58 protein-coding genes and 1 tRNA gene (1 of these 59 only partly in view) are annotated in these 54,817 nt (G+C 71.8%); 30 read left to right on the top strand and 29 right to left on the bottom strand.

The genetic code is table 11. The features are described from left to right. From OHA91_RS25825 to OHA91_RS25815, 3 genes are all read left to right on the top strand, one after another. A protein-coding gene (locus OHA91_RS25825; RefSeq protein ID WP_328740100.1) for a hypothetical protein crosses the window boundary here: on the top strand, positions 1-1,086 show its 3' portion. 999 nt of this gene lie to the left of the window's left edge; the window shows 1,086 of its 2,085 coding nt (coding positions 1,000-2,085); the start codon falls outside the window, past its left edge; it ends in the stop codon at positions 1,084-1,086. A gap of 187 nt (positions 1,087-1,273) precedes the next feature. Further along, positions 1,274-1,774 (top strand): hypothetical protein, encoded by a 501-nt coding sequence (locus OHA91_RS25820; protein ID WP_408059184.1) that lies wholly within the window; start codon positions 1,274-1,276, stop codon positions 1,772-1,774. 11 nt (positions 1,775-1,785) lie between these two features. Then, positions 1,786-1,965, top strand: coding sequence for a hypothetical protein (locus OHA91_RS25815; RefSeq protein WP_328740099.1), 180 nt, complete (start codon positions 1,786-1,788; stop codon positions 1,963-1,965). Between the two features lie 29 nt (positions 1,966-1,994). Here OHA91_RS25815 and OHA91_RS25810 read toward each other — a convergent pair whose 3' ends face one another. Then, entirely contained in the window at positions 1,995-2,993 is a 999-nt protein-coding gene (locus OHA91_RS25810; RefSeq protein ID WP_328740098.1) for a hypothetical protein, read from the bottom strand. A gap of 135 nt (positions 2,994-3,128) precedes the next feature. Between OHA91_RS25810 and OHA91_RS25805 the strand changes: the two genes are divergently transcribed. The 5 genes from OHA91_RS25805 (at position 3,129) to OHA91_RS25785 (ending at position 7,167) form a co-directional block, all read left to right on the top strand. After that, entirely contained in the window at positions 3,129-4,052 is a 924-nt protein-coding gene (locus tag OHA91_RS25805; RefSeq protein ID WP_328740097.1) for a bifunctional DNA primase/polymerase, read from the top strand. Continuing rightward, entirely contained in the window at positions 4,049-4,402 is a 354-nt protein-coding gene (locus tag OHA91_RS25800) for a hypothetical protein (RefSeq protein ID WP_328740096.1), read from the top strand. Before OHA91_RS25805 ends, OHA91_RS25800 begins: the two co-directional genes overlap by 4 nt. Beyond that, a complete protein-coding gene (locus OHA91_RS25795; RefSeq protein ID WP_328740095.1) occupies positions 4,402-5,655 on the top strand; it encodes a DUF3631 domain-containing protein in 1,254 nt (417 codons plus the stop codon). The genes OHA91_RS25800 and OHA91_RS25795 overlap by 1 nt, the downstream gene beginning before the upstream one ends. Before the next feature lie 166 nt (positions 5,656-5,821). Next, positions 5,822-6,019 (top strand): helix-turn-helix domain-containing protein, encoded by a 198-nt coding sequence (locus tag OHA91_RS25790; protein WP_046775035.1) that lies wholly within the window; start codon positions 5,822-5,824, stop codon positions 6,017-6,019. Next, a complete protein-coding gene (locus tag OHA91_RS25785; RefSeq protein ID WP_328740094.1) occupies positions 6,019-7,167 on the top strand; it encodes a site-specific integrase in 1,149 nt (382 codons plus the stop codon). Before OHA91_RS25790 ends, OHA91_RS25785 begins: the two co-directional genes overlap by 1 nt. A gap of 62 nt (positions 7,168-7,229) precedes the next feature. On the opposite strand, the gene OHA91_RS25780 is transcribed toward OHA91_RS25785, so the two are convergent. Beyond that, positions 7,230-7,304, bottom strand: a tRNA-Val gene (locus tag OHA91_RS25780). A 65-nt stretch (positions 7,305-7,369) separates the two neighbouring features. Between OHA91_RS25780 and OHA91_RS25775 the strand changes: the two genes are divergently transcribed. The 3 genes from OHA91_RS25775 to OHA91_RS25765 all read left to right on the top strand — a co-directional run bounded on the left by OHA91_RS25775 (position 7,370) and on the right by OHA91_RS25765 (position 9,853). Continuing rightward, on the top strand, positions 7,370-8,653 hold the full coding sequence (locus tag OHA91_RS25775) for a coiled-coil domain-containing protein (RefSeq protein ID WP_266501559.1): 1,284 nt from the start codon (positions 7,370-7,372) through the stop codon (positions 8,651-8,653). Positions 8,654-8,783: 130 nt separating this feature from the next. Beyond that, entirely contained in the window at positions 8,784-9,515 is a 732-nt protein-coding gene (locus OHA91_RS25770) for a DUF4383 domain-containing protein (RefSeq protein ID WP_031145969.1), read from the top strand. Positions 9,516-9,631: 116 nt separating this feature from the next. Then, positions 9,632-9,853, top strand: coding sequence for an FmdB family zinc ribbon protein (locus OHA91_RS25765; RefSeq protein ID WP_328740093.1), 222 nt, complete (start codon positions 9,632-9,634; stop codon positions 9,851-9,853). A 26-nt stretch (positions 9,854-9,879) separates the two neighbouring features. Here the strand turns inward: OHA91_RS25765 and OHA91_RS25760 are convergent, their stop codons facing one another. Genes OHA91_RS25760 through OHA91_RS25745 form a run of 4 tightly spaced genes read right to left on the bottom strand, consistent with a single transcriptional unit; the run spans position 9,880 to position 15,072 of the window. Next, positions 9,880-10,539: an O-methyltransferase gene (locus tag OHA91_RS25760; protein WP_031145965.1), complete on the bottom strand. Its 660-nt coding sequence runs from the start codon at positions 10,537-10,539 to the stop codon at positions 9,880-9,882. Then, complete coding sequence (locus OHA91_RS25755; protein ID WP_328740092.1) at positions 10,536-11,366, bottom strand: HAD family hydrolase; 831 nt, start codon at positions 11,364-11,366, stop codon at positions 10,536-10,538. Before OHA91_RS25755 ends, OHA91_RS25760 begins: the two co-directional genes overlap by 4 nt. Then, the gene (locus tag OHA91_RS25750; RefSeq protein WP_328740091.1) at positions 11,363-13,897 is read right to left on the bottom strand and encodes a phosphoribosyltransferase; all 2,535 of its coding nucleotides are present in this window, start codon (positions 13,895-13,897) and stop codon (positions 11,363-11,365) included. The genes OHA91_RS25755 and OHA91_RS25750 overlap by 4 nt, the downstream gene beginning before the upstream one ends. Positions 13,898-13,905: 8 nt before the next feature. Beyond that, positions 13,906-15,072 carry an HpcH/HpaI aldolase/citrate lyase family protein gene (locus OHA91_RS25745; protein WP_031145959.1) on the bottom strand — a complete coding sequence of 389 codons (1,167 nt, stop codon included), beginning with the start codon at positions 15,070-15,072 and terminating at the stop codon, positions 13,906-13,908. Positions 15,073-15,266: 194 nt separating this feature from the next. Here OHA91_RS25745 and OHA91_RS25740 point away from each other — a divergent pair, with 194 nt between their 5' ends. Continuing rightward, positions 15,267-16,019, top strand: coding sequence for a TerD family protein (locus OHA91_RS25740; protein WP_031145956.1), 753 nt, complete (start codon positions 15,267-15,269; stop codon positions 16,017-16,019). A gap of 18 nt (positions 16,020-16,037) precedes the next feature. On the opposite strand, the gene OHA91_RS25735 is transcribed toward OHA91_RS25740, so the two are convergent. The 6 genes from OHA91_RS25735 to OHA91_RS25710 all read right to left on the bottom strand — a co-directional run bounded on the left by OHA91_RS25735 (position 16,038) and on the right by OHA91_RS25710 (position 20,560). Then, the gene (locus OHA91_RS25735; protein WP_031145955.1) at positions 16,038-16,778 is read right to left on the bottom strand and encodes a TerD family protein; all 741 of its coding nucleotides are present in this window, start codon (positions 16,776-16,778) and stop codon (positions 16,038-16,040) included. 122 nt (positions 16,779-16,900) lie between these two features. Next, positions 16,901-18,013 (bottom strand): DUF475 domain-containing protein, encoded by a 1,113-nt coding sequence (locus OHA91_RS25730; RefSeq protein WP_031145953.1) that lies wholly within the window; start codon positions 18,011-18,013, stop codon positions 16,901-16,903. A gap of 33 nt (positions 18,014-18,046) precedes the next feature. Then, the gene (locus tag OHA91_RS25725) at positions 18,047-18,622 is read right to left on the bottom strand and encodes a TerD family protein (protein ID WP_031145951.1); all 576 of its coding nucleotides are present in this window, start codon (positions 18,620-18,622) and stop codon (positions 18,047-18,049) included. A gap of 160 nt (positions 18,623-18,782) precedes the next feature. Next, entirely contained in the window at positions 18,783-19,358 is a 576-nt protein-coding gene (locus tag OHA91_RS25720) for a TerD family protein (RefSeq protein WP_030657021.1), read from the bottom strand. Between the two features lie 139 nt (positions 19,359-19,497). Further along, complete coding sequence (locus OHA91_RS25715) at positions 19,498-19,956, bottom strand: peroxiredoxin (protein WP_328740090.1); 459 nt, start codon at positions 19,954-19,956, stop codon at positions 19,498-19,500. Positions 19,957-20,131: 175 nt separating this feature from the next. Next, a complete protein-coding gene (locus OHA91_RS25710) occupies positions 20,132-20,560 on the bottom strand; it encodes a DUF3052 domain-containing protein (protein ID WP_031145948.1) in 429 nt (142 codons plus the stop codon). Between the two features lie 471 nt (positions 20,561-21,031). On the opposite strand from OHA91_RS25710, the gene aceE reads away from it, so the two are divergent. Together aceE and OHA91_RS25700 are read left to right on the top strand one after the other, a co-directional pair. Continuing rightward, entirely contained in the window at positions 21,032-23,764 is a 2,733-nt protein-coding gene (aceE, locus tag OHA91_RS25705; RefSeq protein WP_266501533.1) for a pyruvate dehydrogenase (acetyl-transferring), homodimeric type, read from the top strand. Between the two features lie 103 nt (positions 23,765-23,867). Continuing rightward, positions 23,868-24,683, top strand: a complete 816-nt coding sequence (locus OHA91_RS25700; RefSeq protein ID WP_328740089.1) for a potassium channel family protein — start codon at positions 23,868-23,870, stop codon at positions 24,681-24,683. On the opposite strand, the gene OHA91_RS25695 is transcribed toward OHA91_RS25700, so the two are convergent. After that, complete coding sequence (locus OHA91_RS25695; RefSeq protein ID WP_031145942.1) at positions 24,664-25,059, bottom strand: peptidase inhibitor family I36 protein; 396 nt, start codon at positions 25,057-25,059, stop codon at positions 24,664-24,666. The two genes, OHA91_RS25700 and OHA91_RS25695, sit on opposite strands and share 20 nt — an antisense overlap. A 371-nt stretch (positions 25,060-25,430) precedes the next feature. Between OHA91_RS25695 and OHA91_RS25690 the strand changes: the two genes are divergently transcribed. The 3 genes from OHA91_RS25690 (at position 25,431) to OHA91_RS25680 (ending at position 28,383) form a co-directional block, all read left to right on the top strand. After that, positions 25,431-26,087, top strand: coding sequence for a TetR family transcriptional regulator (locus OHA91_RS25690; RefSeq protein WP_328740088.1), 657 nt, complete (start codon positions 25,431-25,433; stop codon positions 26,085-26,087). A 238-nt stretch (positions 26,088-26,325) separates the two neighbouring features. Then, complete coding sequence (locus tag OHA91_RS25685) at positions 26,326-27,465, top strand: alpha/beta hydrolase (RefSeq protein ID WP_037631448.1); 1,140 nt, start codon at positions 26,326-26,328, stop codon at positions 27,463-27,465. A gap of 75 nt (positions 27,466-27,540) precedes the next feature. Further along, positions 27,541-28,383: a DUF4429 domain-containing protein gene (locus OHA91_RS25680; RefSeq protein WP_031145936.1), complete on the top strand. Its 843-nt coding sequence runs from the start codon at positions 27,541-27,543 to the stop codon at positions 28,381-28,383. A gap of 43 nt (positions 28,384-28,426) precedes the next feature. Here OHA91_RS25680 and OHA91_RS25675 read toward each other — a convergent pair whose 3' ends face one another. Both OHA91_RS25675 and OHA91_RS25670 read right to left on the bottom strand, forming a co-directional pair. Beyond that, the gene (locus OHA91_RS25675; RefSeq protein ID WP_328740087.1) at positions 28,427-29,449 is read right to left on the bottom strand and encodes an aldo/keto reductase; all 1,023 of its coding nucleotides are present in this window, start codon (positions 29,447-29,449) and stop codon (positions 28,427-28,429) included. Then, the gene (locus tag OHA91_RS25670) at positions 29,446-29,856 is read right to left on the bottom strand and encodes a MerR family transcriptional regulator (RefSeq protein ID WP_037631397.1); all 411 of its coding nucleotides are present in this window, start codon (positions 29,854-29,856) and stop codon (positions 29,446-29,448) included. Before OHA91_RS25670 ends, OHA91_RS25675 begins: the two co-directional genes overlap by 4 nt. A gap of 78 nt (positions 29,857-29,934) precedes the next feature. Here OHA91_RS25670 and OHA91_RS25665 point away from each other — a divergent pair, with 78 nt between their 5' ends. Beyond that, the gene (locus OHA91_RS25665; protein ID WP_031145930.1) at positions 29,935-30,753 is read left to right on the top strand and encodes a serine hydrolase domain-containing protein; all 819 of its coding nucleotides are present in this window, start codon (positions 29,935-29,937) and stop codon (positions 30,751-30,753) included. Between the two features lie 34 nt (positions 30,754-30,787). On the opposite strand, the gene OHA91_RS25660 is transcribed toward OHA91_RS25665, so the two are convergent. Continuing rightward, positions 30,788-31,444 (bottom strand): pirin family protein, encoded by a 657-nt coding sequence (locus OHA91_RS25660; RefSeq protein WP_328740086.1) that lies wholly within the window; start codon positions 31,442-31,444, stop codon positions 30,788-30,790. Between the two features lie 92 nt (positions 31,445-31,536). Between OHA91_RS25660 and OHA91_RS25655 the strand changes: the two genes are divergently transcribed. The 5 genes from OHA91_RS25655 to fabF all read left to right on the top strand — a co-directional run bounded on the left by OHA91_RS25655 (position 31,537) and on the right by fabF (position 36,434). Beyond that, entirely contained in the window at positions 31,537-32,754 is a 1,218-nt protein-coding gene (locus tag OHA91_RS25655; protein ID WP_031145927.1) for a PucR family transcriptional regulator, read from the top strand. 89 nt (positions 32,755-32,843) lie between these two features. Then, the gene (locus OHA91_RS25650) at positions 32,844-33,761 is read left to right on the top strand and encodes an ACP S-malonyltransferase (RefSeq protein WP_266501520.1); all 918 of its coding nucleotides are present in this window, start codon (positions 32,844-32,846) and stop codon (positions 33,759-33,761) included. 19 nt (positions 33,762-33,780) lie between these two features. Beyond that, positions 33,781-34,785, top strand: coding sequence for a ketoacyl-ACP synthase III (locus OHA91_RS25645; RefSeq protein ID WP_031145922.1), 1,005 nt, complete (start codon positions 33,781-33,783; stop codon positions 34,783-34,785). A gap of 55 nt (positions 34,786-34,840) precedes the next feature. Then, a complete protein-coding gene (locus OHA91_RS25640) occupies positions 34,841-35,089 on the top strand; it encodes an acyl carrier protein (protein WP_030657054.1) in 249 nt (82 codons plus the stop codon). 79 nt (positions 35,090-35,168) lie between these two features. Next, entirely contained in the window at positions 35,169-36,434 is a 1,266-nt protein-coding gene (gene fabF, locus OHA91_RS25635; protein WP_031145919.1) for a beta-ketoacyl-ACP synthase II, read from the top strand. A 75-nt stretch (positions 36,435-36,509) separates the two neighbouring features. Here the strand turns inward: fabF and OHA91_RS25630 are convergent, their stop codons facing one another. Beyond that, positions 36,510-37,004, bottom strand: coding sequence for a DUF3145 domain-containing protein (locus tag OHA91_RS25630; RefSeq protein ID WP_030841205.1), 495 nt, complete (start codon positions 37,002-37,004; stop codon positions 36,510-36,512). 248 nt (positions 37,005-37,252) lie between these two features. Between OHA91_RS25630 and OHA91_RS25625 the strand changes: the two genes are divergently transcribed. Further along, entirely contained in the window at positions 37,253-38,149 is an 897-nt protein-coding gene (locus OHA91_RS25625) for an SGNH/GDSL hydrolase family protein (protein WP_031145917.1), read from the top strand. Positions 38,150-38,236: 87 nt separating this feature from the next. Here OHA91_RS25625 and OHA91_RS25620 read toward each other — a convergent pair whose 3' ends face one another. Continuing rightward, the gene (locus OHA91_RS25620; RefSeq protein ID WP_328740085.1) at positions 38,237-40,714 is read right to left on the bottom strand and encodes a glycoside hydrolase family 3 protein; all 2,478 of its coding nucleotides are present in this window, start codon (positions 40,712-40,714) and stop codon (positions 38,237-38,239) included. 180 nt (positions 40,715-40,894) lie between these two features. On the opposite strand from OHA91_RS25620, the gene OHA91_RS25615 reads away from it, so the two are divergent. Continuing rightward, on the top strand, positions 40,895-41,470 hold the full coding sequence (locus OHA91_RS25615; RefSeq protein ID WP_031145913.1) for a TetR/AcrR family transcriptional regulator: 576 nt from the start codon (positions 40,895-40,897) through the stop codon (positions 41,468-41,470). Between the two features lie 5 nt (positions 41,471-41,475). On the opposite strand, the gene OHA91_RS25610 is transcribed toward OHA91_RS25615, so the two are convergent. Both OHA91_RS25610 and OHA91_RS25605 read right to left on the bottom strand, forming a co-directional pair. Beyond that, positions 41,476-41,799 carry a putative quinol monooxygenase gene (locus OHA91_RS25610; protein WP_031145911.1) on the bottom strand — a complete coding sequence of 108 codons (324 nt, stop codon included), beginning with the start codon at positions 41,797-41,799 and terminating at the stop codon, positions 41,476-41,478. Between the two features lie 65 nt (positions 41,800-41,864). Further along, positions 41,865-42,665: an NAD(P)-dependent oxidoreductase gene (locus tag OHA91_RS25605; RefSeq protein ID WP_328740084.1), complete on the bottom strand. Its 801-nt coding sequence runs from the start codon at positions 42,663-42,665 to the stop codon at positions 41,865-41,867. A 49-nt stretch (positions 42,666-42,714) separates the two neighbouring features. On the opposite strand from OHA91_RS25605, the gene OHA91_RS25600 reads away from it, so the two are divergent. Next, the gene (locus OHA91_RS25600; protein WP_408059183.1) at positions 42,715-43,623 is read left to right on the top strand and encodes a LysR family transcriptional regulator; all 909 of its coding nucleotides are present in this window, start codon (positions 42,715-42,717) and stop codon (positions 43,621-43,623) included. Between the two features lie 4 nt (positions 43,624-43,627). Further along, entirely contained in the window at positions 43,628-44,344 is a 717-nt protein-coding gene (locus tag OHA91_RS25595) for a carbon-nitrogen hydrolase family protein (RefSeq protein WP_266501496.1), read from the top strand. 22 nt (positions 44,345-44,366) lie between these two features. Here OHA91_RS25595 and OHA91_RS25590 read toward each other — a convergent pair whose 3' ends face one another. The 3 genes from OHA91_RS25590 to OHA91_RS25580 all read right to left on the bottom strand — a co-directional run bounded on the left by OHA91_RS25590 (position 44,367) and on the right by OHA91_RS25580 (position 48,185). Further along, on the bottom strand, positions 44,367-45,950 hold the full coding sequence (locus OHA91_RS25590; RefSeq protein WP_031145902.1) for a DUF2142 domain-containing protein: 1,584 nt from the start codon (positions 45,948-45,950) through the stop codon (positions 44,367-44,369). A 14-nt stretch (positions 45,951-45,964) separates the two neighbouring features. After that, positions 45,965-47,650: a hypothetical protein gene (locus OHA91_RS25585; RefSeq protein ID WP_031145901.1), complete on the bottom strand. Its 1,686-nt coding sequence runs from the start codon at positions 47,648-47,650 to the stop codon at positions 45,965-45,967. Positions 47,651-47,849: 199 nt separating this feature from the next. Then, complete coding sequence (locus OHA91_RS25580; protein WP_031145900.1) at positions 47,850-48,185, bottom strand: winged helix-turn-helix transcriptional regulator; 336 nt, start codon at positions 48,183-48,185, stop codon at positions 47,850-47,852. Between the two features lie 96 nt (positions 48,186-48,281). Here OHA91_RS25580 and OHA91_RS25575 point away from each other — a divergent pair, with 96 nt between their 5' ends. Next, entirely contained in the window at positions 48,282-49,175 is an 894-nt protein-coding gene (locus OHA91_RS25575) for an NAD(P)-dependent oxidoreductase (protein WP_266501490.1), read from the top strand. 6 nt (positions 49,176-49,181) lie between these two features. Here the strand turns inward: OHA91_RS25575 and OHA91_RS25570 are convergent, their stop codons facing one another. The 3 genes from OHA91_RS25570 to OHA91_RS25560 form a co-directional block, all read right to left on the bottom strand. Beyond that, entirely contained in the window at positions 49,182-49,982 is an 801-nt protein-coding gene (locus OHA91_RS25570) for an EI24 domain-containing protein (RefSeq protein ID WP_328740082.1), read from the bottom strand. 65 nt (positions 49,983-50,047) lie between these two features. Continuing rightward, positions 50,048-50,470, bottom strand: a complete 423-nt coding sequence (locus OHA91_RS25565; protein ID WP_030657091.1) for an organic hydroperoxide resistance protein — start codon at positions 50,468-50,470, stop codon at positions 50,048-50,050. Between the two features lie 66 nt (positions 50,471-50,536). Next, on the bottom strand, positions 50,537-51,559 hold the full coding sequence (locus OHA91_RS25560; protein WP_266501476.1) for an NADP-dependent oxidoreductase: 1,023 nt from the start codon (positions 51,557-51,559) through the stop codon (positions 50,537-50,539). A 92-nt stretch (positions 51,560-51,651) separates the two neighbouring features. Here OHA91_RS25560 and OHA91_RS25555 point away from each other — a divergent pair, with 92 nt between their 5' ends. Further along, entirely contained in the window at positions 51,652-52,077 is a 426-nt protein-coding gene (locus tag OHA91_RS25555; RefSeq protein ID WP_266501473.1) for a MarR family winged helix-turn-helix transcriptional regulator, read from the top strand. Here the strand turns inward: OHA91_RS25555 and OHA91_RS25550 are convergent, their stop codons facing one another. Beyond that, on the bottom strand, positions 52,078-52,809 hold the full coding sequence (locus OHA91_RS25550; RefSeq protein WP_063835487.1) for an SCO2400 family protein: 732 nt from the start codon (positions 52,807-52,809) through the stop codon (positions 52,078-52,080). It abuts the gene before it with no gap. A 78-nt stretch (positions 52,810-52,887) separates the two neighbouring features. Between OHA91_RS25550 and OHA91_RS25545 the strand changes: the two genes are divergently transcribed. After that, positions 52,888-53,448: an RNA-binding protein gene (locus tag OHA91_RS25545; protein ID WP_266501469.1), complete on the top strand. Its 561-nt coding sequence runs from the start codon at positions 52,888-52,890 to the stop codon at positions 53,446-53,448. On the opposite strand, the gene OHA91_RS25540 is transcribed toward OHA91_RS25545, so the two are convergent. Together OHA91_RS25540 and OHA91_RS25535 are read right to left on the bottom strand one after the other, a co-directional pair. Beyond that, positions 53,433-53,864 carry a hypothetical protein gene (locus OHA91_RS25540; RefSeq protein WP_031145885.1) on the bottom strand — a complete coding sequence of 144 codons (432 nt, stop codon included), beginning with the start codon at positions 53,862-53,864 and terminating at the stop codon, positions 53,433-53,435. The two genes, OHA91_RS25545 and OHA91_RS25540, sit on opposite strands and share 16 nt — an antisense overlap. A 102-nt stretch (positions 53,865-53,966) precedes the next feature. Further along, complete coding sequence (locus OHA91_RS25535; protein ID WP_031145882.1) at positions 53,967-54,680, bottom strand: esterase/lipase family protein; 714 nt, start codon at positions 54,678-54,680, stop codon at positions 53,967-53,969. Positions 54,681-54,817 lie beyond the last annotated feature (137 nt).

Here is a 54,817-nt window from a genome sequence, read left to right as displayed (position 1 = left end):
GACTGGCTCGCGTCCACCCCGGCCGAGGCCAAGCTCATGCTCGAAGCGGCGATCGCCATCGCCAGCGCCCGGAAGATCGCCTACCAGCAGCACATGCGCGACGAGGACGACGACAAGCTCCCCGTCTCCCCGCAGATCCCCGAGATCGTCATCATCATGGACGAAAGCGCCGAGGTCTCCGCCACCAAGGCCGCCAAGGAAGTGATGGCAGGGGTCGTGAAGGTCATCCGCGTCGCCCGCGCCATGGCGATCCGCGCCGTCATCTCCGCCCTGCGGGTCACGCAGGACGTCCTGCCCGACCCGATGGTGCGCAAGATGGCCTCCAACCGCGTCTGCACCGGCGCCAACGAGGACTCCGAACTCGGCCACCTCTTCGGCTGGCGCGCCCTCACCGCCGAAAACAGCTTCTCCGGCCCCGGCTCCATGCTCGTCGGCACGGAGGGCAAGCAGCCCAAGACCGCCCAGCAGTGGCGCATCACCCCCTCCGGCATCGACGCCGTCACCCGCGCCACCGCCCACCGCCGCCCCACCCTCGACACCATCTCCCTCCAAGCCGCAGGCCCCGCCTACACCGACAGGTGGAGCCAGGCACGGTGCAGCCACCTGTGGGGCCAGCCCGTCGCGACCGGCGCCCCGGCCGCAGGTCCGGGGACGGGGGCGCTGCCGGGCCGTCCGCGCGGGCAGTGGAAGGCCACCGCGGGATGGGACCAGCCCCGCCCGGTCGCCACCCCCGGCGCGGACGAGCTGGAGGCCCTGTTCCGGATGCCGTCCGCCGACCCCGAGGCCCGGGCGGAGAGCGACCGGCTCACGGACTGGTCCGACCCGTCTTCCTGGACGGCCGACCGCCCCGTACGGGAACCGGAACAGCCCGACGCCCGACAGGCCGCACTCGACCTGATCCTGGCGGCCGGGCCCGCCGGGACCGGCGCCTCGGCGATGGAACGGGACCTGAAGGACACCTACGGCACCCGACGGCCGGTGATTCAGCGGTGGCTGAAGGAGTGGGCCGACTCCGGCGAAATCAGCCGCGTCGGTGAAGGCAGCAAGGCCCGCTACGTCCACCGCCGCCACCTCCCCGAAGCCTGACCCCCAGCCGCCTGTCTGTCACCTGTCACCCACGCCCCGAACCCCCCTCCCGGACAGTTCGGGGGCCTGTCACCCCTGCTGTGACCTGCAGATGACAGGTGACAGACAGGTGACAGGTGACAGACAGGTGACAGGCCGGATGACAGGCACCACCCATCGTCTCCCGCCCGCCTGAAGGAGCCCCGACGTGCATGAGCCCAACCGCACGATCACCACCCCCGCCACCCGCTACGGCGACCCCATCCACCGACCCCGGCCCATCGAGCCGCACACCGTCCTACTGCCGACCGACATCCCGCCCGGCGTGGACTGGGTGACCCTCCCGAACGGGGTCCGCACCCTCGCCTACACCCAGCCCCACGCCGCCCCGGTGCCGGTAGCGGAATGCGTCCAGCCGGAGGGGATCCCCCGCTGGGCCAGGACGACCGCGCTCCTCGCCCCGACGCTCGGCGGCGGGATTGCCGCGGCCGGGTTCGGGATCTCCTACGCCGCACCCGGAGTCCTCGCCATGGCCGAAGCCCTCTGGGCCACCGTCGCATTCATCGCCGCCGGCACCCTCGCCCCGCTCCTCCTCCGCGCCACCCGCAGGACGGGCGGGCGGGGTGCGGGGCCCGTCCAGCACATCACCCAGAACATCACGGCGACCGGAGTCTTCGGCCGCGCCAACGGCATCATCAACCACCGCTGAGGAGTCACCCGATGAACCGTTCGAAGCTGCCGCTGGCTGACCGGATCCGCGACGCCCTTCGGCTCGTCGCGGGCCGGCACACCGTCCGCTGCCCTTACCCGGGCTGCTTCATCCAGATCCGGTACGGCTTCGTTACCCCTGACGAAGCCAAACGCCTCACCGCCCTTGCCGTCGATCACGCCCACCACTGAACGTCGCAGGCTCGGCGCTCAGGGACGGGTCAGGTACCCAGCGGGAAGCCGGCGAAGCCGTCCTCGATCTGGTAGACGAGGTGGATCTTCTGTGAAGCGAGCAGCGCCTTGATGTCGTTGCTCGGCTCGCTCGGCAGCAGTACGGCGACCCTGAGCCCGTCCGAGTTGGGGACGTGGCGCCTGTAGTCGGCAAGCTGACCGATGGCCATCCGCACGTTGCTGCGGGTGGTCTGGCCCTTGGCTTCGTAGAGAACGTGCTCGGTGATGTCGTACAGGTCCGGCGTGAGCACGCTGACTTCGCCGGCAATGGTCATGTCGAACGACTTGTGCGCGTGGCCGGCCGCCTTGAGGTGCTTCTTGAAGGCTTCCATCAACAGGCCCTCGCGACGCTGCACCTTCCGCGGGCCGCCCGGGATGTCTGCGATCGTCTCCGCGGTCGTGTGCGTCTCGGAGTTCTTGTCCTTGACGCTGGTCTGCGCCGGAATCAGCGTGCTGAGGTCGATGTCCTCAATCACGGTCGCCGGGGCCGGCTGGATCCGGTCCTCGACCGTCCACGCCGGCTTCGACCCCGGCACCGGCCGAAGCCGGAACACCAGCGCGTTTCGCATCTTGTTGTCCTTGCCGAGCCCACGGTGCACCTCGACCGCGTTGATCGGATCCACGGTCATCTGCCCGATGTAGCGCTGCTGGACCGTGCCGGAGCCCTCCACCGTGCCGTGGGCGACGAACAGGTGGAGCTCCCGCCCGTCCTCGACGTGGTAGCGCAGGGACTTGTTGCGGCTCTTCATCTCCTGGTCACCGTTCGCGCCGTAGCCGGTGTACAGGTACAGCGGACCGTACTCGTCGTCCTCGGCTCGCCCGTCGAAGGTGTAGCCGAACTCCGCGCCGGCGGAGGGGTCGGAGTACACGAACACCTTCTTGGCGTCCACGCCCGGCTCGATGCCCTGGTACTTCCCGCAGCCGAAGATCGCGGCTACCTCATCCCGCGTCGTCAGCCGGCCCGGCACAAGCTCAAAGGTCGTCGTCATAGCCACGACCCTAAGCACCCCCACCGACATCCCGTTACTCACTTTTCGGGATACCGCAAAGGCGGCCCCCTCTCGGCAAAAGACCGGGCCGCCTTCGATCCACCAGCCCTCAACAGACCTGTGGAGGTCACCAGCATGACCCAACCCACCCCCTTACCGCGAGGTAGCTGGGCACGGCTGCTCGCCAACGCACTGAGCCTCGCGGCCCGCGGCTGGCCACTGTTCCCGCTCCGGCCCGGCTCCAAGGCCCCAGCGCTCCACGGTGAGGACCGCTGCCCCCGCACCAATGGCTGTAGCGGTGGGCACCTGAAGTGGGAGCAGCGCGCGACCACCGACCAGAGCGTCATCGTGCGGTGCTGGAGCCACAAGCCGTACAACATCGGGCTGGCCACCGGCCCTGCCGGGCTCGTCGTGGTCGACCTCGACATGCCTAAGGCGGACAGCAGTCGGGACGCGCCTGGCGGCGCGGACAATCTGTTGGCGCTCTGCGAGCGCGCCGCGCAGGCCGTCCCGGCCACCCTCACCGTGCGGACTCCCTCCGGCGGGACCCACCTGTACTTCACCGCCCCCGACGGCATCCGGCTCGGGAACACCGCAGGCAAACTCGCCCCGCTCATCGACACCCGCGCCCACGGCGGATACGTCGTCGCCCCCGGCAGCACCACAGCGGCCGGCACCTACCAGATCACCGACGACTCCCCGCCCGCCGAACTCCCCGCCTGGCTCCTGGCCCTCCTCCAGCCCTCGGCAGCCCCGCGCCCGCTCCGCCTGCAGATGCCCGGGGCGGTCCGCAGTGGCAGCGCGGCCCGTGCGGCACTGGACGCCGAGTGTGACACCGTCCGCCGCGCGCCCGCGAAGCAGGCGAACAACACGCTCAACCGCAGCGCCTTCAAGGTGGGGCGCTTCGTCGCGTGGGGCGACATCCCCCGCGAGGAGGTTGAAGAGGCCTTCCAAGCGGCGGGGGAGGAACGCGGACTCACCGTGACCGAGTGCCGGGCCACGATCCGCAGCGCCCTCGACAGCTCCGCCCGTACGGTCCGCGCCCGGGAGACGGCATGAGCGCCCACCCCCATCCCCCCTTGGAAGGCCCCACCCCCGCCCCTGCCGGAACCAGCCCCGCCGAACCGGCCCCCGGCCCCGACGGCGGTGGTGCGGCGAAGGTCGTCGCCGAAGGCGTCCCTTCATCTGTTCGCCCTGACCTGCACGCCGACGACGGACGCCGGCCCATCGCCTGGCTCCACATCAACGCCCCCGGCCGTGGCGTGACCCCGTCCGTCCGGTCCTGGTGCCAGTGCGGCCGGGACCTCTTCGCCGCCGGGCAGACCCGCGCGCTCGCCCTGATCGACGACCACGTCCAGCACCGCACCCTCTGCCCCCTGCTCGTACCCCAGGAAGGGAAGGCCGCCTGATGAGCGACCACAAGCCCCAGGCCGCACCCATCGACGGCGCCGCGCTGCTCGACGAGGTGGAAGCCTTCCACCGGCGGTTCAACATCTTCCCGCGCGAGGCCGCATACGTCGCCGTGGCGCTGTGGGACGCGCACGCACACCTGCTCGACGCCTTCGACGCCACGCCTCGCATCGCGTTCCTGTCCCCCGAGCCAGGGTCCGGCAAGAGCCGCGCCCTGGACGTGATCGAGACCCTGGTGCCGAACTCCATGGCGGCGGTGGACGCCTCGCAGTCCGCGCTGTTCCGGTCCGTGGCCGGAGTCGAAGGAAGCAGGCCCACGATCCTCTTCGACGAGATCGACACCATCTTCGGCCCCAAGGCCGCGGGCGACGAGAACCTCCGCAAGTTCCTCAACGCCGGTCACACCCGAGGCCGGAAGATGTACCGGTGCGTCGGGGACGGCGCCAACCAGACCGTGGAAGGCTTCCCCGCCTACTGCGCCATCGCCCTCGCTGGACTGGGCTCTCTGCCCGACACCGTCTTCACTCGCTCCGTCATCATCCGCATGCGCAAGAAGGCACCCAACGAGTCCTGCGAGCCCTGGCGGGAGCGCATCCACAAGAAGCAGGGCAACGCCCTGCGCGACCGCCTTGCCACCTGGGCCGAAGCCGTCCGTAAGCGGGTTACCGAGTCCTGGCCGACCATGCCCGCCGGAATCACCGACCGGCCGGCGGATGTATGGGAACCCCTCCTCGCCGTCGCCGAAGCCGCTGGCGCCGACTGGCCCGAGCGGGCGCGCGCCGCCTGCCTGGAACTGGTCGCCGCAGCCAAGGAGAACGACGCCTCCTCCCTCGGCATCCGCCTACTGACGGATCTGCGGGATCAGGTCTTCCGGGGTGAGGAACGGATGCCGACCGCGGCCATCCTCGAATGCCTCCTGCGCATGGACGACGCCCCCTGGGCCGACATGGACGGCAAGCCCCTCAGCTCCCGGATGCTGTCGCAGATGCTCGGCCAGTACGTCACCGCCACCAACAAGCCCATCAAGCCCCGCGGGATCCGAGTCGGCTCCGCCACCCCCAAGGGCTACTACGCCGAGGACCTCGCGGACGCCTGGGCCCGCTACTGCCCCCCTCACCCCCAGAAGTCCGCAACATCCGCCACAGCCGCCACACCGCAGGTCAGAGGGGGTGAATCTGTGGCGGAAGCCGCCACAGCCATCCGCCACATGCCCGCGGAAACCGCCACACAGCTCTTCCCCGTCGCCGGATAGCCACCCGCGACCCCAGGTGCCGCCACGTCCACGCGTGGCGGCACCGATCCGCCACAAAAGCCGGATCCGCCACAAAACCGAGCCGCTGACCAGCGCTGTTGCGGCGTGGCGGCTGTTGCGGATCCCCCAGAGCGAAGAATCCCGACCACTGCCCTGGGAGGTAGCAGTGAGTTCCCCCCTGCCCACCACGCACCAGGCCCTGACTGTTCCCGAGGTCATGGCCGCGCTGCGACTCAGTCGCTTCACCGTCTACAACCTGATCCGCTCCCGCGCCCTGGCGAGCTTCACCGAGGGCCGCTCGCGCCGGATCCCCGCAGACAGTGTTCGCGCCTACCTGGAAGCCAAGTTGGAGGAAGCCGCCTGATGGCACGGAAGAAGAACCCGAACGGCGCTGGCAGCATCTGGCAGCGCCCAGACGGGCGTTACGAGGCGCGCGCCTACGTGCCTCAGCCCGACGGGACCCGCCGCCGGAAGACCGTGTACGGCAAGACGTGGGAAGAGTGCGACACCAAGCGTCAGGAGCTGGTGCGGCGGGATCGGCAGGGCATCCCGACGCCCACCCGCTCGGCCAAGCTCTCCGAGTGGCTTCCCTTCTGGCTGGAGACGTTCGTCAAGCACGACCGCAAGAGGACGACGTACGCCAAATATGAGACCCATGTCCGCCGATACCTGATCCCGCACCTGGGCTCCAAGCGACTGGAGACCCTCGGGGTGCCGGACGTACGGCGCATGCTGGCCGCCGTGACGGCGCAGGCTTCCGCCGCGACTGCCAAGGAGTCTCACCGGGTGCTGCGCAGCGCGCTCACCGCGGCGAACCGCGAGGAGCTGATCAGCCGCAACGTGGTGATGCTCGTGCCGGCGCCGCGGGTCGTGCAGCGTGAGTTGAAGCCGTGGGACCTCGACGAGACGCTCACCTTCCTGGAGGCCAGTCGGCGCGACCCGCTATACGCGGCCTTCGTGCTGGCTGTGGCCCTGGGGTTGCGCCGGGGCGAGATTCTCGGGCTGCGCTGGTCCGACATCGACCTCGACCGCCGGACGCTGACCGTGCGGAACCAGATCCAGCGCGTGCAGAAGGAGCTGTACGCGGACTCCACCAAGAACCGGCGGAGCCGGGTCATCCCCCTCCCCCGGATGTGCGTGGCGCCCCTTCGCTGGCAGCGGATGCGGCAGGTCGCGTTGCAGGCCGCGGCCAAGGACAAGGAGTGGGAGGAGAGCGACTACGTGTTCACCACCCGCACCGGCCGGCCGATCGAGCCGCGCAACATCAGCCGGTCCTTCGAGCGGATCGGCCAGGACGCCGGCCTGCCGCGGATCCGGCTGCACGACGTGCGGCACGGGTGCGCCACGCTGCTGTTCGCGGCCGGGGTGGCACCTCGGGTGGTGATGGAGATCCTCGGTCACTCGCAGATCGCCGTCACGATGAACATCTACACCCACGTGGCCGACAGCGGCAGGCGGGAGGCCATGGGGCACATGGACCGACTGTTGCGCCGGCGGCGGCCCGCCGAGTAGGCGTTGCCGTCACTTTTAGCCGTCAAAGGCCCCCAACCAAGATCGGTTGGGGGCCTTTTGACTGGTGGGCGCGGACGGTTTCGAACCGCCGACATCTGCTTTGTAAGAGCAGCGCTCTACCCCTGAGCTACGCACCCGTGGATGAGTGGACAGCCTACATGGCGGGCGCACCCCCCACGCAAACCCGTTCCCGTGGGAGAGAATGGACCGGGGCATGGCGGACACGTACGGGAGAGGGACTGTGACGACGGCATCCCGGCGGTGGTTCGGTGGGCGGGACGAGAGTCGGCGGGCGGACGCGCAGGCGGCCAAGGACGCCGCCGCGGCCGCGTTCTACGAGCTGGACACGGCGCAGCGGGATCTGCGGATCTCGATCGAGACCATCGCCGCGGCGGACGGGTCGCCCGCGGCGCGGCAGGCGACCGAGGGGTTCGCCGCGCTCGGGCAGCGCATCGACCAGGTCAGCCACGTCTACATCGAGGCGGTCGACGCGCACGACCTGGACCGGGCGGAGTTGGAGGCCTCGGCGGCCACGCGCGCGCGGGAGGAGCTGACGCGCGCCCGCGATGAACTCGTGCGGGTCAAGGGGGAGCTGGAGCGGTTCGCGCAGAGCCTGCAGCCGTTGCTGGACAAGGCCGAGACGCAGCTCGCGCGGGTCGCGCCGGCCCGGGAGCGGGCCAGGGCCGCGCTGATCGGGGCCAGTGACGCGCTGGACGCCGTACGGGCCAAGGGGATGCGGGCCGATGACCTGGCGGCGCGGCTGGCGGCGCTGGGGCCGGAGCTGACCAAGCTGAACCAGGGCGCGGCGCAGCACGGGGTACAGGCGACGGTGCAGCGGGCCGACCGGATCCTGCGCGACGCGGAGGCCATACGGGCCGAGGCGGCGCGGCTGCCCGAGCGGGCGGCGGAGATCGACCGGCGGCTGGTGAGCCTGCGGACGCGGGCGCAGGCGTTGCGCAATCGGGCGGACCGGGTGGATCCGGTGCTGAGTGAGCTGCGGCGGCGGTTCAGTGCGGCGTGCTGGCAGGACCTCCAGCACGTGCCGGACGAGGCGGTGCGGGACGTGTCGCGCGCGGAGGAGCAGCTGCGGGAGGCCGGCGTGGCCCGGGACGAGCAGCGCTGGGCGGACGTGGGGACGCTGATCGAGGCGGTCCGCGGTGCGCTGGACGCCACGGACGAGGCGGTGTCGGCGGCGCAGGACCGGCTGACGCGGCTGGAGGCGGTGGCGCGGGATCCGCAGGCGGAGGTGGACCGGACCCGCTTCGCGATCCGGGACGCGCAGCGGCTGGCGATGGCGGGCCGCAGTGTGCCGGACCCGCGGCACGCGCGGCCGCTGGACGATGCGGTGGCGCGGGTGGGCCGGGCGTTGGACGGGCTGGAGGAGCGGCACCCGGACTACTGGGCGTTCCTCCAGGAGATGGAGGCCGTACGGGCCTCCGTGAACCGGGTGGTGAGCGGGATCCGGGAGGAGCTCGGCCACGGCTAGGCCGTCTCTTCCGGATCTGACTGTGCCCCTGTCCCGCGGCCCCTGCCCCTCCCCCGGCGGCCTCGCTGGTTGTCGTGGGGCGTCCGGCGACGGATGCTGGAGGGTACGGGACGGAGCAGAGGAGGCCTCCATGGCTGCCCACACCTTCCACAAGCCGCGTGCGTCCCAGGTACCACCGGTGCCTCACGCGCCGTATGCGCCCCACGCGGCGTACGGGTGCACCGAGCCCCATGAGCACTACGCGCCCTACGTGGCCCACGAGCCGTACGGGCCCCCCGTACCGCAGGATCCGCACCCCGTGGCGCGGCGCGTGCAGCGTGCCCTGCATCCGGTCAATGCCCGGCTCGACGACCACCTGCCCAGCGATCACAAGCTCAGCCAGGTGTACCGGGTCGGGGCGGGCCTGACCGGTGTGCTGCTGGTGGTCTTCGGGGTCCTGGGCCTGGTCGACCGGATCGGGTTCTTCGACACCGGCGGCGACACGGTGCTCGCGCTGAACACCAACGGTGCGCTGAGCGTCCTGTCGATCTGCATCGGGGGCCTGCTCATCGCCGGGATGGTGGTGGGCGGGACCTTCGCCTCGACGCTGAACATCGTGCTGGGCGTGTTGTTCATCGCGAGCGGGTTCGTGAACCTCGCGCTGCTCGACACGGGGCTGAACTTCCTGGCCTTCAAGATCCAGAACGTGCTGTTCAGCTTCGTCGTCGGCGTGATGCTGATGTGGTTCGGGATGTACGGGCGGGTGGGCAGCGCACTGCCGCACGACAATCCGTACTGGCGGGCCCGCCACCCCGAGCAGGCGGCCCGGGAGGACCGGGCGCGTCTGGCGCAGGGACGGCTCGCCCGACCGGACACCGTCTAGGGGCCCGGCACCGCACAAGGGCCCGGCACCGTCCAAGGGCCCAAGGGGCCCGACACCGTCCACGAGCCGTCCGGGATGCGTAGCGCGCGGGCAGCGGGCGCGCTTAGCCTGTGCGCATGCCTCGTTACGAATTCCGCTGCCGGACCTGCGACGACACCTTTGAGGTCAGCCGCCCCATGGCCGAGTCCTCCGCCCCTGCCGACTGCCCGGCCGGGCACGCCGACACCGTCAAGCTGCTGTCCGCCGTCGCCGTGGGCGGGTCGAGCAGCGCCCCCGCGGCCGCGCGCCCCATGGGCGGCGCGGGCGGCGGGGGCTGCTGCGGCGGCGGCTGCGGCTGACCGAAGGGGCGGCCGGAGAATCGGGGCTACCGCTTGCGCGAGAGCGTCAGGCCGTCCGAGATCGCCAGCAGGACGGAGTCCATACGCGGGTCGGCCGCGACGTGGTCGTTGAAGGCGCGTACGCCCGCCGCCGAGCCGGTGGCCGACTCGTCGAGGACCGTGCCGTGGTACAGCGTGTTGTCCGTGACGATCAGGCCGCCGGGGCGGAGCCGCGGTACGAGCTCCTCCCAGTAGGAGATCTGGCTCTCCTTGTCGGCGTCCACGTACGCCATGTCGATGTGGGGTTCGGCGGGCATCGCGCGCAGGGTCTCCAGGGCCGGCGCGATGCGCAGCTCGATGCGGTCGGCGACGCCGGCCTGCTCCCAGGCCTCCCTGCCGTACGCCGTCCACTCCTCGGAGACGTCGCAGGCGATGATGCGGCCGTCGGCGGGCAGTGCCTGGGCCATCGACAGGGCCGAGAAGCCGGTGAAGGTGCCGACCTCGACGATGTGGCGGGCGCCGGTCAGGCGGACGAGGAAGGCCAGCAGCGGCCCCTGCTCCTCCGCGGACTGCATCCCGGCGACGTCCGGGAACGTGGCGTAGGTCCTCGCCACCAGCCCCCGCTGAACGGAGTCCAGCGGGGGGTTGTGGTCGAGCATGTACTGGTACAGCTCGTCCGTGATCTTCGTGCTGTTGCCTTTGCTCATGCGTCCAGTCTGCCGAGCCGCCCGGCCTCGCGGGTGAATGCGCGCACTATTTCCTCGCCGGCCAGGACGCCCGCCTCGGCGAGGGCGGTCACCGAAGGCGCCGTCCAGCGCGCGTCGGCCAGTTCGCCGTGGCCCGGGCGCCAGGCGGCGTCGGCCGCGAGCAGCAGGTCGGCGTCGAGGAGCGAGTCGCCGGCGGCCAGGGTCGTGGTCGCTCCGGTCCGGCGGGCGACCTCGTGCATCGCGGCGCTCTTGGTGAGCGGGCGCGGCACGGCGTAGATCTTCCGGCCCTGGAGGGAGACCGTCCAGCCGCGGGCCCCGGCCCATTCGGTCAGGGACTTCAGCCATTCGTCGGGGACCAGGGCGCGTTCGACGACGAGGTAGGCGAAGAGGTCCTCCGCCAACCGGGCCTTGCGCAGCCACGCCGGGTCGGCGGCGGACAGCATGTGCTCGTGGACCTCCTCCAGCGGGGCGCACTCCTCGGCCAGGCGGGCCGCGACCTGCCGCCGCCAGTCGCGGTCCGGCACGCCGTCGACGAGGAGCTGCCCGCCGTTGGCGCAGATCGCGTACCGGGCCGGGCGGCCGGGGAAGCGGATGCGCTGGTACTGCTTGCGCGTGCGGGTGGTGGTGGGGACGAAGACGACGGACGGGTCCTCGGTGAGCTCCGCCAGCAGGGCCGCGGCCGTCTCCGTCATGTAGGACAGCGGCTTGCTCTCGTGGACCTCGACGCACAGCAGCCGCGGGGCCACCGGGTCGGGCACGGTCAGACCGAGGGCGGCCGCCGAGTAGATGAGCGTACGGTCGAGGTCACTGGCTACGAGGACAGTCACTTGGAGGCCACAGCCTTTCCGTCGGCGCCGGTGGCGCCGCGCGTGAATCGGGGGTGGATGAGCCCGACGCAGGTGTAGGGCAGCCCGTCGACCTCTTCCACCGGGACGCCGCGCTGCTCGGCGAGCAGGCGTACGTGGTCCAGGTCGGCCCCGGCGCCGCGCTGCGCCAGGATCTTCCACGGCACCCGGCGCAGCAGCACGCGGGTGGTCTCTCCGACGCCGGGCTTGACGAGGTTCACGTCGTGGATGCCGTACTCCTCGCTGATCCGCTCGACCGCCGCCCAGCCCTCCCAGGTCGGGGTGCGGTCGGCCGCGAGGAGCTCCTTGACCTCCTCGTCGACGGCGTCCGCCACTTCGTCGAAGTGGGCGGCGACGGCGTCGACGAATTCGACGGAGACGTCGGCTCCGGCGAGCTCGCGGTAGAACTTCGCGCCGTGGAAGTCGGCGGGTCCGACCAGGTCGGACCTCAGAACCGTACGCGAGATGAGTCCGGAGACGGTGGAATTGAGACAGGCGGAGGGGATCAGGAAGTCCTCCCGGGTGCCGTAGGTGGGCACGCAGGAGCCGGGGTCGGCGAGGACGACGATCTCCGGGTCGAAGCCGGGGAACTGCGCCAGGGCTTCCTTCAGCTCGCGGGTGATGGCGCCCTTGCCGGTCCAGCCGTCGACGAAGACGACGTCGGCGGGGTCGTGGTGGGCGGCCAGCCAGCGCAGGGCGTTGGCGTCGATGCCGCGGCCGCGCACGATGGAGACGGCGTAGTGCGGCAGGTCCAGGCCGTGCCGGGCGTGGGCCCAGCGGCGCATCAGGACGCCGACGGGGGTGCCGGCGCGGGCCAGGGAGACCAGGACCGGGGAGGGGGAGCGTTCGGCGAGGACGGTCTCGGTGACCGTGCCGACGGCGCGGGCCACGCGGGCGGCGGAGGCGGTCAGCGCGCTGCGGTAGAGCTCCTGGTACTGGGGCGAGGGCTGGTACTCGACGGGCAGGGACTCGGCGTAGTGGGCGCCGCCGGCCTGGATGGCCTCCTCGCGCTCCTCGGTCGGGGCTTCGAGCTGGACGCCGGAGAGGTCCTGGAGCAGCCAGCCGACGTCCTCGGGGGCGTAGGAGGAGAAGGCGGGGCCGCGCAGGGGCTCGGTCATGATCGGCTCCTGCCGGTGGTCGGGGGTGCCGGCGGGCGTACCGGACGGTATGGACGCCTTGGGCGGCATGTAGGACGGGACGACGGCCAGGACGAGTCGGCCGGTGTGCGGGGCGAGGGCCGCGAGGAGCCCCGTGTGCAGTGCGGGGGTGTCGCCGGCCGAGTCGACGACGGCGACGACGGTGTCGAAGCCGGCGCCGTCCGACGGGCGGGCCACGTTGTAGGCGTAGCGGTCGCCGGGGCCGTCGGCGGGGGTGTCGTGGGCCGGGAAGACGAGCCGGGTGCGGATGGCGTAGCCGGGGTCGTCCACGGCGAGCACCGGGGAGCGGGTGGTGGTGGAGAAGCGGACCTCGGCTGCCGCGCCCGTCTCCTCCAGCGCCTTGGCGAGGCGCAGCGGCGCGTACATGAGCTCCTCGTTGCCGAGTACGAGGACCCGTCCGGGCTCGGTGCCGAGCGCGGCCGTGAGCCGGGCGGCGAGGTCCGGCAGGGCGGCCTCCAGGCGCTGGCGGTGTGCGGGGGTGAAGCCGTGGCGGCCGCCGTCCGGGAGGCCGTGCGGCCACTGCAGGTCGACGCGCAGGACGGGCCGGGGGGAGCCTGCCGGCCCGGCCGCGTCCGCCGCGGCCGTCTGCTCGTACTCCTCGACCAGCGCCTGTCCCTTGGCGAGGACGCCGTCCGGGAGGGAGACCGTGCCGGAGGCGAGGGCGATCAGGTCCACCCGGGCGCCCAGCTCGGCGGCGAAGGCCGTGAGCCGGTCGCGGTCGGCCGGGGAGCGCATGTCGACGAGGGCGACGACCACGTAGCGCGAGCGGGGGTGGCGGGCGTGCAGGTCGCGGATGGTGTTGAGGACCGTGTTGCCGGTGGAGAACTCGTCGTCGACGAGGACGAGGGGCCCGTCGCCGGCGAGGAGCGCGGGGTTCTCGGGCAGCAGCAGGTGGGAGGTGGCGTGCGAGTGCGCCTCCTCGAAGCCGCCGGCCGTCGCCACGCCCGGCACGGGCCGGCGGGTGGAGTGCAGGTACGGGGCGGAGCCCAGGCCGTCCGCGACGCAGTGGCCGAGCCCGGTGGCGGTCTCGGCGTAGCCGAGGACCACGGCGGTCGCCGCGGCCTCGTCGCCGAGCAGCGCCCGTACGCGGGTCCCGAGCCCGTATCCGGCGGCGTACACCGTGTGCGGGGACTGCGGGACGTGCTTGCCCAGCACCTGCGAGACGAGCAGGTGCGCGCGCTTGGGGTTGCGCCGCAGGGCCAGGCCCAGCAGCTCCGTCAGCCGCGGGCTCAGCCTCGGACCCGGCCGCGGACCCCCTTCGGAGTCGTGCAGGCCGACGCCCAGCCGGTCCGCGACCCAGGTACCCGACCACACCTCGTCGATCGTCTTGCCCTTCCTCGTCGTCTGCTTCGGCACCGGCCCGCTCACACCTGGAGCCCGGCCGTGAGCAGGTCGACGAAGCCGACCTGCTCCTTCGCCACACCGAAGACCTCGGCGCGCAGCATGGTGCGCTCGGCCCAGGCCCGGTGGGGCTTCACCTCATTCATTTTGTTCGTATAAGCAGAACGCATCACTCCGCCGCCGCCGCGCTCGGGCCGCAGGATGTCCTGGGCGTCGCAGAACTCCTCGTGGGAAACCACCGACAGGGCGTGCACGGGCGTGACGTGGGCGGGGTGGATGCAGGTCTTGCCGAGCAGCCCGTTGGCCCGGTCGAGCTCGATCTCGCGCAGTAGCCCGTCCAGGTCGTGCTCGATCAGCGCGGTGCGCAGTTCCTCGACGCCCTCTTCCAGGAAGGGGCTGCGGCGCAGCTGCGGCTTGAAGAGGCGCTGCTGGCTGCGGAAGTACTCCCAGACGGGGCCGGTCACGGTGAAGCCGGTGCCGTCCGCCCTGCTCAGGATGTTGACGACGTCCGCGATGACGCCGGCGACGATCTTGACGTCGTAGGCGGTCATGTCGGGGGTGCGGCGCAGCCCGTAGGCGGAGCAGAAGTCGGTCACGCCGAGGCGCAGCGCCAGGACCCGCTCGCGGTGGCTGTTGACCGTGCGGGAGATGCCGGCGAGGGCTTCGACGCGGGTTTCGAGGTGGAGGAGCTCCGGGGTCTCCAGGACCGGCATGGCATACAGCCGGTCCCGCCCGCTCGCGGCCTCCGCGTCGGCGACGGCTTCGAGGAAGGGGATGCCGCGCCGCTCGTCGAACTTCGGGAGTACGAATCCGGCCAGGTGCCGCACCGAGGGGCCCAGGCGGCGCGCCAGGTCCGGAATCTGCTCGGGCGTGCGGACGCGGATGAACAGCAGCGGAACCTCGGCGGCGTCGCCGTCGAGGTCGGAGAACTGGCGAACGAGGTTCTCCTCGGCCCCGACGACATCGGCGTCGCTGATGGAATCCTCCAGGCAGAGGACCATGGAGACGACTCCGCGGCCTGCCTGCTTGCGGATGTCCGCAGCCAGCGCGGGGCGGGTGGCGGGACTGTAGAGGGTGGCGCCGAGCGCCGCCGCGAGGACGCGGGCGGGCGAGGCCCCGGTGAATTCCGCCGGTTCCTGGTGGAAGAGGTCCTTACGGACCGTGGGCGATACGTGCCCAAAGTGACGCATGTGCTTCCCCCGTACTGCCTCGGCGGCCCAACTGGCATGGCCGGTAATAGTACGTACGAACGTGAGTCAAGAGTTCCTCAAGCACATGAAGTTCAGGTAACCCTCTTGCACCATGCCCAGCTCTCGCGATCGGTACAAGGCCCTACGGGGGGCCGCATTGTCCCGCTCCACCCCGGGAGGGCAGGATGACGTGCATGACGCACGCGATGCAGAAGGGCTCGAACATCCCGGTGGCCCCCGTGGCGGTCCGGGCGGTGCTGCGCTGGACCGGCGGCCCCGAGGTGCCGGACGTGGACGCTTCGGCGCTGCTGGTGGGCCCGGACGGCCGGGTGCGTTCGGACGAGGACTTCGTCTTCTACAACCAGCCCCGGCACCCCTCGGGGGCCGTCTGGCGCCTCGGCAAGAAGCAGATCGGCGACGCGATCACCGACGCCGTCCAGGCGGACCTGCGCACGGTGACCCCGAGCGTGGACCGGATCCTGGTGGTCGCCTCGGCCGAGGACGTCCCCTTCGAGCGGGTCCGCGACCTGCGGATCCTGCTCTACGACGCCACCGCGACCGGTGGCTCCGAGCCGCTGGCCTACTTCGACGTACGGCCCGAGACCGGCGCGGAGACGGCGCTGATCTGCGGGGAGCTGTACCGCCGGGGCGACGGATGGAAGTTCCGGGCGCTCGGCGAGGGCTACTCCGACGGCCTGGTGGGCCTGGCGACCGACCACGGGATCTCGGTCGACGAGAACGCGGCCGAGCCCGACGCGGTCGCGGGCGCCGCGGCGGGGCCGGTCTCGGAGCAGACGGCCCTGATGACCCCGCCGACGCAGGCTCCGCCGACCTCCCAGCCCGCCTACGGGTACCCGCAGCCGGTGTCCCCGGCTCCGGTGCCGGGCCCGGGCGGCGACCCGTCCTTCCGGCTGCCGGCGCAGGGCCCGCAGTTCATCCGCCGCTGAGGGCCGGGGGGGCTCCGGTCACCTCTTGGTGCTCTTGTAGCCCCGCCCCCACTGGAGCCCCCAGCCGTACAGCCGGTCCAGCTCGGACTGGAACCCGTACACGAACTTCACCTCGCGCTTGACGACGAGCTCGCCCTTGGCCTTCTCCAGGGAGACGACGGCGCAGGAGCGGGCCTGCGGGTGCCGCTCGTCCAGCGGGATCTCGATCCTCGGGCCCGTCACGGGGTAGAGGGTGACCATGGCGTGCGTCCGGTCGAAGGCCGGGGTCTGGTCGTAGATGTAGACGAAGACCAGCAGCCGCTTGATCTCGTCGGCGTGGTCGAGGTTGATGTAAAGGGTCTCCCCGGACCCCGATCCGAACCGGTCGTCGCCGCTGAGCTTGACGTACGGCGGGTCGTTGAGGTCGCCCAGCAGATTGCCCAGCGGCTGGACGGCGCCGCGGGTGCCGTCGGTCAGCTCGTACAGGCAGCCCATGTCGAGGTCGACGTTGACCATGCCCTGGGTGTGCGCCTGCACCATTTCCGGCTTGAACAGCTTGAACGGGTGGCGGAAGAGCTGGCCGCTCTGGCCGGAGCGGCCCCCGATGTCCGAGGTGCGCATGCGCCAGGACAGGTTGACGCGCAGGTTGCCGTGGACGGCGCCCTGCCTGGTGAGCGACACCGTCGAATGTCGCTTGGTCAGCTCGATCGCGTTCGACGAGGCACTGCCCGACTGGAACTGCACCGCCCGGCTGCCCAAGATGCCGTCGAAGAAGCCCATCCCCTACCCCCCTGGTCCTGATCCCCTGGTCCCCGCGAAGCCTACGGAAAACGGGGCGGTCCGCCGGGTCCGTGAACCCGGCGGACCGCCCCGCAGTGGAGCGTTCCGCATTAACGGCGCGGTCATGCGTCGACGGTGGAACCCTCCGGTTCCAGGCGCTTGTTGCGGCGCACCGAGGACCAGAAGGAGGCGGCGATCAACACCACGCCGATGAGGCCGGTGATGATCTCGCTGATCTCGTGCTGGATGGTGACCAGCAGGATGACGGCGAGCGCGCCGATCGCGTAGTGCGCGCCGTGCTCCAGGTAGACGTAGTCGTCCAGGGTGCCCTGGCGGACCAGGTAGACCGTGAGCGAACGGACGTACATGGCTCCGATGCCGAGGCCGAGCGCCATCCAGAAGATGTGGTTGGTGATGGCGAAGGCGCCGATGACCCCGTCGAAGGAGAACGAGGCGTCGAGGACCTCGAGGTAGAGGAAGAGGAAGAAGGCGGCCTTGCCGGCGAGGCCGACGGCGGAGACGGGCTTGCCCGCGGCCTTGGCCTTCTCCTCCTCCTCGTGCTCGCGCTCCTCTTCCTCCTCCAGCTTGTCCTCGAAGTACGAGGACAGACCGCCGACGATCAGGTACGTGATCAGGCCGGCGACGCCGGCGAGCAGCACGGTGGCGGACTTGTCCTGGGCGCCGGTGCTGGTGTGGGCGTGGACGGCGAAGGTCATCGCCGAGACCAGCAGCGCGATCAGGGCGATGCAGACCGACAGCATGTCGACCTTGCCGAGCTTGGCCAGCGGACGCTCCAGCCACGCGAGCCACTTGTGCTCGCGCTCCTCGAAGATGAAGTCCAGGAAGATCATCAGCAGGAACATTCCGCCGAACGCGGCGATGGCCGGGTGGGCGTCGGTGACCAGGGCCTCGTACTGCTCCGGCTGGTCCAGGGCCAGCTCGATCGCCTCGATGGGGCCGACCTTCGCGCTGATGGCGACGATCGCCACCGGGAAGACCAGCCGCATACCGAAGACGGCGATCAGGATGCCGACGGTGAGGAAGATCTTCTGCCAGAAGGCATTCATCTTCTTCAGGATTCCGGCATTGACGACCGCGTTGTCGAAGGACAGCGAGATTTCGAGGATCGACAGGATCAGTACGACCCCGAACGCCTCCCACCCCCACTGCCACGCGGCAAAGGCGAGGCCGAGCGCCGTGATGGCGAACGACCAGCCGAAGGTTTTCAGAACCACTGGCACCTGGCACCCCATGCGTCTTGTACGGCTTTACGAAACGTTGACCCCGAAGTCTAGAGCGATGCCCCGGAGCCCCGACGCGTACCCCTGCCCCACCGCACGGAACTTCCATTCGCCGCCGTACCGGTAGACCTCGCCGAAGATCATCGCGGTCTCGCTGGAAGCGTCCTCGGAAAGGTCGTAGCGGGCCAGTTCCTGGCCGTCGGCCTGGTTGACCACGCGGATGAAGGCGTTGCTGACCTGGCCGAAGCTCTGCCGGCGGGTGTCCGCCTCGTGGATCGAGACCGGGAAGACGATCTTGTCCACATTCGCCGGCACCTTGGTGAGGTCGATGATGATCGACTCGTCGTCGCCGTCGCCCTCGCCCGTGAGGTTGTCCCCCGTGTGTTCGACGGAGCCCTCGGGGCTCTTCAGGTTGTTGTAGAAGACGAAGTACTCGTCCCCCAGCACCCGGCCGCCGTTGCAGAGCAGCGCGCTGGCGTCGAGGTCGAAGTCGGCTCCCGTGGTCGAGCGCGCGTCCCATCCGAGACCGATCAGAACCCTGGTGAGGTTCGGCGCGGCCTTGGACAGGGAGACATTGCCCCCCTTGGCGAGTGTGACGCCCATGTTGTGGTCCTCCCCGGACGACGGTGTGGCGATGTGGCGGTGGAGCGGTGAGGCAGTGGTGCGGTCAAGCGGGCGCAGCAGCGGTGCGGTGGTGCGGGCCAAGCACGTCCGGCGCCGTACACACAGTGCACGGCGCCGGACGGATGAACTGCTCTCGGACTCAGACGTTGACGCCGAAGTCCTGCGCGATGCCGCGCAGGCCGGAGGCGTAGCCCTGGCCGATGGCGCGGAACTTCCACTCCGCACCGTTGCGGTAGAGCTCGCCGAAGACCATGGCGGTCTCGGTCGAGGCGTCCTCGGAGAGGTCGTAGCGGGCGAGCTCGGTGTTGTCGGCCTGGTTCACCACGCGGATGTAGGCGTTGCGGACCTGGCCGAAGCTCTGCTGGCGGGTCTCGGCCTCGTAGATCGAGACCGGGAAGACGATCTTGGCGACGTCGCCCGGGACACCGGCGAGGTTGACCTTGATCGCCTCGTCGTCGCCCTCGCCCTCACCGGTGGTGTTGTCACCGGTGTGCTCGACCGAGCCGTCGGGGCTCTTGAGGTTGTTGAAGAAGACGAAGTTCGCGTCGCTGGCGACCTTGCCCTGGTCGTTGGTCAGGATCGCGCTGGCGTCGAGGTCGAAGTCGACACCGGTGGTGGTGCGAGCGTCCCAGCCCAGACCGACGATGACCGCCGTCAGGTTAGGCGCGGCCTTGGTCAGCGAGACGTTGCCGCCCTTGCTGAGGCTGACTCCCACGGGTCCTCCATTGGGTTCTGTGTGGGGCGGTGCCCCGTCGTGCGGTTGCTACCGGATCAACGTTTCGATCCTAGTGACGGGTTCCCGCCTGTAAGCGGTTTTCGCAGGGAACTGCACGTAACGGACCGTGCAGACGCACTCAGAGGCAGTCGAGCGCCTTGATGTACTCGTTCAGGTCACGTGCGTCGGGCAGTCCGTTGACGACAGTCCAGCGCACCACGCCGTCCTTGTCGATGATGAAGGTGCCGCGGACCGCGCAGCCCTTGTCCTCGTCGAAGACGCCGTAGGCGCGCGAGGTCTCGCCGTGCGGCCAGAAGTCCGACAGCAGCGGGTACTCCAGGCCCTCCTGCTCGCCGAAGACCCGCAGGGTCGGCACGGAGTCGTTGGAGACGGCGAGGAGCTGGACATCGTCGTTCTGGAAGCGCGGCAGCTGGTCGCGCAGCTCGCACAGCTCGCCGGTGCAGACACCGGTGAACGCGAACGGGTAGAAGAGCAGCACCACGGCCTTCTCCCCCCGGAAGTCGGAGAGCCGCACGGTGGCGCCGTGGTTGTCCTTGAGCTCGAAGTCCGGGGCCTTGTCGCCGACCTCGATCGCCATCTCTCGCATCCCTTCGTTCCCGCATCCCCGCGTTGGGCTGTTCGGGTGAGTCACAGCCTAGATCCTGACCGGGCGTACCCGGGTCCGTGAAACGCACGAAACGCACACACCCCGCCGACCGGGGTCACCTGGTCGGCGGGGTGTGGAAGCGTGTCCGCTCGGCAGCGGGCGCGGCTCAGCGCTTGGACTTGGCGGCGGTCTTGGGCGTCACCAGCTTGGTGGCGGCCCATTCCTTGCCGACGCTGACGCTCCTGGTCTGCGAGAGGCCGGCGGTCTCGGCGGCCTCGCTGATGTCGCTGGCCTCGACGTAGCCGTCACGGCCCGTCTTGGGGGTCAGCAGCAGGATCAGTGCGCCGTCCTCGACCAGCTCGGTGGCATCGACCAGCGCGTCCGTCAGATCGCCGTCGTCCTCGCGGAACCACAGCAGAACCGCGTCGGCGACGTCGTCGTACTCCTCGTCGACGAGTTCGCCGACGAGTTCTTCGACGAGGTCACGGAATTCCTGATCGACGTCGTTGTCGTAGCCGATCTCCTGGACCACCTGTTCGGACTGGAAACCCAGCCGGGCGGCCAGGCTCTCCGCGTGGTCCGCGGTCGCGCTCACGGGGTGCCTCCTGCTCATGTTCGGTGAATGTCTTCGGCGGCGCGCGTACGCGCAGCATTGGGCGTAGTCCACACGGGCGCGGCGGATCGCGCAAGTACCCGGCCGCCGAGACCGTCGAAACGGTGACGATTACGGCCGTCTCGCCGCAACTTTCGGCGTGCCCGTGTGCACCTCTGGTGATTCATCCCACACCATTCCAGCTCATTCGCGTCGCATGAGGACTTTCCTACCTGTTTGAGGGACGAACGGCCTCCCGGGAGCGGTGACCGGGCTGGGCGTAAGGTTGCGATTTGGTCGCACCCGCCACCCCGCACCGCGGAACCGGACCGGTCCGCACCTTGCCGGGTCTCCCCGCCGATCGCAGGGATTACCCAGTGGTACGGATGACGATTACGGCCGAGCGTAAGACCATGGGAGGCGGCGCCCCCCAGTTACAGCTTCAGCAGGACTCCCCGACAGCGAAGGAACAGCGTGGCTTCCGCATCCGATCGCAATCCGATCATCATTGGCGGCCTGCCGAGTCAGGTCCCGGACTTCGATCCGGAGGAGACGCAGGAGTGGCTCGACTCCCTGGACGCAGCGGTCGACGAGCGGGGCCGTGAACGGGCCCGCTACCTCATGCTGCGGCTGATCGAGCGGGCGCGCGAGAAGCGCGTGGCCGTGCCCGAGATGCGCAGCACGGACTACGTCAACACGATCGCCACCAAGGACGAGCCGTTCTTCCCCGGCAACGAGGAGATCGAGCGCAAGGTCCTGAACGCCACCCGGTGGAACGCGGCCGTCATGGTCTCGCGCGCCCAGCGTCCCGGGATCGGCGTCGGCGGCCACATCGCCACGTTCGCCTCCTCCGCCTCCCTCTACGACGTGGGCTTCAACCACTTCTTCCGGGGCAAGGACGAGGGCGACGGCGGCGACCAGATCTTCTTCCAGGGCCACGCCTCTCCCGGTATCTACGCCCGCGCCTACCTCCTGGACCGGCTCACCGAGCAGCAGCTCGACGCGTTCCGCCAGGAGAAGTCGAAGGCGCCGTACGGCCTCTCCAGCTACCCGCACCCGCGGCTGATGCCGGACTTCTGGGAGTTCCCGACCGTCTCGATGGGCCTCGGTCCGCTGGGGGCCATCTACCAGGCCCGGATGAACCGGTACATGGAGGCGCGCGGCATCGCGGACACCTCCAAGTCCCACGTTTGGGCGTATCTCGGCGACGGTGAGATGGACGAGCCGGAGTCGCTCGGCCAGCTGTCGATCGCCGCCCGCGAGGGCCTGGACAACCTGACCTTCGTCGTGAACTGCAACCTGCAGCGCCTCGACGGCCCGGTCCGCGGCAACGGCAAGATCATCCAGGAGCTGGAGTCGCAGTTCCGGGGCGCCGGCTGGAACGTCATCAAGCTGATCTGGGACCGCTCCTGGGACCCGCTGCTGGCCCAGGACCGCGACGGCATCCTGGTCAACAAGATGAACTCCACGCCCGACGGGCAGTTCCAGACGTACGCCACCGAGTCGGGCGCGTACATCCGTGAGCACTTCTTCGGCGGCGACCAGCGGCTGCGCGCGATGGTCGAGAACATGACCGACTACCAGATCCAGCACCTGGGCCGCGGCGGTCACGACCACAAGAAGGTCTACGCGGCGTACGCGGCGGCCAAGGCGCACAAGGGCCAGCCGACGGTGATCCTGGCCCAGACGGTGAAGGGCTGGACGCTCGGCCCGAACTTCGAGGGCCGCAACGCCACGCACCAGATGAAGAAGCTGACGGTCGACGACCTCAAGCGCTTCCGCGACCGCCTCCACATCCCGATCACGGACGCGCAGCTGGAGAGCGGCGCCCCGCCGTACTACCACCCGGGCCGCAATTCGCCCGAAATCCAGTACATGCACGACCAGCGCAACGCGCACGGCGGCTACGTGCCGACCCGTGTGGTGCGCGCCAAGCCGCTGCAGCTGCCGGACGAGAAGACCTACGCGGCCGCCAAGAAGGGCTCGGGCCAGCAGTCGATCGCCACCACGATGGCCTTCGTCCGCATCCTGAAGGACCTGATGCGGGACAAGGAGATCGGCAAGCGCTTCGTGCTGATCGCGCCCGACGAGTACCGCACCTTCGGTATGGACGCCTTCTTCCCGAGCGCCAAGATCTACAACCCGCTGGGCCAGCAGTACGAGGCGGTCGACCGCGACCTGCTGCTCGCGTACAAGGAGTCCCCGACCGGCCAGATGCTGCACGACGGCATCTCGGAGGCGGGCTGCACGGCCTCGCTGATCGCCGCGGGTTCGGCGTACGCGACGCACGGCGAGCCGCTGATCCCGGTCTACGTCTTCTACTCGATGTTCGGTTTCCAGCGCACGGGTGACCAGTTCTGGCAGATGGCCGACCAGCTGGCGCGCGGTTTCGTACTGGGTGCGACCGCCGGCCGGACCACCCTCACGGGTGAGGGCCTGCAGCACGCGGACGGTCACTCCCAGCTCCTGGCCTCGACCAACCCGGGCTGTGTGGCGTACGACCCGGCCTACGGGTACGAGATCGCGCACATCGTCCAGGACGGTCTGCGCCGGATGTACGGCCCCGAGGCCGAGGACGTCTTCTACTACCTGACGGTCTACAACGAGCCGATCCAGCACCCGGCGGAGCCGGAGGGCGTCGACGTGGACGGCATCCTCAAGGGCATCCACCGGGTCTCGCAGGGCACCTCGGGGACCATCGGGGCACAGCTCATGGCGTCCGGCGTGGCGGTGCCGTGGGCGCTGGAGGCCCAGCGGATCCTCGCCGAGGAGTGGAACGTCCGGGCGGACGTCTGGTCGGCGACCTCCTGGAACGAGCTGCGGCGCGAGGCCGTCGAGGTGGAGGAGTACAACCTGCTCCACCCGGAGGAGGAGCAGCACGTCCCGTACGTGACGCGGAAGCTGTCGGGTGCGGAGGGGCCGTTCGTGGCGGTCTCGGACTGGATGCGGTCGGTTCCGGACCAGATCTCGCGGTGGGTGCCCGGCCCGTACACCTCGCTGGGCGCGGACGGCTTCGGCTTCGCGGACACGCGCGGTGCGGCCCGGCGCTTCTTCCACATCGACGCCCAGTCGGTGGTGCTGGCGACGCTGACCGAGCTGGCCAAGGCGGGGAAGGTGGACCGCTCGCTGCTGAAGCAGGCCGTCGACAAGTACCAGCTGCTCGACGTGGCGGCGGCGGACCCGGGCGCGGCCGGCGGCGACGCCTGACCCCTGCCGGGAACCGGGTGGACGCCGCGTACGCGGTCCTGGGCGCGGGTCCCGGCTTCGGCCGGGGCCCGCGCCTCTTTACGTGGTGCCTACGATGCTCCGCATGAAGGAACCATCCCGCCAGCTGCTGTGGGAGCGGCGGAGCCAGACCCCGCTGCTCGTCCTCGCCGTGGCCTTCGCCGTGGCGTACGCCGTGCCCATCGTCGCTCCGGACGCGAGCGCGCGGGTGCACGGCGCCTGCACCTACGTGGAGTGGGCGGTGTGGGGGGCCTTCGCCGCCGACTACCTGGTGCGCCTGGTCCTCTCGGCGGACCGCGGGCGGTTCGTGCGGACCCACTGGCTGGACCTGGCGGCCGTGCTGCTGCCGCTCGTGCAGCCGCTGCGGCTGCTGCGGCTCGTGGCCACCTTGATGCTGGTGGGCCGGCGGGCCCGGATGGCCCCGCAGATCCAGCTGACGACGTACGTGGCCGGGTCGGTCGTCGGGCTGCTGATGTTCGGCTCACTGGCCGTGCTGAGCGTGGAGCGGGACGCGCCCGACGGGAACATCAAGAACCTGGGCGACGCCGTGTGGTGGTCCTTCACCACGATGACGACGGTCGGGTACGGCGACCACTCCCCCACCACCGGCCTCGGCCGCGTCCTGGCGGTCGGGCTGATGCTGTCGGGGATCGCCCTGCTCGGTGTGGTGACCGCCAACATCGCCGCGTGGTTCATCTCCCGCTTCGAGCGCGACGACCAGGCGGAGCGGCTCCAGCTGGCGGCGATCCGCGAGCTCCAGGCGGAGGTACGGGCGCTGCGCGGCGAGGTCGCCCGGCTGGGCGGCGCGGCGGACGCGGCCGCCGTCCGGCCGGCCGTCGCCCCGCCCGCCACCGGGCCGGGCGCCCCGGCGCAGCGGGAAGCTACCGCTCCCACACCTTGAAGGCCCTCACCTGGTAGGGGGACTGGGGCAGCCAGACCCCGTCGCCCGGGTAGGTCTGGAACTCGCCGGTCTCCGCGCACTCCGCCGACTGGTAGGTCGTGACCGGGCGCCCGGTGCGGTTGACCAGCGACTGGGCGCTGGTGCCGGCGGGCAGGGCGGTACAGCTGTTGATGTCGAGGGTGCTCAGCTCATGGGTCTGCCGGGTGCCCTTGAAGTCCGGTTTCGCCCACAGGCACAGCTGTCCGCTGGCGCAGGCCCCGAGGCCCGGCGGCCCCGCGGCGTGCGCCGTGCCTGCGGTGGTCGGGATGAGGGCGGTGAGGGCCAGGGCGGTCGCGGCGAGGACGGTGGTGAGGCGCGTGGTTCCACACGTACGCATGACGGGTCAACTCCTTGTGGACGGCGGGCGCCCGGACCGCTTCCGGTGCTCCGCTGACACCACGCTGACCTGCGGTGACGCTCGGGCGGAAGAGGCGCCCGGCGGGTCCACCCTGATAGGCGACAGCCTCGCTGGAACCGTCCGGCGGGCCTTTCACCGGTACGGAGTTGACCCGTCCGGCAGCCTTTGCGGCGGGCCCGCGGCCGCCCCGGTGCAGCTGCGGTCGCCCCGCACGGCCGCCCCAAACGTGTGATGAGGGACCGGCGGGGCGCCCCTTCGCAAACGGCTCGGCACGGCTAGGCCAATCGGCCTCCGGGCCGTCGGTCACGGGTACTCTGACCGCCCACTCGGCGTCAGAAAGGAGCCCGGCGGTGGCGATCGACGAGCGGACGGCGCCGGCGGCGCCGGCGGCCGGACTGCGCGAACGCAGGAAGCGGCGCACCCGCAGCGCGCTCCTGCGCGCCGCGCTCGTGCTCTTCGTGTCCCGGGGGTACGAGCGCACCACCGTGGACGAGATCACCGCGGCGGTGGGCGTTTCCCAGCGCACCTTCTTCCGCTACTTCGCCAACAAGGAAGAGGTCGTCTTCGCCGTCCAGGACCTGGTGGAGTCGCACTTCGTCAACGAGCTGCACGCCCGCCCGGCGGACGAGGGGCCCCTCGATGCGCTGCGGGGCGCCGTGCTCGCCGCGTGGGACACGGTCGACGGCGCCCTCCGCGAGGTGGTCCCGGTCGACCTCTACATGCGCAGCTACCGGCTGATCGAGTCCACCCCGGCCCTGCTCGCGGTGCACCTGCGGCGTTCCACGGAGCTGGAGGAGCGGATCTCCCGGCTGATCGCCGCCCGCGAGGGCCTGGACGTGGACGCCGACCCGCGGCCCCGGGTGGCCGTCGCCGCGTTCTTCGGAGTGATGAGGGTCACGGGGCGGCTCTGGGGACAGGGGGACGACACGAGCGTGGAGGCGATCCGCCGGCTGACGGACACTTACCTCGACGGCATCGGCCCAGCTCTCGCGGGGCGCTGGAGCTGACCCACCCCCGAAAGACGGCATTTCGGATCTTTCGCCCGGGTCTCGGCGGCCGGCGGCCGGCCGCTCACGTCGTCCCACGGTCGGGCGTGAACCCCGTCACCCGGCGCGCCACGCCCGGAATCGGTCTCCTACGCTGGTCCCAGTGAACCTGCCCGGCCTCGCCCACACCACCGTTCCAGGCGCCGACCCGCGCCCGGCCGCCCTGCGCACCCTGCTCGCGCTGGCGGTCGTCTTCATCATGCTGGCGACGACCGGCTGGACGGCCGTGCACCGCCCCGAGGGGGGCACGCCGCTGCGCGCAGCCGCCCTCGACGCCTGGTCCAAGGCCCGGTTGGACGGCCGCCCGGTGCCGGCGGCGGACGCCCCCGTACGGACGGTGGCCCGCTTCTTCGCCGGCCTCGACGGCGCTCAGCGGGCCCGCCTCGCCGCCGGCTACCCGCTCGTGGTCGGCAACCTCGACGGGGCGCCGGTCGCCACCCGCTACCGGGCCAACCAACACGGCCTGGAAAAGGCCCGCCTGGTCGAGGAGGCCCGCAGTCGCGACGTCGCGCTGACCCCGGCCGACCGGGCCGAGGCCACCCGGCGTTCCCACCGCTTCGCCTCGCTCGCCGAACCCGGCCGGCAGATCCTCGCGTTCGACCCCACCGGCGGCGGCCGGGTGGCCGAGGTCTTCGGCGACCTCGACGGCGCCGAGCGGGTCTCGGTGATCGTCCCCGGCGTGGACACCGACCTCCTCACCTTCGAGCGCACCCAACGCCGGCTGACCTCCCCGGTCGGCATGGCCGAGGCCCTGTACGAGGCGGAGCGGACGGCCGCGCCGAAGAGCCGGACGGCTGTCATCGCCTGGGCCGGCTACACCGCCCCCACCGGGGTCGGCATGGACGCCGCGACGGGCCGGATGGCCTTCGACGGCGCCGTCCGACTGAAGGCCCTGACGGTGTCCCTGCCCGGGAACTCGAGCGTGGCGCTGTTCTGCCACAGCTACGGATCGGTGGTGTGCGGGGTCGCCGCGCACGAGCTGCCCAGGCGGGTGACGGACGTGGTGGTGGCGGGCAGCCCCGGCATGCGGGCGGAGAACGTCGCGGGTCTGCACACCACGGCGCGGGTCTGGGCGACGCGCGACGAGGGCGACTGGATCGCGGACGTGCCGCACCTGGAGGTCGGCGGCGTGGGCCACGGCGCCGATCCGGTGTCCCCGGAGTTCGGTGCCCGGCTGCTGTCCTCGGCCAGGGCGAAGAGCCACACCGGCTATTTCGCGCCAGGTACGGACTCGATGACGAACTTCGCCAAGATCGGAACCGGCGCGTTCGGTTCCGTTGTGTGCGCGACCGGCGACGACGCGTGTCGACGGGGAATTTCCGGGACAGAGCAGGACTGACGCGCGTAGAGGCACGGAAATCGGCCACCGCATCGAGGGGGACGCACGGGGGTGGCTCCCTTTACCATGTGGCGCATGGGTGACGTACTGGCCGGAAACCATGCCGTCTGGGAGTTCGACTCGGACTCGGTGCTCATCCGCTTCGCACGGGGGATGCGAACGCCAAGACTGTGGCAAGCGCTGGGTTCGCGCCGGATCCCTCTGGAAGCGGTGTCCGCTGTGACCGTGACCGCCGGAAGGCGGGACACGGTGGTTCTGCGTGCCGTCCCGCGCCCGGGCGCGGATCCGCTGATGGAGGCCGCCGCCGGGCAGCTGAAGGAGGCGTGCGACCCGTACCGGATGGTGCTGCCGGGCGACCGGGCGACGTCGGCCGCCGCGTTCGCCGCCGCCCTGCGCGCGCAGCTCGGGGACGACGCCGCCGAGCCGGCCCCGCGCTTCCTGGTCGACGTGCCGCAGCCGCCCCTCCAGCTGAAGGCGTACGACGCGCGGGTGGGATTCGACGGCTCCTCCGTCGACTTCCACTGGTCGCGCACCGGCGCCACCGGCACGAAGTGGAAGGCGGGCGACCAGCGGTACCCGCTGGCCGAGCTCACCGGCGTCGAGTGGCGCTCCCCGGGCGGCACCGGCGGCCACCTGCGGCTGCTGCTGCGGGAGCCCCAGCAGACCCCGGCAGACCCCCGGCCGGACCACGACCTCGCGACGGCCGTCTTCGGCGTGGGCTACGGGGCGGTGCACGAGTCGCTGCCGTTCGCCGCGGCCGTCCTCGCCGCCGCGCGCAGCCGCACCCCGGTCGCCGCCGCCCGCGGCCGCTCCGGCGACGAACGGCTGCGGCACCTGAGCGAGCTCTACTCGGCCGGCCTCCTGACCGACGGCGAATACGCCACCCTCCGGGACCGCTTCACCACCGAGCCCCAGTAGGTCGTGCAGGTCGCGCAGGCCGTGCAGGTCGCGCCGGGAACGGCTACGCCTCCCGGGCCGCCGACGTGGAGGTCATGTCCGGGTAGCGGTCCCCGGCGACCTGCCCGGCGATGGGCTCCAGCAGAGCCAGCTCCGCCCGGGTCAGGGTGATCCGGGTCGCAGCGGTGTTCTCGCGCAGCCGCTCCGCCCGGCGGGTGCCCGGGATCGGGACCACGGTCAGTCCGTGCACCGCCGCACGCTGCTGTACCCAGGCGAGGGCGATCTGCGCGGGGCTCGCGCCCCGCTGCGCCGCGATCTCCCGGACCGGGGCCAGCAGCGCCGCGTTGGTCTTCGCGTTGTCGCCGGTGAACCGCGGCTGGTGGCGCCGGAAGTCGTTCTGCGACAGCTCCACGGACGCGTCCGCGAAGGCCCCGGTCAGGAAGCCCCGGCCGAGCGGGGAGTACGCCGCGATGGCCACGCCCAGCTCCGCCGCCGCGGCCACGGCGCTGCGCTCCACGTCCCGGCTGAACAGCGACCACTCCGACTGGAGCGCCGCGATCGGGTGCACGGCGTACGCCTCGCGCAGCTCCGCGCCGGTGACCTCGCTCAGCCCCAGGTGGCGCACCTTGCCCTCCCGCACCAGCTCCGCCATGGCGCCCACCGACTCGGCGAGCGGCACGGCCGGGTCGCGCCGGTGCATGTAGTAGAGGTCGATGACCTCCGCGCCGAGCCGGCGCAGGCTGCCCTCGACGGCGGCGCGGACGTACGCGCGGTCGTTGCGGATGCCCCGGAAGGCGGGGTCGTCGTTGCGCTCTATGGCGAACTTCGTCGCCAGGGTGATGTCGTCCCGGTGCGCGGCCACGAACGGGGCCAGGAACTCCTCGTTGCGGCCCCGGCCGTAGACGTCCGCCGTGTCGAAGAGGGTGACCCCGGCGGCCAGCGCCGCATCCAGGGTCTCCCGGGCGGCCGCCTCGTCGGTGTCCCCGTAGAACTCGCTCATACCCATGCAGCCCAGGCCCTGGATGCCGACCACCGGGCCGCCCTTGCCGAGCTCGGCCTGCTCCAGGGTGTCGCGGTACTCCGTCATTGCTGTCCCTTCCCCGAGACCGTCCTCATCGCATACATGTCGATCTTGTAGTCCAGTACGGCCAGTGCGTCCGTCAGCTCCCCGATCCGCGCCCGCACCTCGCACCGCGTCCGTTCCAGCAGCTCACGGCGTTCCTCGACGGTGTGCTCGCCCTCGCGGACCAGCTCGGCGTAGCGGACCATGTCGGCCACCGACATCCCCGTGGCACGCAGCTTGCCCACGAAGCCCAGCCAGTCGAGGTCCTTGTCGGTGAAGCGGCGCTGGCCCGAGTGGGAGCGGTCCACGTGCGGCATCAGACCGATCCGCTCGTACCAGCGCAGGGTGTGCTGGCTCAGACCGGTCCGGGCCTCCACCTCGCTGATCGTGTAGCGCGTCTGCGTCAGGCTCAGGCTGTGGCTCTGGCTCATGGCCCCACGCTAAAACCCTTGAGTGCACTCCAAGCAAGTAGGCTCGGCCGCATGGACAGCAAGGAGGCCCTGAGCGGCATGGAAAGCCTGCGGATCATCGAGACCTGGCCCGTGGACACCGCCGCGGCGGCCGTCGTCACCGCCGACGGGAGCCTCGCCGGCTCGCACGGGCCCGTCGACCACCGCTTCGCGCTGGCGTCGGTCACCAAACCGCTCGCCGCGTACGCCGCCCTCGTCGCCCACGAGGAAGGGGCGATCGAGCTGGACGAGCCGGCCGGGCCCGAGGGGTCGACGGTCCGTCACCTGCTCGCGCACACCAGCGGCCTGGCGTTCGACGAGCACCGCGCGATGGCCGCGCCCGGTACGCGCCGGCTGTACTCGAACGCCGGCTTCGAGGTGCTCGGCGACCACATCGCCAAGGCCACCGGCATCCCCTTCGCGGAGTACGTGCACCAGGCCGTCTTCGAGCCGCTGGGCATGGCGTCGACCACCCTGGACGGGTCGCCCGCCAAGGACGGCGTCTCCACCGTCTCCGACCTGCTGCGCTTCGCCGCCGAACTGCAGGCGCCCCGGCTGCTCGACGTCCGCACGGTCGCCGAGGCCACCTCGGTCGTCCACCCCGGGCTCAAGGGCGTCCTGCCGGGGTACGGGAGCCAGTCCCCCAACGACTGGGGCCTCGGCATGGAGATCCGCGACGGCAAGTCCCCGCACTGGACGGGCCTGACCTCCTCCCGGCGCACCTTCGGCCACTTCGGCCAGGCCGGCACCTTCCTGTGGGTGGACCCGGACGCGCGCGCCGCGTGCGTGGCGCTGACCGACCGGCCCTTCGGCCCGTGGGCGGTCGAGGCCTGGACCCCGTTCACCGACGCGGTCCTGGCCGAACTCCGCTCCGCGTAGACCGGACCGGGGGCCGGGCGGGCCGGGCGGGCGGCTAGGCCGGCAGTTCCCAGATCAGCAGTTCCCCCGGGGACCCGGCGATGATCTCCAGGCCCTTCTCGGCGGTGATCCGCGCCGAGTCCCCGGGGCCCAGCTCCGCCCCGTCCAGGCGCAGGTCCCCGCGCACCACGTGCAGGTACACCCGCTCGGCGGCCGGTACGGCGACCCGCTCGCCCGCGCCGGGGCGCCGTACGTGCAGGGCGGCGCCGGCCGCGGGAACCTCGTAGGGCGTGCCGTCGGGGACGCCCCGCAGCACCTCGTACGAGGGATCGCCGCCCGCGGCGAGCGGCGAGAGCCACATCTGCACGAAGCGCAGCGGCCGGTCGCCGTCGTTGCGCTCCACGTGGCGCGCCCCCGACCCGGCGCTGAGCCGCTGCACGTCCCCGGGCCGGACGAGGCTCTTCTCGCCGGTGCTGTCCTGGTGGGTGAGCTCGCCGTCGATCACCCAGGTCACGATCTCGGTGTGGCTGTGCGGGTGCTCGTCGAAGCCCGCGCCGGCCGCGAGGGTCTCCTCGTTGCAGGCCAGGACGGGGCCGAAGCGCAGGTTGTCCGGGTCGTAGGAGGACCCGAAGGAGAAGGCGTGCCGGGTGGTGATCCCGGCTGCCGGGTCTCCTCCCTCGTACCGGTCGGCGCCGCGGCGTACTTCAATCATGAGGGCCACGGTAGCCCCAGCCGTGGGACGGAGCCGGGCCCGGACACGGGACCGGACTCGGCGCAGCCTTCCCGATAAGGCAGTCTTGTCCCGTGCCTCAACCCGAACGTGAGCATTCGCCCGCCACACACGCCGCGCATCCCGCTCCCGCCCATCCGCACACCGCGACGCTGCGCCGTCTGGAGAAGTCCTCCGGCCGGCTCGCCGCCAACGCGATCGCGCGCATGGACGAGACCCTGCCGTGGTACCGGGCGATGCCACCCGAGAACCGCTCGTGGATCGGTCTGGTCGCGCAGGCCGGTATCGCCGCGTTCACCGAGTGGTTCCGGCATCCGGAGACTCCGCAGGCGATCTCCACCGACGTCTTCGGGACGGCTCCGCGCGAGCTGACCCGGGCGATCACCCTGCGTCAGACCGTCGAGATGGTCCGCACCACGATCGAGGTCATGGAGACCGCGATCGAGGAGGTGGCGGCCCCCGGCGACGAGTCGATCCTGCGCGAGGCGCTGCTGGTGTACGCGCGGGAGATCGCCTTCGCGACCGCCCAGGTGTACGCGCAGGCCGCCGAGGCGCGCGGGGCGTGGGACGCCCGGCTGGAGTCCCTGGTCGTCAACGCGGTGCTGTCCGGCGAGGCCGACGAGGGCGCGCTGTCGCGGGCGGCGGCGCTGGGCTGGAACTCCCCGGAGCACGTGTGCGTGGTGCTCGGCACCGCGCCGGAGGGCGACAGCGAGCTCACGGTCGAGGCCATCCGGCGGGCGGCCCGCCACCACAAGCTCCAGGTCCTGACGGGTGTGCTCGGGGACCGTCTGGTCGTCATCGCGGGCGGCAGCGACAACCCGATGCAGGTGGCGAAGTCCCTGATCGGGCCGTTCGCGGCGGGTCCCGTGGTGGCCGGCCCGGTGGTGCCCGACCTGCTGAACGCGACGAAGTCGGCGCAGGCCGCGGCGGCCGGACTGAAGGCCTGTACGGCGTGGCAGGACGCGCCGCGGCCGGTCCTGGCGGATGATCTCCTGCCGGAACGCGCGATCGCCTCGGATCCGGCTGCCAGAGAACAGCTGGTGGAGGAGATCTACAGACCGCTTGAGGAGGCGGGGTCGGCACTGCTGGAGACGTTGAGCGTCTATCTGGAGCAGGCGAGCAGCCTCGAAGGGGCAGCTCGGATGCTGTTCGTGCACCCCAATACGGTGCGCTACCGGCTACGACGTGTGACCGACGTCACCGGATGGTCGCCGTCCGATGTCCGATCGGCGTTCACGCTGCGTATCGCCCTGATTCTGGGGCGTCTGGCCGACGGCGATGGCCAGTCCTAGACTTTTGTCGGACATCAACAATTACCCCGACGGTTCTTGGTCCCTGTCCCCACGGGCGGCAGGGACCATCCACAAGAGAGAGTGTGAGGGTGCTCGTACTCGTCGCTCCCGGCCAAGGCGCTCAGACGCCCGGCTTCTTGACTCCCTGGCTCGACCTCCCCGGTGCCGCTGACCGCGTCGCCGAGTGGTCCGACGCCATCAAGCTGGACCTTGCCCGCTACGGCACGACGGCCGACGCCGAGGAGATCCGCGACACCGCGGTCGCCCAGCCCCTGCTGGTGGCCGCCGGTCTGCTGTCCGCCTCCGCGCTGGGTTCCACCTCGGTCTTCGGCGCCGTCGCCGGCCACAGCGTCGGTGAGATCACCGCCGCGGCCATCGCCGGCGTGCTGCCCGAGGAGGACGCGCTGTCGTTCGTCCGGACCCGCGGGCTGGGCATGGCGGCGGCCGCCGCCGTCACCGAGACGGGCATGGCCGCGATTCTCGGCGGGGATCCCGCCGTCGTCGTCGCGCACCTCGAGAAGCTCGGCCTGACCCCGGCCAACATCAACGGCGCGGGCCAGATCGTGGCCGCCGGCACGATGGAGCAGATCGAAGCCCTGCAGGCCGACAAGCCCGAGGGTTCCATGAAGGTCGTTCCCCTCAAGGTCGCGGGCGCCTTCCACACGCACCACATGGCCCCTGCGGTCGCCGAGCTGGAGAAGGCCGCCGAGGCCCTCGCCCCGGCGGACCCGGCCCTGAAGTACGTCTCGAACAAGGACGGCCTCGTCGTCACCACGGGCGCCGACGTCGTCGCCCGCCTGGTGGGCCAGGTCGCGAACCCGGTCCGCTGGGACCTGTGCATGGAGACGTTCGCCGAGCTGGGCGTCACGGGGATCATCGAGCTGTCCCCCGGCGGCACCCTGACGGGTCTGGCCAAGCGCGCGCTGAAGGGCGTACCGAGCGTGGCGCTGAAGACCCCGGACGATCTCGAGAAGGCCGCGGCGCTGGTCGCCGAACTGACGGCCTGAGAGAAGGAGCCCACACAGCATGTCCAAGATCAAGCCGGCCAAGGGCTCCCCCTACGCCCGCATCCTCGGCGTCGGCGGCTACCGCCCGACCCGTGTGGTGCCCAACGAGGTCATCCTCGAGACCATCGACTCCTCCGACGAGTGGATCCGCTCCCGCTCCGGCATCGCGACCCGGCACTGGGCCTCGCCCCAGGAGACCGTCGCCGCGATGTCGGTGGAGGCCTCGGGCAAGGCGCTGGCCGACGCCGGTGTCGCCCCCGAGCAGATCGGTGCGGTGATCGTCTCCACGGTCTCGCACTTCAAGCAGACCCCGGCCGTCGCGACCGAGATCGCGCACCGGGTCGGCGCGGTCAAGCCCGCCGCCTTCGACATCTCCGCGGGCTGTGCCGGTTTCGGCTACGGCCTGACCCTTGCCAAGGGCATGGTGGTGGAAGGTTCCGCGGAGTACGTCCTCGTCATCGGCGTGGAGCGGCTCTCGGACCTCACGGACCTGGAGGACCGCGCGACGGCCTTCCTGTTCGGCGACGGCGCCGGCGCCGTCGTCGTCGGTCCCTCGGACGAGCCGGCCATCGGCCCCACGGTGTGGGGCTCGGAGGGCGACAAGTCCGACACGATCAAGCAGACCGTGCCGTGGGACGAGTACCTCGGCAAGGACGCCGGAGAGAAGTTCCCGGCCATCACGCAGGAGGGTCAGGCGGTCTTCCGCTGGGCCGTCTTCGAGATGGCCAAGGTGGCCCAGCAGGCGCTCGACGCCGCCGGGATCACCGCGGAAGACCTGGACGTCTTCATCCCGCACCAGGCGAACATGCGGATCATCGACTCGATGGTGAAGACTCTGAAGCTGCCGGAGCACGTCACGGTCGCCCGTGACGTGGAGACCACCGGCAACACGTCGGCCGCCTCGATCCCGCTCGCCATGGAGCGGCTCCTGGCGACCGGAGCGGCGAAGAGCGGCGACACCGCGCTCGTCATCGGCTTCGGGGCGGGGCTCGTCTACGCCGCGACGGTCGTTACCCTCCCCTAGGGCCGGGATCCACATCCCGGTCTTTCTACCCAGTTACCCAGAGAAGGAGCGCCACATGGCCGCCACGCAGCAGGAGATCGTCGAGGGCCTCGCCGAGATCGTCAACGAGATCGCGGGCATCCCGGTCGAGGACGTCGAGATCGACAAGTCCTTCACCGACGACCTGGACGTCGACTCCCTGTCCATGGTCGAGGTCGTCGTCGCCGCCGAAGAGCGCTTCGACGTCAAGATCCCGGACGAGGACGTCAAGAACCTCAAGACGGTCGGCGACGCCGCGGACTACATCCTGAAGCACCAGGCCTGAGCCTGACGAGCGTTTGTCGCCACCCGGCGGTGGCGCCGTGACAATTCAGCACCCTCTGAGACGTGGAGAAAGAATTCCTGTGAGCCCGACCAATCGCACCGTGGTCGTCACCGGTATCGGCGCAACCACTCCGCTGGGTGGCGACAGCGCTTCGACCTGGGAAGGTCTGCTCGCCGGCCGTTCCGGCGTCAAGCCCCTGGAGGGCGAGCGCTTCGCCGAACTCCCGGTACGCATCGCCGCCCCGGTCGCCGTGGACCCGAGTGAGGTCCTGCCCCGGCCGCTGGCCCGCAAGCTGGACCGCTCGGCGCAGTTCGCCGTCATCGCGGCCCGCGAGGCGTGGGCCGACGCCGGCTACACCGCCCCGGCCGGCGAGGACGAGTCCGTCGCTCCCGACCGCCTGGGCACCGTGATCGCCTCCGGCATCGGCGGCGTCACCACTCTGCTCGACCAGTACGACGTACTGAAGGAGAAGGGCGTGCGCCGGGTCTCCCCGCACACCGTCCCCATGCTCATGCCGAACGGCCCGTCGGCCAACGTCGGCCTCGAGGTCAACGCCCAGGCCGGCGTGCACACTCCGGTGAGCGCCTGCGCGTCCGGTGCCGAGGCCATCGGCTACGCCGTCGAGATGATCCGCACCGGCCGCGCCGACGTGGTCGTCGCGGGCGGCACCGAGGCCGCGATCCACCCGCTGCCGATCGCCGCCTTCGCCAACATGATGGCGATGTCGAAGAACAACGAGAGCCCCGAGACGGCCTCCCGTCCGTACGACAAGGCCCGTGACGGCTTCGTCCTGGGCGAGGGCGCGGGCGTCGTCATCCTGGAGTCCGCCGAGCACGCGGCCAAGCGCGGCGCCCGGGTCTACTGCGAGGTGCTGGGCCAGGGCCTGTCCGCGGACAGCCACCACATCGCGCAGCCCGAGCCGACCGGCCGCGGTGTCGCCGCGGCCGTGCAGAACCTGCTCGACAACACGGGTCTCGACCCGGCCGAGCTGGTCCACGTCAACGCCCACGCCACGTCCACCCCGCAGGGTGACACGGCCGAGATCAAGGCCCTGCGCAAGGTCCTGGGCGACGACCTCGACCACATCGCGATCTCCGCGACCAAGTCGATGACCGGTCACCTGCTGGGCGGCGCGGGCGGTATCGAGACCGTCGCGACCGTGCTGGCGCTGTACCACCGTCTGGCCCCGCCGACGATCAACATCGACGCGCTCGACGACGACATCGACGCGGACATCGTCCGGGACGAGCCGCGCAAGCTGCCGGCCGACGGCCCGATCTCCGCGATCAACAACTCCTTCGGCTTCGGCGGCCACAACGTGACGCTCGCCTTCCGCAGCGTCTGACCCGTTCGACGTGAAGGGCCCCGCACGGCAGTCGCCGTGCGGGGCCCTTCACGTTCCGCCCGACCGTGCCTCCGGTCAGACCACCTGGTGGAGCCAGCGGACCGGTGCGCCCTCGCCCGCGTAGCGGAAGGGTTCCAGTTCGTCGTCCCAGGGCTTGCCGAGCAGTTTGGCGATCTCCGCCTCCAAGTCGGTCTCGCCGCGCGAGGACCGGGCCAGCGCGGCGCGCAGCCGGTCCTCCGGGATCAGGATGTCGCCGTGCAGGCCGGTGACGGCGTGGAAGATGCCGAGCTCCGGTGTGGAGCTGTAGCGCTCGCCCTCGGCGGTCGGACAGGGCTCCGCGGTCACCTCGAAGCGCAGCAGGTGCCAGCCGCGCAGCGCGGAGGCGAGTTTCGAGGCGGTGCCCGCTTCGGCCTGCCAGGAGAACTCGGCTCTCCAGGTGCCCGGGGAGGCGGGCTGCCGGATCCAGTCGAGGTTCACCCGCACCCCGAGCACGCCCGCTACGGCCCATTCCACGTGCGGGCAGAGCGCGCGCGGTGCGGAATGCACGTACAGAACTCCACGTGTCGTCACCGGGACCTCCAGTGGTGGACGAGGTCGGGAATAAACTCCAGAAAACGGACAGTATGTGACGTGATGTAATGTAACGGAAATTATTTGACATTGCGCAACGGGACCTGCGGCCGAAACGCCACGGGAAAAAGCTACCGTGCGCCAGGGGTCCTGGTGTGACGTACGGTCGCTCCGAGGCCGGTAAACACAGAGCTTTCACTCAGCAGGACCCCCCGAACGCGTGGGGGCCACAAGGAGGGGTCCTTCCCATGCGCACCACCGCTCCCCGCCGCCGCGCGCGCCGTGCTCTCGCGGGTGCGGGCGCGACGGTCGCGCTGCTGGCCGGGGCCCTGACCGGGTGCCAGTCGGGCGGATCGGCCGCCCCGGGCGAGCGCGGGGCGCAGTCGGCTCCCCGGTGGAACACGGCGCCCACCTCGATCGCGGCCGCCGGCGACTCCATCACGCGTGGTTTCGACGCCTGTTCGGTCCTCGCCGACTGCCCCGAGGTGTCCTGGGCCACCGGGAGCGACCCCGCCGTCCGCTCCCTCGCCGCCCGGCTGCTCGGGGACGCCGCGGTGCCCGGACGCAGCTGGAACTACGCGGTCACCGGCTCGCGGATGGCGGACCTTCCGGGCCAGCTGACGGCGGCCGCCGCGCACAAGCCCGACCTGGTCACGGTGATGGTGGGGTCGAACGACGCCTGCCGGCCCACCGCTTCGTCGATGACCCCGGTGGCGGAGTTCCGGTCCGGTTTCGAGCAGGCCCTCGCGCAGCTGCGGGCCGCGTCCCCGGCCTCCCAGGTGTACGTCTCCAGCGTGCCCGACCTGCAACGGCTGTGGGAGCAGGGCAAGGACCTCCCGATGGTGCGCCAGGTCTGGAAGCTGGGCATCTGCCAGTCGATGCTCGCCGATCCGCTGTCGCTGGCCACGGGGGCCACGGCCCGGCGCGAGCAGGTGCGGGCGCGGGTGGTCGAGTACAACGAGGTGCTGCGCGAGGTCTGCGGGAAGGACGCGCTGTGCCGCTACGACGGCGGCGCGGTGTTCCAGTACCCCTTCGCGGCGGAGCAGTTGAGCCGCTGGGACTGGTTCCACCCGGGCAAGGACGGGCAGGCGCGGCTGGCGGAACTGGCGCACCGCCAGGTGACGGCGGCCGAACCGCCGCGTTGACGTCCTCGTGCGCGGAGGGTCCGGGGGCGGGAGTCAGGGCCCGCCCCCGGACCGGCTTTCAGGGGTTATTTCCGGCCATACGGCGTGTCACGCGATGTCGAGCGTCGCGGTCAGCCGGGTGTCGCCGTGCGCGCGGCTCGCGCGGACCTCGTACGCGCCGCCGATCCGCCGCCATCCGCGGGCCTCCTCGTCCCAGATCTCGAAGGCCCGGGCGGGCAGCGGGATCTCGGTCTCGACGCTCTCGCCGGGGCCCGCGGCGACGCTCGCGAAGCCGGCCAGCCAGCTCGCCGGGCGCTCCACCGTCGTGCTCCCCGCGCGGTCGGACGCGGTGTCGAGGGGGGCCAGGTAGACCTGGACGACCTCGCGGCCGGGCCGGGTACCGGTGTTGGTGACGCGGACCCGTACGGCGTCGGCGGTGGCCTCCAGGGACTCGTACGCCCAGTCGGTGTAGCCGAGGCCGTGCCCGAAGGGGTAGGCGGGGACGACGCCGTGCTTCTCGTAGGCCCGGTAGCCGATGAAGAGGCCCTCGCCGTACTCCAGGCGCCCGTCGGCGGGGACGACCTCGGTGACGGGCGCGTCCGCGAACCGGGCGGGCCAGGTGGTGGGCAGCCGGCCGCCCGGCTCCGCCTCGCCGAGGAGTACGTCGGCCAGCGCGGCCCCGCCCTCCTGCCCGGGGAACCAGGTCAGCAGGACGGCGGCGACGTCCTCGCGCCACGGGAGCTCCACCGGGGAGCCGGCGTTGACGACGACCACGGTGTTCGGGTTGACGGCGGCGACGGCCCTCACGAGGTCGTCCTGGCGGCCCGGGAGGCCGAGGTCGGGGCGGTCGAAGCCCTCGGACTCCACGCGTTCGGTGGTGGCGACGACCACGACGGCGGTGTCGGCGGCGCGGGCGGCCTCCACCGCCTCGGCGATCAGCTCGTCGGGGTCGCGCCGCGGGCCGAGGTGGAGCAGCGAGAACATGATCGCCTTGAGCGGCATCGCGGTCATGTCGGGGACCTGGTAGGTCAGCGACACCTCGACGGGCTCGCCCTCGGTGAGCGTGACGCGGGCGCGCTCGCTGGGCGCCCCGAAGAAGGCCTCGAAGGGGTCGGCCTCGTCGCCCATCTCCTGGACGCCGCTCCACAGGTGCCGTCCGTCGACCGCGAGGGTGAAGGCGCCGAGTCCGCGGGTGCCGAAGGTGTGCTCACCGCTCTCGCGCGGCACGAACGTGCCGCGGACCTCGATGCTCGCCATCGCCTCGTACGTGGCGCCCGCGGGCAGGTCGTCCCCGATCCACTGGACCTGGCCGGTGGGCAGGCCGCCCTCGCCGAGGACGGCCCCGGAGGCGTCGCGGCACAAGGCGAGGAGCTCGAACCCCTTGTCGGCGGGGGTGGGCTCCTCGGAGGGGTCGGCCCCGACGGCATAGGCCAGGGCTCCTTCCGGGAGGGCCGCGGTGAGCCCGTCGAGCGGGGAGACCACCCGCTCGGGGAAGACGGTGGCGCTGCCGCCGCCGAGCACCCGGGCGTCGCGCGCGGCGGCCCCGAGCAGGGCGACGGTGCGCCCGGCGGAGGCGTCCAGCGGCAGGACGCCCTCCTCGTTGCGCACGAGGACGAACCCGCGGGCGGCGAGCTCGCGGGCGAGCGCCTGGCCGTCGACCGGGTCCGGAGCGGTCTCGACGACGGCGGGGGCGCCCTCCAGGGCCCCGACGCGGGCGGCGAGGCGCAGGACGTTGCGCACGGCGTCGTCGACGGCGGACCCGGGGACCTCCCCGGCGCGGACGGCCTCGGCGAGGGCGGGTCCGTAGACGGTGGTCGGGCCGGGCATGGCGACGTCCATGCCGCCCAGGATGTCGCCGGTGGTGGAGCGGGCGGCCATCCAGTCGGAGACGTTGCAGCCGTCGAAGCCCCACTCGCCGCGCAGGACCTCGTTCACCAGGTACCGGTGTTCGGTCATCGTCGTGCCGTTGACCTGGTTGTAGGCGGTCATGATGCCCCAGGGGTGGGCATTGGCGACGATGGCCTCGAAGGGCGCGAGGTAGAGCTCGCGCAGCGGGCGCGGGGCGATGACGCTGTCGACGGTGAACCGGTCGGTCTCGGCGTCGTTGCCGACGAAGTGCTTGACCGTGGTCCCGACTCCGCCGTCCTGGACGCCGTTCACGTAGCCGCTGCCGATGGCGCCGGTGAGGTACGGGTCCTCGGAGTAGCACTCGAAGTGGCGGCCGCCGAGCGGAGAGCGGTGCAGGTTGACGGTGGGCGCCAGCAGGACGTGGACGCCCTTGCGGCGGGCCTCCTGGGCGAGGAGCCGGCCGGCGCGGCGGGCGAGTTCCGGGTCCCAGGCGGCGGCGAGCGACGTCGGGGAGGGCAGGGCGACGGACGGGTCGTCGGCGGTCCAGCGCACGCCGCGCACCCCGATGGGGCCGTCGGACATGACCAGGGACTGCAGCCCGATGGCCGGGATCGCGGGCAGGGACCACATGTCCTGGCCCGCCAGCAGAAAGGCCTTGGTGTCGAGGTCGAGCTTGCCGAGCGCCGCCTCCACGGCGTCGTCCCGTATCTGATCACGGACCTGATCGGCATCGGTCACGGCCGTGCCTCCTCGTCGAGAGCGGTGCGGTTGCGCGGTGCGGCGCTGTGCGGTGCCCCCATCGTGGACCTGCCACCTGGCGAGCGGTAGGGTTTGTTATCTGTTCGTGATATGCGAATGTCGTACGGTCCTCCTACGGTCCTGCCGACGACGGGACTGCACGGAAGGGGTGCCATGGCGATGCCCAGGGCGAGGAGCGAGGAGCGCCGCGGGGAGATCGTCCGCGCGGCCGTCGAGGTGATCGCGGAGCGCGGCTACCGGGGGGCGTCCCTGGGCACGGTCGCGGAGCGCGTGGGCCTGACCCAGCAGGGGCTGTTGCACTACTTCCCGACCAAGGAGGCGCTGCTCGTCGCGGTGCTGGAAGAACGCGACCGGTGGGACACGGGCGGCGGCTCGCGCGCCGCGGCGGACACCTGGCGCCTGGACCTGCTGGCCTCGCTGGTGGAGTACAACGCGATGCGCCCGGGCATCGTGCAGACCTTCTCGGCGCTGCTGGGCGAGAGCGTCACCGACGGGCACCCGGCCCGGGAGTTCTTCACCGAGCGCTACGCCCAGGTCCGTTCGGAGATGGCGGCGGTGCTGCGCGCCGAGTTCGGCGACCGCCTGCCCTCGGGTCTCACCCCGGAGCAGGCGGCCCCGCTGCTGACGGCGGTCATGGACGGCCTCCAGTACCAGTGGCTGCTGGCCCCCGAGTCCGTGGACATGCCCGCCGCCTTCCGCGCCTTCCTGACCCTGCTGCGGGGCCCGGAGGCCTGAAGGGCCTAGTCGACCTGGAGCTCGCCCATCCGGCTCCAGCCGGTCGCACCCTCGATGGTGGTGCTGACGATCTCGGGCGTACGGGTCACCATCGGCCGCATGGTCTCCAGCGCGGCGCTGAAGTGCTCGGAGGTGACGTGCGCTTCGGCGGCGTCGTCCTGGAAGGCCTCGACCAGTACGTAGGTGTTCGGCTCCTCCAGGCTGCGCGACCACTCGAACCACAGGTTCCCGGGTTCGGCGCGGGTGGCGCGGGTGAACGGCGCGACCTTGTCGGGCCACGCGTCGACGTATTCGGGCTTGACGGGGAATTTCACCACAATGAAGATCACACCGGCATTTTATGCAGGTCGATCCACCCTGCGGGCGGACTCCCCCGCCCGCGGCCCCGGCCGGGTCAGGGGCGCAGGGCGGAGAGGTCCCGGCCCGCCAGCTCCGGACGGGACGTCAGCGCGGCGTGGACCGACTCCAGGATCGGCAGCGGCGCGCGGGCCGTGGCCAGGGCCACGTCCTTCGCTGCCAGGGCGACCGGGAAGTGCGAGGCGTCGGCGTAAGCACGGGCCACCGCGCCCGCCAGCGGTCCGCGGGCCAGTTGCGCGCGGACCAGGTCCTCCGGCAGGCCCAGCGCTCCACCCAGCCTCAGCGCCTCGGCCACCAGGGCCACCCCGCCGACCGCCGTGTTGATCAGCACCAGCTTCAGCGCCGCGCCCGAACCCGCCGGGCCGCACACGGTGACCTCGCCGAGGGCGTCGAGGACCCGCCTGACCGGGCCGGGCAGCGGGTCGCCGCCCGCCAGCACCCACAACTCCCCCGTCGCCGCCCGGTCGACGCTCCCCATCACGGGCGCGTCGGTCAGCGTCACCCCCTCCGGCAGCCGCCCGGCGAGCTCCCGTACCGGCTCCGGGCCGACCGTCGAGGTGTCGATCCAGTGGACGCCGGGGCGCAGGGCGGGCAGCACGCTCTCCGCGACGGCCCACAGGGCCGCCGGGTCGGCCAGCATGGTGATGACGAGGTCCGCGTCGCGGACGGCCTCGGCGGGCGTGGCGGCGACCGTCGCGCCGGCCTCCGCCAGCCGCCGCGCCTTCTCCGGCGTCCGGTTCCACACCATCAGCCCGTGCCCGCGGGCCAGCAGGTGACGGGCCATCGGGGCACCCATGCGGCCGACGCCGAGGAATGCGATCTGCTGCGCTGTGTCCATGCCCACGACGCTAGGTCCGGGCCGTTCATGCGACAAGCGAATGTCTAGCATGGCTGCCATGCCGACTCCGCACAGCCTGTACGAGGTCTTCCTGCGCGTGGCGCGCCTGGCCTCCTTCACCGCCGCCGCCCGCTCCCTGGGCTACACCCAGTCCGCCGTCTCCCGGCAGATCCAGACCCTGGAGGGCGAGTGGGGCGCCCCGCTCTTCGACCGCCTCCCGCGCGGCGTCCGCCTCACCGAGGCCGGCCGCGTCCTGCTCCCGCACGCCGAGGCCGTCGGCGAACGCCTGCGCACCGCCCGCGCCGAGCTCGACGCGCTGCGCACCCTGGGGGCCGGCCGGCTGCGGATCGGCTCCTTCTCCACTGCGGACGCCGCGCTGCTGCCGCGCGCGCTGGCCGCCTTCCGGGCCCGGCATCCCGCCGTCGCGGTCACCCGTACCGAGGGGCCGTCCGCCAAGCACCTCGCCCTCCTCGCGACCGGGGAGCTCGACCTCGCCGTCGTCGCCGACACCTCCGGGCGGCCGCCCCGGGACTGTACCCCGCACCACCTGCTCGACGAGCGCATGTACGTGGCCCTGCCGAGCGGCCACCGGCTCGCCGGACGCACCGGGCTGCGGCTGGCCGAACTGGCCGACGAGGAGTGGATCGCCGCCGGCACCCGCCCCGAGGAGACCCTCATGCACTCCGCGCTGGGGGGTGGTTTCCGCCCCCGTACGGGCTTCGTCGCCGCCGACTGGATCGCCAAGCAGGGCTTCGTCGCGGCCGGGCTCGGCGTCACCCTCGTCCCGGAGCTCGCCGCCTCCTCCGTACGGCCCGACCTCGTGCTGGTCCCGCTGCACCCGGACGACACCCCGCGCCGCGGGGTCTACGCGGCCACCCCGCGCGGGATCGCCCCGTCACCGGCCGCCGCGGCCCTGCTGACCCTCCTGAAGGAAGCCGCGGACGGGTTGGCATCCTGACCCGGTGAAGATCGCCGCAGCACAGATGACGTGCGTCCCCGCCGATGTCCGCGCGAACGCCGCGCGGGCCGCCGCCCTCGCCGCCACGGCCCGTGAGCAGGGCGCCGCACTGGTGGTGTTCCCCGAGTTCACCCTCACCGGCTACGAACTGGACGCGCTCGCCGCCGACCCGGGCCTGTGGACCGCCGCCGACGACCCCCGGCTGGACCCGCTGCGCGCCGCCGGGATCGCCACCGCGGTCAACGTGGCGCTGCCCGGCGACGGCCCGCGTCCGGCCATCGCGACGCTGGTCCACGACGCGGACGGCGCGCACGTGACGACGTACCGCAAGCAGCACCTCTTCCGCCACGAGCAGGACGTCTTCGAGCCCGGCACGGCCGACGGGCGCTTCGAACTCCTCGGGGTCCGCTTCTCGCTGGGCGTCTGCTACGACAACCACTTCCCCGGACTCCCGGGCCGGGGCGCGGCCGACGGCTGCCGGGTCCACCTGGCGAGCTCCCTGTACGGGACCGGCGACGGGATCCGCGAGCGCGCCACCGTGTACCCGGGGATCGCGGAGCGCAGCGGCCTGTACGTCGTCCTCGCCAACCACGTCGGCCCGGCGGGCCCGTGGACCGGCTGCGGCCGCTCGGCCGTGTGGGCCCCGGGCGGAGCGCTGCTCGCCGAGGCGGACGACCGCACCCCGTCGGTGGTGACCGCCCCGGTCGGCCCCGCCCTCTGACGGGGCCGCGGGGCGGGGCGCGTCAGGCGGGCTCGGGCACCCGCCGGCGGCGGTCCGGACGCGGGGTGTCGAGGTCCGGGAGCCGGGCGGCGCCCCCGCGGTCGCGCATCAGGGCGGGCAGCACGACGGCGACGGCCGCCACCGCGTACACGCAGGTCCAGAAGACCCAGCCGCCGGGCGGGGCCCAGTGCGCCGAGGTCGCCACCCACGAACCGCCGGTGCCGACGGCGAACCGGCGCAGCGTCCAGTAGAAGGCCGAGAGGTTCACCAGCGCGAGGCCGACGACGGACAGGCCCACCAGCCGCCGCCAGCGCAAGCCGTGCTCCGGGGCGCGCGTGGCGCAGACGGCCACGGCCATCAGCGGCAGTCCGACGGCGAAGGGCAGCAGGTAGCGGCCCTGCCACACCATGCCGATGCGCTCCGCCTGCGAGGCCTGCGCGACCACCGGCACCATCACGACGGCCACCAGCATGCCGAGCATCGCCACCACCTCGCGGGCACGGCCGTGCACGAGCGCCAGCACGACGACGGTGGCGAGCACCGCCATCCACACCACGTACATGAGGGCCGGGGCGGGGGTGTCCAGCCAGCCGAAGAAGCCGAGCATCTGCTTGATGTAGACCTCGGTGTTGCCGAGGGTCTTCTTCGCGGCCACTCCCGTGGTCAGCGAGTCAGGGATGTCGATCTTCGAGTTGTCGGGGTGCCCCGCCGCCCAGAGCAGCGCGCCGGCCGTCGCCAGGCCCAGCAGGGCCGTCCAGAGCCACAGGGCCTTGCGGCGCAGCACCTGTCCCAGCAGTCCGCGCCGCTGCGTCAGCATCAGGCAGAAGACGACCGCCCCGCCGAACCAGATCAGTCCGAGCGGTCGGATGTTGATCAGCACCAGGCCGCCGATGCCCAGCCGGGCCAGTCTGCGGTTCAGCAGCACGGGGTCGGGCGACAGGACGATCGACAGCAGGGCCGTCCACACCAGGATCCCGGCGGCGATCTCGCCGCCGCTGGGGTTGACCATGCCGGCCATGTAGAGCGTCATCGGGGTGGCGGCGGCGAACACGCCGAGCATCGCCAGCGAGCGCCGGCGCCATTCGGCGGCCGTGACCACCGCACTGGCCAGCAGCGCCGAGCAGAGCAGCGCCGACATGAAGCGCATGAGGTACAGCCCCTTGGGGCCGTCGGCCAGCAGGCTCGGCCAGCCGGTCACCAGGTAGTAGCCGGGGTGGTAGCGGCCGGCCGCCGTGGTGGCCTGCGCGATCTTCTCGGACGTGCCGAGCGAGGGGGCACAGGACGCGGGCTGCGCCTCGTGCCACGAGTAGCACTCGTGCACCTTGGGCAGGTTGCGGTACCACTCCGGGAGCTGCACGCCGGTCTCGGCGAAGTGTCCCTCGATGCCCGCCACCGTGTGCGGGACCATCACCTCGGTCCCGCCGATCTGGCCCCTGGCGACGGCGGCGGCGCGGATGAAGTGCGCGTGCTCGTCGGGGGAGCTCCCGAGGGGGCTGGCGGCCGCCCACGAGCCCGCGAGCGTGAAGAACAGGGCGAAAGAGATCAGCCAGAGCCGCTTGGGTGTTCCGGCCGACCAGTCGGCCAGCCGCGTCAGTGCGGAAGTCATCGGTCCCCCGGAAGTCATCGGATGAAGCCGAGCCAGCTCTGGTCGCCGTCCTTGGAGCACGTGCCGCCGGGCGCGTACTTCGGGCAGCTCCCGTCCCGCTCCGTGATGGTGTGCGAGACCCAGGGCAGGATCCGGTACGTGTTCTCCTTGGCCGGCATGTAGCGGTCGGCCATCGAGGAGGAGACGGTGCCGAGGAGCAGCAGCAGGGCGCACAGGGTCCCGATCACCGCGCCTTCGCGACCGGGGAAGCCGGTGCCCGCCGCGTTCGCCGCACCCTGCCCGGTTCCGGCGCCGGGCTGCGACCGGCGCGCGGCGATCCGCAGCGAGACCAGGTGGACGACGAGCGCGCACAGCAGCAGCCCGCAGTAGAGCAGCTGGTTGTTCGTGCGGGTGTAGAGCTGGACGGTCTGCGTCTCGTACATGTGCGAGGCGATGTACATGCGCATCACCCACGCGCTGATGAACATCGCGGCGATGGTGATCACCATCGGCTTGCGCATGCCCAGCCAGATCGCGGCGCCCACACCGACGAAGGTGACCAGGGCGAACAGCCCGACCCCGCCGTACTCGCCGGGCAGGGGCCACTCGCCGACCTTGCCGGGCATGTCCGTGCGCCACATGAGGTAGTACGCCGGGTCGGTGAAGTTGTCGAACCGGAAGTTGTAGTCCTTGGTGGTCTGCCCCTCGGTCAGCATGACCATGAGGTAGCGCCCGGCGACCACGAGGAACGCCGCCAGGGAGGCGCCGAGGAAGGCCGCGCCCTTGATCCGGCCGAGCCGGCCGTCCCGCCACGGGAAGTACAGCAGTGCGGCGAACAGCACGCCCGCCGCGCTCCACAGGAACCAGCCCGAGTAGGTGAGGAACATGACGCCGAGCAGCGCGCCGAATCCCGCGCCCTTGAGCAGGAGCGTCCGCCAGCCCTGCGTACCGCTGCGGCTCAGCGACACCACCATCGCGACCAGGACCGGGACCAGCACGACGAGGACGGTCTGGCTGTACGGCTTGTAGGCGTCGATCAGTGCGAAGGCGGGGGCCACGCCGAAGGCGAGGGCCCGGACCGGGCCGAGCAGCATGCGCCAGCAGAGGTAGACCAGCGGTCCGAACGCCGCGGCGCCGAGGATCTGCAGGTCCTTGAAGGCGTACGCGGTGTTGCCGCCGCGGAACCACTCGGCGTAGTAGCCGAGGGTGTAGAGGGGGGCCGGCGGGTAGACCGGGGAGCCGGAGGGGCGGCCGTTGGCCACCGCCTGGGCCCACTCGACGATGCGGCCGCTGTCGCCGTTGAGGCCGAACATCGGCCAGGGCGTCCCGTGGAGGGCGACGACCGCGCCGGCGGCGACGAAGCCGCTGGCCAGGCCGGCGAGGGCGGCGGAGGCGAACCGCGTGGCCAGGTCGAAGTGCCGCCCCCTGCGCAGCCGCACGGCCAGCGCCACCACGCCGATGAAGAGCAGACCTATGAGCGCGAACCGCAGCTGGATGGCGGCGAGGCCGCTGACCTGCGCGATCCGGTCCAGGGGATTGAGCTTGAAGCCGCGGGCGAGCAGCGGGAGCACGAGCGCCGCGGCGAACGCGACGACGGCTTCGAGGAACAGGAGCGTGCCGCGTGAGCCGATGCCGCGCCGGGCGGCCGGTATCGGGCGGGCGGGCGCGGCCGGTCCGCCCGGGGGCAGCACGGTCGCGATGCCCTCGGTACTGACTGTCACTGCTGTGTCCCTACTGCTGGTCGGTCCTCGGCCCGGTGGCCGGCGTGGCTCGGCAAGCCGCTGCGCGACTCCGGCCCCCCGCCGAAGCTCCGGGCCAGGGCGAACTCAAGGGCAGTGAGAGACAGCCTTGGCACTTGCTGCCATGCATACTACGGGCCCGCCACGGGTAGGCGGGGGCCGGTAACCGATCTCCGGCCGGTCAGGCCGAATCCGGGAGCAGGTGCTTCGCACCCCACGCCCCCAACGGCCCCAGGGCCGCGTTCAGGTCCTGGCCCAGCGCGGTCAGGGAGTACTCCACGCGCGGCGGGACCTCGTCGTACACCTCGCGGTGCACGATGCCGTCGGTCTCCAGCTCGCGCAGCTGGGCGGCGAGCACCTTCTCGGAGACACCGGGGACGAGCCGGCGCAGCTCGCCGAAGCGGCGCGGACGCTGCTCCAGCATCCACAGGAGCGACACCTTCCACTTGCCGTCGATCACGGACATCGCCGCGGCGATCCCGCACTCATCCGCACCGGGCCTCCGTGTCACCGCCATCGCACACCCTCCCCACCTGCTCGCTCACCTCGGGGTAACCACCTACTCCGAAGTGCGTACTTGAGCACCGCACTGCCTGCAACCAGGCTAAACGCCATGACCGACACCACACCGCGGAATTCGCTCACCCTGCTCGGACTCGGCGACATGGGCACCGCCCTCGCCCGCACCTGGCTCGCCGCCGGGCATTCCCTCACCGTCTGGAACCGCACTCCCGCCAAGGCCGGACCGCTCGCCGCAGAGGGCGCCGTCGTCGCCCCGACCGCGGCTGCGGCGGTCGCCGCGAACGGACTGGTCGTGACCTGTCTGCTGGACGACGCCAGCGTCCGCTCCACCCTGGACGGCATCGACCTGACCGGCAAGGACCTCGTCGACCTCACCACCGGCACCCCGGCCGAGGCCCGCGCCCGGGCCGCCTGGGCCGAGGCCCGCGGCGCCCGGTACACGGACGGCGGGATCATGGCCACGCCCACGATGATCGGCGTACCGGAGGCCGGCGGATACGTCTTCTACAGCGGCTCGCGCGCCCTCTTCGACACCCACCGCGCGACGCTGGAGGTCCCGGCCGGGGCCCGCTTCGTCGGGGAGGACCCCGGGCACGCCGCCCTGCACGACGTGGCGCTGCTCAGCGCGATGTACGGACTCTTCGCCGGCATCTCGCACGCCTACGCGCTGACCGAGGGCGAGGACATCGCCCCGAAGGAACTGGCTCCGCTGCTGTCCGAGTGGCTGGGCGCGATGGGCTTCTTCGTCGGCAACGCCGCCGAGCGGCTCACTTCGCGGGACTTCACCACCGGGGTGGTGTCCAACCTGGCCATGCAGGTCGCGGCGACCGGCACCCTGCTGCGGACCGCCGAGGAGCAGGGGGTCAGTGCCGAGCTGATCTCCCCGTACCTGGACCTGATGCGCCGCCGCCTGACGGCGGACCCGGCCGCCCACGGCGGGGAGGACACGGCGGGAGCCCTCCTGCTGCTGAAGAAGGAGCGCTAGCGGTGGCTACGGGAACGCCGGCGGCGGCGGTCCGAAGCCGGCCGGTGCGGCCTCGGCGGCCGGGGCCTCGTCGGTGCGCATCAGGTCGCGCGCCATCAGCGTGGCTCCCGCCACCGCGCCGGGCATCAGGAGCACCGCGACGAGCGGCACCAGGAACGCCAGCACCAGCGGCACTCCGAAGCCCAGCACCAGCAGCCGCCGGGACCGCAGCAGCACCAGCCGCTCGGGCAGCTCCATCTTGCGGCGCTGGAGGGCCACGGAGGTGAGTTCCTGGGTCAGGAAGTAGCCGGAGACGCAGAACCCGAGCACCGGGACGACCGTCTGGCCGATCACCGGGACGAAGCCGAGGGCGAAGAGCACGAGGCCGTACAGCAGCACCCGCCCGAGCACCTTCACACTGTCCCGGGCCGAGATCCACAGCTCCCGCCAGAGCGGGAGGCCGGACTGCGGGGCGTCGCCGCCCTCGCTGCGGTCGACCTGCTCCGAGAGGGACTCGTAGAAGGGCTGGCCGATCAGCAGGGTGACCGCGGTGAAGGTGATCACCGCGAGGAAGAGCCCCAGGCCGAAGAACAGGGCGGTGAGGAAGCCGCGGAAGAGTCCGATCCACGGGGCGGACCAGTCGTCGGCGAAGGGGGTCGCCCAGGTGGTCAGGTCGTCGGCGCCGTAGCCGAGCCCGACGAGGGCGCCGACGTAGAGGGCGAACGAGACGAGCCCGGGCAGCAGCCCGAAGCCCAGCCACCGGCCGTGTCGCAACACCCATCGCTGTCCGGCCAGCAGGTACCGGAAGCCCCCCGCAAGATCATGCATGGCGTCAGTCTACGGCGAAGGCCGCACCCCGGTCGGGGTGCGGCCTTCGCCGTGCGGCTGCCGGATCAGACGGCGAGCTCGACGGTGATGTTGCCGCGGGTGGCCTTGGAGTACGGGCAGACCTCGTGGGCCTTCTCGATGAGCTCCTTGGCGGTGGCGGCGTCCACGTTCGGGATCACGGCGGAGATCTTGACGATCAGGCCGAAGCCCTCGTCGTTCTTGCCGATGCCGACCTCGGCGGTGACCGTGGAGCCGGAGATGTCGGCGTTCACGTTCTTGGCGACGACGCCCAGGGCGCCCTGGAAGCAGGCGCTGTAGCCGGCTGCGAAGAGCTGCTCCGGGTTGGTGCCGGCGCCGGAGCCACCGAGTTCCTTGGGCGGGTTCACGACGACGTCGAGCTGGCCGTCGTTGGTGGCGACGCGGCCGTCACGGCCGTTCTCGGCGGTGGCCACGGCGGTGTACGCGACGTCGGACTGCTGGATGGACATGAAGAAATGTTCCTCCTGGTAATCGCCGCGACTCGCGCCCACGGTCACGACGGTTGTGGGGTGAGCCTAACCGGTGAAGGAAACGATCATCTTTCCGGTGTTCTCTCCGCGGAGCATGCCGAGGAAGGCGGAGGTCGCGTTCTCGACGCCCTCGACGACCGTCTCGTCGTAGCTCAGCTCACCGGAGCGCAGCCATCCGGCCACGTCCTGGACGAACTGCTGCTGCAGTCCGGCGTGGTCGCTGACGAGGATGCCCTGGAGCCGCAGCCGCTTGCCGATGACCTGCATCAGGTTGCGCGGGCCGGGTGCGGCCTCGGTGTCGTTGTAGTGGGCGATCGCGCCGCACAGGGTGGCGCGGCCGTGCACGTTCATGGAGGAGATGGCGGCCTCCAGGTGGTCGCCGCCGACGTTGTCGAAGTAGACGTCGACGCCCTCGGGGGCGGCGGCGCGCAGCTGCTCGGCGACGGGGCCGTTCTTGTAGTTGAAGGCGGCGTCGAAGCCGTACTTCTCCGTGAGGAGCGTCACCTTCTCGTCCGAGCCGGCGGAGCCGATCACCCGGGACGCGCCCTTGATCTTCGCGAACTGGCCGACGAGGCCGCCGACCGCACCCGCGGCGCCGGAGACGAAGACGGAGTCGCCCTCCTTGAAGGAGGCGACCTCGAAGAGCCCGGCGTAGGCGGTCAGGCCCGGCATGCCGAGGACGCCGAGGTAGGCGGAGAGCGGGGCGAGGGAGGCGTCGACCTTGGTGGCGTACTTCGCGTCGAGCTCCGCGTACTCGCGCCAGCCCAGGCCGTGCAGGACGTGGTCGCCGACGGCGAAGCCCTCGGCGGCGGAGGCGACGATCTCGCCGACCGCGCCGCCGTCCATCGGGCGGTCGAGCTGGAAGGGCGGGACGTAGGACTTCACGTCGTTCATCCGGCCGCGCATGTACGGGTCCACGGACATGTGCAGGTTGCGCACGAGGATCCGGCCGGCGGCGGGCTCGGCGTTGACGGGCACCTCACGCAGGGCGAAGTCCTCGGCGACGGGCCAGCCCTGCGGGCGACGGACGAGGTGCCACTCGCGGCTCACGGCGGGAATCTCAGACATTGCGGCGCTCCTGGTAACGAATTGCTTCACTAGGTGAAACAACCATGCGCCTGGATATTTCATGTTGTCAAGTAAATGGGTACTCTGGATCCATGCCCAGTCGTCGTGTAGACCCAGTGACCGTCGAGGTCGTCGAACTCATCGGTGACGTCGTGAGCCGGTACCACATGGAGTACGAGCATGCGGCCGCCACCCATCAGCTGACCGGCGCCCAGGCCAAGGTGCTGAACCTGCTCTCCCTGGAGCCGACGCCCATGCGCCGCATAGCGCAGAAGCTGCGGTGCGAGCCCTCGAACGTGACGGGCATCATCGACCGGCTGGAGAGCCGCGGTCTGGTGGAGCGCCGTCCGGACCCGGCCGACCGGCGGGTCAAGCTGGCCGCCCCCACCGAGGAGGGGCTGCAGACGGCGGAGCGGCTGCGCGAGTCGCTGGACTTCGCGCGCGAGCCCCTGGCCGGGCTGTCCCCGGCGGAGCGGGCCGTGCTGCGGGACCTGCTCAAGCGGATGCTGGGGGGCTAGTCAGTCGCCCCAGCACAGCATGCCCAGGAAACCGCAGTCCTTGGTCGGCGTCGGCGTGGGCTTCGGCGGGGGCGGCGGCGCGGGCGACGCCGTCGCACTGCCGGAAGCACCCTGCGAGGGCTGCCCCGTCCCACCCTGGACGGACTTCCCCGGGCCGGGGGTACCGGACGTCCGCCCCGACGTCGTCGGAGCGGGGGCGGACTCCGTCGGTCCGGGCTGACCGGCGCTCCCGGTCGGCGCGCCGCTGCCGGATTTCTTCGTGGTCGAGCCGCCGGCCTTCGCGGTGGCCTTGCCGGAGCCCGTGGGCGCTCCGGCCGTCGGCGCTTCCGACAGCGGAGCGGGATCCTGGGGCGCGTCGTCCACCAGGACGACGTCGGAGGCCCGGTCGGTGCGCTCCCCGTCGGCTGCCATGCTCACGACCATCAGGGAGCCCGCGGTCGCGAGCAGCACGCCGAGCGAGAGGGACAGCACGGTGCGGCGGCGCCGCCGGTGCGTGACCCGGCGGCGGGCGCCGGCCCTGCGTTCGTTCGGGGCGGAGAGCACCACGAGCGAGTCCGCGTACACGTCGGCCAGGACGGCCGGCGGATCGGCGGCGGGCCCCTCGACGACGGGCGGCACGGGCGGCCCGGCCGCAGCGGGCGCGGCGGGTATCAGGTACTCGGCAGGCGTTCCGCATCCGGCGCACGCCAGCGCGCCGTTGAGGTGCCTCCGGCAGGCGTGGCAATAGTTCATGGCGCCCGCAGGCTACGCGGTGTGCGGCAACATCCGGATCCCGAGAACGTAAGGATCCTGTGTGGAATCGTTCCTTCCATGACATCTTTCGGGCCTACAGGGTTCCAGTTGGTGCTATTGCGGCGGATGGCCGACTTCCAGCCGGACCGCGCCGACGAGGCCCGCCGCCGGCTGGGCGCCTCGCTCGCGGACCAGCGGGAGGCGAACAAGCACTGGCAGGCCATGGTCCGCTCGCCGCGCTCCCGCGGAGCGCTGGCCCGGTACCGCTCGGTGCTCGGTCCACCGGAGTCCGCCGAGCACCGCACGATCGGCGACCTGGAGTGCGAGGCCCTGCTGTGGCCGCTGCCGCTCTGGCCGGACCTGCGCTTCGAGGTGCTGGCCGCGCCGGACGGGGCGGTGTGGAACGAGTGGCTCGTACGGGCCCCGGGCGCGCGGGGGCCCGTACTCCGGTCGCCGGACGACCTGCTGCCCTGGTCGGCGACGGTGGACGAGGTGGCGCGGGCCTTCGCGCCGGTGCGGCCGATGGAGGGCACCGCGCCGACGCGCTGGCGCCTGGCCTTCACCGCGCAGGGCCGACCCTGCGTGGCGGAGTTCACCTACGGCCTGCTCCAGCGCGTCGGTCCTCAGACGCAGCGGTAGGCGCCCCGGGCCGTGTGGGTGATCCGGCGGACCCGCGACAGGGCGTACCCGGCCGTCACGTACCCCGCGCCGACCGACAGGGGCCCGAGCGCGGCCAGGACCGGCAGGGCGGACAGGAACAGCGGGGCGTGGACGCGGTCCCGCCCGGGGGACGGACAGGAGGACGGCCCGCCGGCCCCCGGGCCCTCGCAGCCGGCGGGCGCCAGGACGGCGGTGCTCTCGGGGCCCAGCCCCAGAACCGGTCGGCTCCCCCTGTTCACGGCCTGTTCGGCCAGCAGGAGGGCCACGACGAGGAACGCCGTCCCGGTCAGCATGAACACCCCGCCGTAGAGGCAGGTGAGGCGCAGACGGGTGACGGAACGCCGCGGCGGCGCGGGCCGCTCGTCGGCGGCACGGGCGCGGACCCGGTACGGCATCGGCACTTCCTTCCCCCTCAGGACGTGACGGCCTCCCCACTGTTGCCCGTACCCCCTAAGCAGCGCGTCAGCACCGTCGCCGCCCCCGCACGGGGCGCGCGCCTACGACGCGAGGAAGGCGCGCACTCCGGCCGAGGTGCCGTCGTCGCCGAGCAGGTCGTTGTGCCCCAGGCAGCCGACCGGCGTGTTGGCGGCGCCCGTGAGCGGGACGCTGTCGTCGGGGTTGATCACCTCGTCGCAGTTCGACCAGAAGGTCGCGTACTTCACCGCGCCCGGGGTCGGGTCGCCGCCGCCCAGGTTCTTCACCACGTACGACCCGGGGGTCATGTCCCGGCAGGCCTGGTCCCACAGGGCGCAGGCCCAGGCGGTGGAGGTGCCGCGGTTGGGGCCGGCCAGTGAGACCCAGTGGTCGACGGTGGCCGTGCCCCCGCCGAACTTGACGTACCAGCGGCTCACCAGCGAGCCGAAGGAGTGCGCCACGACGTCGACCTTGGCGGCGCCGGTCTCCCGGCGGACCTGTTCGACGTAGGCGCCGAGCCGGCCGGCGAGGACCTCGTTGACGGACTGGTGGGTGTCGTAGCCGAAGGAGAAGAGCTCCGCGTCGGCGTACCCGTCGGCGCGCAGGTCGGCGCGGAGGGCTCCCCATACGCCCGGGTCGGCGTTGTACCCGTGGACGAAGACCACCGGACTGCGCGGTGATGCCCGGTCAGGGGCGGGGACCGGACCCCGGTCGGAGGCACGGGCCGCGGCGGGCGCCGCGAGCGAGGCCAGGCAGAGCGTCAGGAGCGCGACCAGTGCCTGTCGGGCCGTCAGCATCGGTTCCCCCATACCTTGTTACGTGCGAGTAGCACGTGCAGTGCGGGCATGGTGCTGCCTGTCGGTACAGAAATCCACCCCCATGCAGCCCCGACACACCCACGGCCGGAGCATTCCAACGGGCGGATAGCCCCAAA

The organism is Streptomyces erythrochromogenes (assembly GCF_036170895.1).
GTDB lineage: Bacteria > Actinomycetota > Actinomycetes > Streptomycetales > Streptomycetaceae > Streptomyces > Streptomyces erythrochromogenes.
Note: the sequence above shows the minus strand (reverse complement) of the source record. Positions and strands in the feature narration are given on the sequence as shown.

Excerpts from the sequence above, each read along its gene's own strand:
- OHA91_RS25815 (WP_328740099.1), top strand. The coding sequence starts at position 1,786 with ATGAACCGTTCGAAGCTGCCGCTGGCTGACCGGATCCGCGACGCCCTT.
- OHA91_RS25810 (WP_328740098.1), bottom strand. The coding sequence starts at position 2,993 with ATGACGACGACCTTTGAGCTTGTGCCGGGCCGGCTGACGACGCGGGAT.
- OHA91_RS25805 (WP_328740097.1), top strand. The coding sequence starts at position 3,129 with ATGACCCAACCCACCCCCTTACCGCGAGGTAGCTGGGCACGGCTGCTC.
- OHA91_RS25800 (WP_328740096.1), top strand. The coding sequence starts at position 4,049 with ATGAGCGCCCACCCCCATCCCCCCTTGGAAGGCCCCACCCCCGCCCCT.
- OHA91_RS25795 (WP_328740095.1), top strand. The coding sequence starts at position 4,402 with ATGAGCGACCACAAGCCCCAGGCCGCACCCATCGACGGCGCCGCGCTG.
- OHA91_RS25785 (WP_328740094.1), top strand. The coding sequence starts at position 6,019 with ATGGCACGGAAGAAGAACCCGAACGGCGCTGGCAGCATCTGGCAGCGC.
- OHA91_RS25775 (WP_266501559.1), top strand. The coding sequence starts at position 7,370 with ATGGACCGGGGCATGGCGGACACGTACGGGAGAGGGACTGTGACGACG.
- OHA91_RS25770 (WP_031145969.1), top strand. The coding sequence starts at position 8,784 with ATGGCTGCCCACACCTTCCACAAGCCGCGTGCGTCCCAGGTACCACCG.
- OHA91_RS25765 (WP_328740093.1), top strand. The coding sequence starts at position 9,632 with ATGCCTCGTTACGAATTCCGCTGCCGGACCTGCGACGACACCTTTGAG.
- OHA91_RS25760 (WP_031145965.1), bottom strand. The coding sequence starts at position 10,539 with ATGAGCAAAGGCAACAGCACGAAGATCACGGACGAGCTGTACCAGTAC.
- OHA91_RS25745 (WP_031145959.1), bottom strand. The coding sequence starts at position 15,072 with ATGCGTCACTTTGGGCACGTATCGCCCACGGTCCGTAAGGACCTCTTC.
- OHA91_RS25740 (WP_031145956.1), top strand. The coding sequence starts at position 15,267 with ATGACGCACGCGATGCAGAAGGGCTCGAACATCCCGGTGGCCCCCGTG.
- OHA91_RS25735 (WP_031145955.1), bottom strand. The coding sequence starts at position 16,778 with ATGGGCTTCTTCGACGGCATCTTGGGCAGCCGGGCGGTGCAGTTCCAG.
- OHA91_RS25725 (WP_031145951.1), bottom strand. The coding sequence starts at position 18,622 with ATGGGCGTCACACTCGCCAAGGGGGGCAATGTCTCCCTGTCCAAGGCC.
- OHA91_RS25715 (WP_328740090.1), bottom strand. The coding sequence starts at position 19,956 with ATGGCGATCGAGGTCGGCGACAAGGCCCCGGACTTCGAGCTCAAGGAC.
- OHA91_RS25700 (WP_328740089.1), top strand. The coding sequence starts at position 23,868 with ATGAAGGAACCATCCCGCCAGCTGCTGTGGGAGCGGCGGAGCCAGACC.
- OHA91_RS25695 (WP_031145942.1), bottom strand. The coding sequence starts at position 25,059 with ATGCGTACGTGTGGAACCACGCGCCTCACCACCGTCCTCGCCGCGACC.
- OHA91_RS25685 (WP_037631448.1), top strand. The coding sequence starts at position 26,326 with ATGCTGGCGACGACCGGCTGGACGGCCGTGCACCGCCCCGAGGGGGGC.
- OHA91_RS25680 (WP_031145936.1), top strand. The coding sequence starts at position 27,541 with ATGGGTGACGTACTGGCCGGAAACCATGCCGTCTGGGAGTTCGACTCG.
- OHA91_RS25675 (WP_328740087.1), bottom strand. The coding sequence starts at position 29,449 with ATGACGGAGTACCGCGACACCCTGGAGCAGGCCGAGCTCGGCAAGGGC.
- OHA91_RS25670 (WP_037631397.1), bottom strand. The coding sequence starts at position 29,856 with ATGAGCCAGAGCCACAGCCTGAGCCTGACGCAGACGCGCTACACGATC.
- OHA91_RS25665 (WP_031145930.1), top strand. The coding sequence starts at position 29,935 with ATGGAAAGCCTGCGGATCATCGAGACCTGGCCCGTGGACACCGCCGCG.
- OHA91_RS25660 (WP_328740086.1), bottom strand. The coding sequence starts at position 31,444 with ATGATTGAAGTACGCCGCGGCGCCGACCGGTACGAGGGAGGAGACCCG.
- OHA91_RS25645 (WP_031145922.1), top strand. The coding sequence starts at position 33,781 with ATGTCCAAGATCAAGCCGGCCAAGGGCTCCCCCTACGCCCGCATCCTC.
- OHA91_RS25640 (WP_030657054.1), top strand. The coding sequence starts at position 34,841 with ATGGCCGCCACGCAGCAGGAGATCGTCGAGGGCCTCGCCGAGATCGTC.
- OHA91_RS25625 (WP_031145917.1), top strand. The coding sequence starts at position 37,253 with ATGCGCACCACCGCTCCCCGCCGCCGCGCGCGCCGTGCTCTCGCGGGT.
- OHA91_RS25615 (WP_031145913.1), top strand. The coding sequence starts at position 40,895 with ATGCCCAGGGCGAGGAGCGAGGAGCGCCGCGGGGAGATCGTCCGCGCG.
- OHA91_RS25605 (WP_328740084.1), bottom strand. The coding sequence starts at position 42,665 with ATGGACACAGCGCAGCAGATCGCATTCCTCGGCGTCGGCCGCATGGGT.
- OHA91_RS25600 (WP_408059183.1), top strand. The coding sequence starts at position 42,715 with ATGGCTGCCATGCCGACTCCGCACAGCCTGTACGAGGTCTTCCTGCGC.
- OHA91_RS25590 (WP_031145902.1), bottom strand. The coding sequence starts at position 45,950 with ATGACTTCCGCACTGACGCGGCTGGCCGACTGGTCGGCCGGAACACCC.
- OHA91_RS25580 (WP_031145900.1), bottom strand. The coding sequence starts at position 48,185 with ATGGCGGTGACACGGAGGCCCGGTGCGGATGAGTGCGGGATCGCCGCG.
- OHA91_RS25575 (WP_266501490.1), top strand. The coding sequence starts at position 48,282 with ATGACCGACACCACACCGCGGAATTCGCTCACCCTGCTCGGACTCGGC.
- OHA91_RS25570 (WP_328740082.1), bottom strand. The coding sequence starts at position 49,982 with ATGCATGATCTTGCGGGGGGCTTCCGGTACCTGCTGGCCGGACAGCGA.
- OHA91_RS25565 (WP_030657091.1), bottom strand. The coding sequence starts at position 50,470 with ATGTCCATCCAGCAGTCCGACGTCGCGTACACCGCCGTGGCCACCGCC.
- OHA91_RS25560 (WP_266501476.1), bottom strand. The coding sequence starts at position 51,559 with ATGTCTGAGATTCCCGCCGTGAGCCGCGAGTGGCACCTCGTCCGTCGC.
- OHA91_RS25555 (WP_266501473.1), top strand. The coding sequence starts at position 51,652 with ATGCCCAGTCGTCGTGTAGACCCAGTGACCGTCGAGGTCGTCGAACTC.
- OHA91_RS25550 (WP_063835487.1), bottom strand. The coding sequence starts at position 52,809 with ATGAACTATTGCCACGCCTGCCGGAGGCACCTCAACGGCGCGCTGGCG.
- OHA91_RS25545 (WP_266501469.1), top strand. The coding sequence starts at position 52,888 with ATGACATCTTTCGGGCCTACAGGGTTCCAGTTGGTGCTATTGCGGCGG.
- OHA91_RS25540 (WP_031145885.1), bottom strand. The coding sequence starts at position 53,864 with ATGCCGTACCGGGTCCGCGCCCGTGCCGCCGACGAGCGGCCCGCGCCG.
- OHA91_RS25535 (WP_031145882.1), bottom strand. The coding sequence starts at position 54,680 with ATGCTGACGGCCCGACAGGCACTGGTCGCGCTCCTGACGCTCTGCCTG.